The sequence below is a fragment of the Lysobacter sp. 1R34A genome, assembly GCF_051217035.1.
Taxonomy (GTDB): Bacteria; Pseudomonadota; Gammaproteobacteria; order Xanthomonadales; family Xanthomonadaceae; genus Lysobacter.
The window spans coordinates 1-43,779 of the sequence record NZ_JBPKJP010000026.1; the positions used below are offsets into that span (position 1 = coordinate 1).

The 43,779-nt window shown below is 67.9% G+C and carries 27 protein-coding genes; 10 read left to right on the forward strand and 17 right to left on the reverse strand.

Translation table 11 applies throughout. From position 1 onward, the window contains the following. The coding region (locus tag ACSAMQ_RS08780; RefSeq protein WP_435395276.1) for a calcium-binding protein at positions 1–2,748 on the reverse strand (2,748 nt) is incomplete at its 3' end. A gap of 1,125 nt (positions 2,749–3,873) precedes the next feature. Here ACSAMQ_RS08780 and ACSAMQ_RS08785 point away from each other — a divergent pair. From ACSAMQ_RS08785 to ACSAMQ_RS08800, 4 genes are all read left to right on the forward strand, one after another. Further along, the gene (locus ACSAMQ_RS08785) at positions 3,874–6,081 is read left to right on the forward strand and encodes a M3 family metallopeptidase (RefSeq protein ID WP_435395277.1); all 2,208 of its coding nucleotides are present in this window, start codon (positions 3,874–3,876) and stop codon (positions 6,079–6,081) included. Between the two features lie 254 nt (positions 6,082–6,335). Further along, on the forward strand, positions 6,336–7,103 hold the full coding sequence (locus tag ACSAMQ_RS08790; protein WP_435395278.1) for a response regulator transcription factor: 768 nt from the start codon (positions 6,336–6,338) through the stop codon (positions 7,101–7,103). Positions 7,104–7,389: 286 nt separating this feature from the next. Then, a complete protein-coding gene (locus tag ACSAMQ_RS08795; RefSeq protein ID WP_435395279.1) occupies positions 7,390–10,746 on the forward strand; it encodes a YadA-like family protein in 3,357 nt (1,118 codons plus the stop codon). A gap of 180 nt (positions 10,747–10,926) precedes the next feature. Continuing rightward, on the forward strand, positions 10,927–11,772 hold the full coding sequence (locus ACSAMQ_RS08800; RefSeq protein WP_435395280.1) for an NAD-dependent protein deacetylase: 846 nt from the start codon (positions 10,927–10,929) through the stop codon (positions 11,770–11,772). 293 nt (positions 11,773–12,065) lie between these two features. Here ACSAMQ_RS08800 and ACSAMQ_RS08805 read toward each other — a convergent pair whose 3' ends face one another. Then, the gene (locus tag ACSAMQ_RS08805) at positions 12,066–13,262 is read right to left on the reverse strand and encodes a glycerophosphodiester phosphodiesterase family protein (protein ID WP_435395281.1); all 1,197 of its coding nucleotides are present in this window, start codon (positions 13,260–13,262) and stop codon (positions 12,066–12,068) included. A gap of 312 nt (positions 13,263–13,574) precedes the next feature. Here ACSAMQ_RS08805 and ACSAMQ_RS08810 point away from each other — a divergent pair, with 312 nt between their 5' ends. After that, positions 13,575–15,011 carry an amino acid permease gene (locus ACSAMQ_RS08810; RefSeq protein WP_435395282.1) on the forward strand — a complete coding sequence of 479 codons (1,437 nt, stop codon included), beginning with the start codon at positions 13,575–13,577 and terminating at the stop codon, positions 15,009–15,011. A gap of 132 nt (positions 15,012–15,143) precedes the next feature. On the opposite strand, the gene cfa is transcribed toward ACSAMQ_RS08810, so the two are convergent. The 5 genes from cfa to ACSAMQ_RS08835 form a co-directional block, all read right to left on the reverse strand. Next, positions 15,144–16,280 carry a cyclopropane fatty acyl phospholipid synthase gene (gene cfa, locus ACSAMQ_RS08815; RefSeq protein WP_435395283.1) on the reverse strand — a complete coding sequence of 379 codons (1,137 nt, stop codon included), beginning with the start codon at positions 16,278–16,280 and terminating at the stop codon, positions 15,144–15,146. A 262-nt stretch (positions 16,281–16,542) separates the two neighbouring features. Next, positions 16,543–17,370, reverse strand: coding sequence for a DUF3298 domain-containing protein (locus tag ACSAMQ_RS08820; protein WP_435395284.1), 828 nt, complete (start codon positions 17,368–17,370; stop codon positions 16,543–16,545). Positions 17,371–17,479: 109 nt separating this feature from the next. Beyond that, positions 17,480–18,193: a pseudouridine synthase gene (locus ACSAMQ_RS08825; protein WP_435395285.1), complete on the reverse strand. Its 714-nt coding sequence runs from the start codon at positions 18,191–18,193 to the stop codon at positions 17,480–17,482. A 191-nt stretch (positions 18,194–18,384) separates the two neighbouring features. Beyond that, positions 18,385–18,660 (reverse strand): GNAT family N-acetyltransferase, encoded by a 276-nt coding sequence (locus ACSAMQ_RS08830; RefSeq protein WP_435395286.1) that lies wholly within the window; start codon positions 18,658–18,660, stop codon positions 18,385–18,387. A 183-nt stretch (positions 18,661–18,843) separates the two neighbouring features. Then, the gene (locus ACSAMQ_RS08835; protein ID WP_435395287.1) at positions 18,844–20,379 is read right to left on the reverse strand and encodes a hypothetical protein; all 1,536 of its coding nucleotides are present in this window, start codon (positions 20,377–20,379) and stop codon (positions 18,844–18,846) included. Positions 20,380–20,626: 247 nt separating this feature from the next. Between ACSAMQ_RS08835 and ACSAMQ_RS08840 the strand changes: the two genes are divergently transcribed. After that, positions 20,627–20,824, forward strand: coding sequence for a hypothetical protein (locus ACSAMQ_RS08840; RefSeq protein ID WP_435395288.1), 198 nt, complete (start codon positions 20,627–20,629; stop codon positions 20,822–20,824). Positions 20,825–20,926: 102 nt separating this feature from the next. Here the strand turns inward: ACSAMQ_RS08840 and ACSAMQ_RS08845 are convergent, their stop codons facing one another. From ACSAMQ_RS08845 to ACSAMQ_RS08860, 4 genes are all read right to left on the reverse strand, one after another. Further along, a complete protein-coding gene (locus tag ACSAMQ_RS08845; RefSeq protein WP_435395302.1) occupies positions 20,927–21,547 on the reverse strand; it encodes a rhomboid family intramembrane serine protease in 621 nt (206 codons plus the stop codon). A 112-nt stretch (positions 21,548–21,659) separates the two neighbouring features. Continuing rightward, a complete protein-coding gene (locus ACSAMQ_RS08850) occupies positions 21,660–23,297 on the reverse strand; it encodes a POT-type proton-dependent oligopeptide transporter (RefSeq protein WP_435395289.1) in 1,638 nt (545 codons plus the stop codon). Positions 23,298–23,540: 243 nt separating this feature from the next. Beyond that, positions 23,541–24,161: a hypothetical protein gene (locus ACSAMQ_RS08855; RefSeq protein ID WP_435395290.1), complete on the reverse strand. Its 621-nt coding sequence runs from the start codon at positions 24,159–24,161 to the stop codon at positions 23,541–23,543. 182 nt (positions 24,162–24,343) lie between these two features. After that, positions 24,344–24,970: a glutathione S-transferase family protein gene (locus tag ACSAMQ_RS08860; protein ID WP_435395291.1), complete on the reverse strand. Its 627-nt coding sequence runs from the start codon at positions 24,968–24,970 to the stop codon at positions 24,344–24,346. A 548-nt stretch (positions 24,971–25,518) separates the two neighbouring features. Here ACSAMQ_RS08860 and ACSAMQ_RS08865 point away from each other — a divergent pair. The 3 genes from ACSAMQ_RS08865 (at position 25,519) to ACSAMQ_RS08875 (ending at position 29,893) form a co-directional block, all read left to right on the forward strand. Continuing rightward, entirely contained in the window at positions 25,519–27,306 is a 1,788-nt protein-coding gene (locus ACSAMQ_RS08865) for a M14 family metallopeptidase (RefSeq protein WP_435395292.1), read from the forward strand. 232 nt (positions 27,307–27,538) lie between these two features. Continuing rightward, a complete protein-coding gene (locus ACSAMQ_RS08870) occupies positions 27,539–28,462 on the forward strand; it encodes an endonuclease/exonuclease/phosphatase family protein (RefSeq protein WP_435395293.1) in 924 nt (307 codons plus the stop codon). Positions 28,463–28,513: 51 nt separating this feature from the next. Beyond that, complete coding sequence (locus ACSAMQ_RS08875; protein WP_435395294.1) at positions 28,514–29,893, forward strand: esterase-like activity of phytase family protein; 1,380 nt, start codon at positions 28,514–28,516, stop codon at positions 29,891–29,893. Between the two features lie 63 nt (positions 29,894–29,956). On the opposite strand, the gene thpR is transcribed toward ACSAMQ_RS08875, so the two are convergent. Next, positions 29,957–30,571: an RNA 2',3'-cyclic phosphodiesterase gene (gene thpR / locus ACSAMQ_RS08880; RefSeq protein WP_435395295.1), complete on the reverse strand. Its 615-nt coding sequence runs from the start codon at positions 30,569–30,571 to the stop codon at positions 29,957–29,959. Between the two features lie 148 nt (positions 30,572–30,719). Here thpR and ACSAMQ_RS08885 point away from each other — a divergent pair, with 148 nt between their 5' ends. Further along, entirely contained in the window at positions 30,720–31,271 is a 552-nt protein-coding gene (locus ACSAMQ_RS08885; protein ID WP_435395296.1) for a nuclear transport factor 2 family protein, read from the forward strand. A 109-nt stretch (positions 31,272–31,380) separates the two neighbouring features. On the opposite strand, the gene ACSAMQ_RS08890 is transcribed toward ACSAMQ_RS08885, so the two are convergent. The 5 genes from ACSAMQ_RS08890 to ACSAMQ_RS08910 form a co-directional block, all read right to left on the reverse strand. Further along, positions 31,381–32,382: a TauD/TfdA family dioxygenase gene (locus ACSAMQ_RS08890; protein ID WP_435395297.1), complete on the reverse strand. Its 1,002-nt coding sequence runs from the start codon at positions 32,380–32,382 to the stop codon at positions 31,381–31,383. Between the two features lie 79 nt (positions 32,383–32,461). Beyond that, positions 32,462–34,714 (reverse strand): DUF5916 domain-containing protein, encoded by a 2,253-nt coding sequence (locus ACSAMQ_RS08895; protein WP_435395298.1) that lies wholly within the window; start codon positions 34,712–34,714, stop codon positions 32,462–32,464. A gap of 46 nt (positions 34,715–34,760) precedes the next feature. After that, positions 34,761–35,717, reverse strand: coding sequence for a TauD/TfdA family dioxygenase (locus ACSAMQ_RS08900; RefSeq protein ID WP_435395299.1), 957 nt, complete (start codon positions 35,715–35,717; stop codon positions 34,761–34,763). 82 nt (positions 35,718–35,799) lie between these two features. Continuing rightward, positions 35,800–36,567, reverse strand: a complete 768-nt coding sequence (locus tag ACSAMQ_RS08905; RefSeq protein ID WP_435395300.1) for a thioesterase II family protein — start codon at positions 36,565–36,567, stop codon at positions 35,800–35,802. After that, positions 36,564–43,779 (reverse strand): amino acid adenylation domain-containing protein (locus ACSAMQ_RS08910; protein ID WP_435395301.1); only part of this gene is annotated, 7,216 nt, incomplete at its 5' end. The genes ACSAMQ_RS08905 and ACSAMQ_RS08910, both read right to left, overlap by 4 nt.

Consider the following 43,779-nt stretch of genomic DNA (forward strand, 5'->3'; position numbering starts at 1 on the left):
GTGCAGCTCGTCGTTACCGTCGGACGACACAATCGTGTCATTGCCACCGCCAGCCCGGATCAACGCGTTCGAACGGCTGACGCCGATCAGCGATTGAGCCGCATCCGTACCAGCCTGGACGACCTTATAGGTCAAATCATGGGCCGACCAACTGGTTCCATCAACGAATTTTATCTTCTCCAGCCAAAGATTAGCCGATGTGAACCAATCCTTCACCGTAATGCTGTCGACACCATTCTTATGCGTGAGCAACAGATCGCTGCTCACCCGGACCACCGTGATATCCGATGCCACTATGCCATCACCGAACAGCAAGGTGTCTGCATAGTCGCCAGTGAAGGAATAAGAGCCGTTGTCCCTAATTACATCGTGGCCGTCGCCGATTTCGAAAATGTACCTGTCACCCCCCCAGTAACCGTCGATCCGGTCGTTGCCGACACCACCGTGAAACGTATTGGACGCCCAATAATTATCCGAGCGCAGAGTGTCGTCGCCGGCGCCCCCGCGCAAGATATTGGTACCCGATCCGTCGGTCAGAACGTCATTTCCATCTCCGCCGTCCAACACGTCGTTACCAGCACCGCCGATCAAATTGTCGTTGCCAGCGCCGCCGTACAACTTGTCGTTCCCGTTGCCCGCGAGCAACGAATCGTCGCCCGTATAACCGACTAGAACATCGGCGCCGTCGCCACCGGATATCGTGTCCGAACCGGCGCCGCCGATGCCCAAATCATTTCCCGTACCGCCGTCGGCTCCGGCGGCACCGCTTAACACGCTGGCGCCGAACAAACTTGCTGCGCGGGAACTGAACTCCCCTGAGAACTGAGCCTGTTCTGCCATCCAACCGAGTGTGTCGGACCAGTTCCAGCCGACCAGCAAGCCGGTGCCCGCGCGCTGCAGATCATAGAGATCGTCCAGCGCGCCCATGACGTCGCCGCCAGCGGCTTTGTTGCGCAGCTTCTGGTCCATCGCAGCGTAGTCGTAAACGAAGCCGCGTACCAAATCGACGGCAAGATCGATTTCGGACAGATAGTCCTTCAAGCGCGTGAACATCACCAGACTGTAGTAGACCGAGTCGCGCAGCTCTTTATAGGCATCCATCAGCATCTGGGTCGGCGCTTCGTTCAGCTCGACGTTGATGACGAAATAGTCCACAACCGAGCCCGGCGCCGTCGGCAGGACATTCCAAAAGCGACCATTGGCTACTACGCCGGAACCCTGCCCGACGAAATAATGCTGGCCATTGAAGCGTTCGAGAATGGAAACAATATCGGTCAGAAGATAGCTTCCGCCTGGTCCACGGCCATAGACATTGAGCTGGACTGCGCCGACACCTCCGTCCCCCCACATCGCCTCCGTCGATGACTTCATGTCGGACGTATCCGCCCAACGGCTCAGAAATGCGTCCATTCGCCCCATCATCGCATCGCGGCTCATGCCGATGCCCATGGCATTGACCTCCGCCGCGAGCTGAGCATCCAAAGTCGCCGCTTCGTCCAAGTCCCTAACTAAACCTGCGCCCACCAGCGTTGGCAACAGCTTGGCCGCCGCGCTCGGCTCGATTCGATCGGTGAATTCCCGATAGAAGCCATTGCTACCTAACAATAGGTCACCGGTAGTACCGACACTGCCATCGATGCGGGTAAAGCTGCCGGTCGAATCGATCACATTTCCGTTTCGGAGATCCACATTGACCGTCGAAGTGGGGTTGAGGTTTATCGACGCGATACTCAACTGCTCCAGGCTGAACAATTCGTTGGCTGAGGACTTTCCGTCCTGATTCATGTCCCGCCATACACGGACATCTGCGAACTGGGTATCGTTGACGTCGAATACGCCGTCGGCGTTGGTATCGAGCCGGCTGAGTGCACGCAGACCCGCACTGCGCACAAGCTCGGGAGAATCGCTCGGCAGCGTATTTGGATCACCGACCACTGAAGCTCCCGGGGTCTGCTCTCCGAACAACTCCGAGCCATCGTCTATGATTCCGTTTCCGTTTCTATCTAAAACCAGAAATCCGTCGTCGGAATCGAGCCAGCCGCTCCCGTTGCGAATGCCGTCGCCTTCATGATCGAAGAGCACTTCGCCGGAACCGGAGCCGATGGTTTCGATGCCATCGCCGTCCAAATCGAGTACGAACGGGTCTTTGCCTGCCCGGAAGTTCCGCGCGCGATCAAAGTTTCGATTAATATTCGGATCCATGCCACGCGTCATGTCCTCGATCGCCCGGTCCACATCGCGAGGGCGATGCAGCAATCCGGTATATGTGTTACCGAGCATGCCGTCCGATAAAGGGCCATTGAGCTCTCGATCGAAGAGCTTGTTCATCGTGAAATTGTCATCGATCGGGATTTCCCAATTAATGAGCTTCCCGTCGAGCTCGAGCGTGAGCTTGGCTGATGGCACATGCGGCGCAAATGGATCGGTTGGATGGGGGACCATTTTCCCCGTCGGTTCGATACTGAACTTCGCTTCGGTACCGAGCGGACCGGTGAGGGTGAAGTTCAGCGTAGGCCCGACAACGCGGTAGCCGCCATTTCCGTCGGGCTGCATGATGTCGCCAGACACCGATAACGCCCCTGGGCCGAACGAAATACCCGCCTCGCCAGTTGACGTTCCAGGACCGAACTCGTAACTGGCTACTGGATTGACGCCGCCTTGCGGCGGCGAGTAGCTCCAAGTAATACTGTTGTCCCCGATATTGGGGGAAATCGAAATGTAATCGAGGAACGAGGGCCCATTGCTCATGATTTCTACTTCTCCTTAAAAAACGCTTCCATACTTCTGGCGCCTAACAATCTATCGCGGACGACGGCGCTTCCCCTGCGATGTGATACTTCTCCGTTCTCTGGCGGTCTTGCCTACCTGCCGTCGCAACGGAATTGGCGGCTAATCGATGACGCGCTGCTGCCCTCGATCTCCAGGCTCACGCCGACGCCAACGTCGATGTACTATTAACAACATGCGCAACGCCCGGCCGTACCTTTGTACTTGCGCCATTGACAGGGCACTGTTCCCGCTGCCAGCTCCCGCAATTCAGACGTAGAGATATTCTGCCCAGTCCGAGAATGATCGAATAAGGTCGGGACAGGCGGCACTTTCGAAGCTCAACCCTCTCGGGATCGCAACAGGGCGCCTGCGCGCAGCAGGCTCGTTCTGATAATGGGGATGTCAGCCAAGCGGGTGACCGAGGGTCCGATTTTGTAAAGTCCGGACACAGGCCGGACAAGCACCTCTCAAGCGCCATGGCCGATACGGGACAGGCTGCTGCCGGGTGCAGCGTAAAGTTCGATCCAGGATGGTCCGAAACTCCGCCCGTGAGGCGAGTAAGTGAATTGACGATAGTGAGGTCGCCCGAACCGACCGTGGCCAGGATGAACCGGACCAACCGCGAGCGAGGCCGAAAAACCGACATTCCGTGTTTTCTCGGCGTGCGCGAATGCCTTAGCCTCGACTCCGAGCTCGCGGACGACAGGCTCGAATAACGGCTTTTCGAGCGCCGAACTAAGGTCCGAGCTGAACATACGCTACGGGACGTCCTTAGAACCGCACAAGATGCATCAGGTCGATCCAGCCCAAATCCGGCTTCTATCCCGCGGGAGGAGGTCAGCCCCCCTATTGCTGACACATTCCCTTGCGACATCTGACTTCTCGACTTAGAGCGCCCGGCCCGCCGGGTCGACACTTCAAATTAGGATCCAGCCGAAAACCTGTGGATAAGTCACGCATTCCGGCCGAGGAGCATCACATTCGCATATGTCCGTGTCAAACGATAAGACGCCCAGACGGGTCCAAAGCTATGCCATTCGTCAGGGGCCTGAACTTGCGTCCATCGAGTACGCTTCGGGGTTCCTATTGACGAGGTTCCGCACGATGAAGCATCCCCTCGCGCTGGCGCTGGCCGTGGCCCTGTTCGCCACCGGTACCAGCCTTGCCCACAATGCCCAGGCCCAGACCAAAGCAGACCAAGCCGTGACCGCCAACGCTCGATCGAACGCGAACCCGTTCTTCCAGGAGAGCCCGCTGCCGCTGCAGTTCCCTCAGTTCGACAAGATCAAGGACGCCGATTTCGCGCCGGCCTTCGATCGCGGCATGGCCGACCAGCTCAAGGAGATCGACGCGATCGCCAACAACACCGACGCGCCGAGCTTCGACAACACCATCCTGGCGCTGGAGCGCTCGGGCCGCATCCTGGCCCGCTCCTCGTCGACCTTCTTCAACCTGATGAGCACCGACACCAACCCGGTGCGGCAGAAGCTCATGCAGGAATACGCGCCGAAGATGTCGGCGCACCGCGATGCGATCAATCTCAATCCCAAGTTGTTCGCGCGCATCAAGACCCTGTACGGCCAGCGCGACGCGCTCGGCCTGGACGCCGAGGGCGTGCGCCTGGTCGAGCGTTACTACACCGACTTCGTCCGCGGCGGCGCCAACCTCAGCGACGCGCAGAAGACCCGGCTGAAGGCGATCAACGCCGAACTGGCCGAGCTGGGCGCCAAGTTCAGCGAGAACGTGCTCGAAGAGGTGAAGGACTCGGCCATCGTCGTCGACACCAAGGCCGAACTCGACGGCCTGTCCGACGAGCGCATCGCCGCCGCGGCCGAAGCGGCCAAGGCGCGCAAGCTCGAAGGCAAGTACCTGCTGACCCTGCTCAACACCACCGGCCAGCCGCCGGAAACCGACCTGACCAACCGCGCCCTGCGCGAGAAGCTGCACAAGGCCTCGGTCGCGCGCAACAGCCGCGGCAACGCCTTCGACAACACCGAGCTGGTGTCCAAGGTCGTCACCCTGCGCACCGAGCGCGCCAAGATGCAGGGCTACCCGAACTACGCCGCCTACGTGCTCGAGGACGAGACCGCCAAGAACCCCGAGGCGGTCAACAAGATGCTCGGCCAGCTCGCGCCGGCCGCGATCGCCAACGCCCAGCGCGAGGCGGCCGACCTGCAGGCGATGATCGACAAGGAACAGGCCGCCAAGGGCGAGAAGAGCTTCAAGCTCGAGCCCTGGGACTGGGCGTTCTACGCCGAGAAGGTGCGCAAGGAAAAGTTCGCCTTCGACGAAGCCCAGCTCAAGCCCTACTTCGAGATGAAGAACGTGCTCGAGAACGGCGTGTTCTATGCCGCCGGCCAGCTCTACGGCTTGAAGTTCAAGCAGCGCACCGACCTGCCGCTGTACCGCCCGGACACCACCGTCTACGACGTGTTCGACGCCGACGGCAAGCAGCTGGCGATCTTCATCGCCGACATGTACGCGCGCGATTCCAAGCGCGGCGGCGCCTGGATGAACTCCTACGTCGACCAGTCGGAACTGTTCGGCACCCTGCCGGTGGTGGCCAACCACCTCAACATCCCGGCGCCGCCGGCCGGCAAGCCGACGCTGATGACCTGGGATGAGGTCACCACCATGTTCCACGAGTTCGGCCACGCCCTGCACGGCATGTTCTCGAAGGTGAAATACCCCTATTTCTCCGGCACCAACGTGCCGCGCGACTTCGTCGAGTTCCCCTCGCAGGTCAACGAGATGTGGGCCGACTGGCCGTCGGTGCTGGCCAACTACGCCAAGCACTACCAGACCGGCGAGCCGATGCCGAAGGAACTGCTCGACAAGGTCCTGGCCGCCTCCAAGTTCAACCAGGGCTTCACCACCACCGAATACCTCGGCGCGGCGATGCTCGACCAGAACCTGCACCAGATCGGCGACGCCGCGCAGGTGCCGAAGGCCAACGACGTGATGCCCTTCGAGACCGCCTCGCTGAAGAAGGACGGCATCTACTACGCGCCGGTCCCGCCGCGTTACCGCACCCCGTACTTCAGCCACATCATGGGCGGCTACGCGGCCGGCTACTACGCCTACATCTGGTCGGAAGTGCTGGACGCGAACACGGTCGAGTGGATCAAGCAGCACGGCGGCCTGACCCGCGAGAACGGCGACCGCTTCCGCGCCACCCTGCTCTCGCGCGGCGGCAGCAAGGATGCCCTGCAACTGTTCCGCGATTTCGCCGGCCATGAGCCGAAGATCGAGCCCCTGCTGGAGCGCCGCGGCCTGACCGCCCCGGCCGCCGGCGAGCCCAAGAATAAATAATTCAGGTTAGTCCCAGGCTTTTTGCCAACCAAGGCCGCCCACCTGTCCGGTGGGCGGCCTTTTTGTCGTTGGAAGGCACATGGCAACCGTTATCTCGATCTAAAGAATTCCAAAGAAATTACGCACTTCCGGCGAAGCTCGACTTATGTCACATTCGGTCCAAGTGGAGCCCAACTAACCTGATTTTGGATATCGACCGGGCCGTCGCGCGCAAGCGCAACGGCAGGAAGTCCGATCAACAGGGGGACATCAGGATGGCCGCCATCTCCGTGGTCCAAGCTGCAAGCTCGTCCGGCACCGGCTCCAACCGCAACGACCGCCGCATCGCGCTGGTCGAACGCGACCCGCTGTTGAGACAACAGATCCTGCACTCGCTGCAGATGCGCCAGTTCGCGGTGGTCGAATGCGCGAACGCCACCGCGCTGTACCGCAACCTGCTCAGTTCGCCCTGCGACATCGCGGTGATCGCCAGCGACCTGCCCGACGACAATCCGCGCACCCTCGCCCTGCACCTGCGCCAGCATTCCGACATCGGCATCGTCATGCTCGACGCCGATGCCGACGGCAGCCACCGCGCCGACTCGTATCGCGAGATCGCCGACGCCTGCTTCGCCAAGCCGGTCGACCTCGACGGACTCGCCGCGGTCGTCACCGCGATGCACAGCCTGCAGCACCACATGCGCGCGATGCCCGCGCGCAGCGGCGCCGGCCTGAGCGAATGGGAACTCGCGCTCGACGGCTGGACCCTGCGCACGCCCGACGGTTCCTCGATCGACCTCAGCGCACCCGAGCGCAGCGTGCTGTTGCGCCTGGTCAATACCGGCGCCGGCGGTCATCCGGTCTCGCACGACAGCCTGATCGGTTCGTTGACCAGCGACGTCTACGATTTCGATCCGCACCGGCTCGAAATGCTGATCTACCGTCTGCGCAAGAAGGTCGCGCTGATGAGTCCCTTGCCGTTGCCTTTGCGCGCCGTGCGCGGCATGGGTTATCTATGCACCATCGTGCGTGCGAACCATTGAATAGTCGCCAGCGACTTTCATAACGGCCGCAGGGGGCGGCCGAACCCGGGGCCGTACACGTCATTTACCTGCGTGAGCGCACGTGAGTGAACGTGATGCTGCATGAGTGTATTGCGTAGATGGGCTGCCTAGCCTGCATCAGCCGATGGCCGTCGCGCCAGCGACGCGGCGGCCGTGTGATACCGGGGACAGAGAACGAATCGCGGCCGCGATGGCCGGCTTGCGTGTGCTCCGTCTCGCGCTGTCGATCGGCTCACCGTATCGATCGTAGACGGAGACTGTTGCCATGAATCAGCGCGACACGCAGAACGGACCTCTTCCGGCCGCCGCATCGGCCGCCAGGCACAACATTCGCAGCCGCAGCGTCGGACCGACGCGCACTTCGCTGTTCCGATCGACCGCCTGTTGGTGCCTGGCGCTGAGCCTGGCGGCCACGCCGCTGCTCGCCGGCGCCGCCGAAGGCGGTTCGGCGCCGGCCATCGAGATGAGCGCACAGACCGGCGAGCAGACCCCGTCTTCGTCGGCCGAACAGCCCACCGCCAGCGATGAATTGCTCGACGAGGAAGCGCCGCTGCTGCCGCTGGTGTTCGACGGCATTCCGAACAGTTCCACCTGGGATTCGATGGCCTTCGACGACGGCGGCATGGCCTCGCCGATGAGCGTGATCCAACCGCCCGACCCGCTCAACAACAGCCTGCCCGGCATCAGCGCGTACCTGAGCAATTGGTTGCTCGGCAACGACTACCAGGCCTGCGGCCTGCTCGGCAGCGGCTGCCTGACCATCGACCGGGCCAACTTCAACTATTCGTATCTGTCGCTGATCCTCAACCTGGTACAGGCGCCGAACGTGCTCGACCTGGACGGCAATCAGCCGGCCAACCACCTGACCCTGATCGGCGCGGTGCATTCCGACAGCTACATCCAGTTCCAGGACAGCAACTACACCGGCAACAACAACAACGCCTCGTGCGTGATCATCGGCCTGGCCTGCACCTGGCGCACCAACCCGGCGCAGAACAACCAGGTCATCATCGGCGACGGCAGCTACGCCAACGGGTCCAACACCATCGTCATGGGCACCAACGCCCGCCATCAGCTGCCGACGGTCACCGCAGCCTCGCAAGGCTTCACCGGCGGCCCCGACACCAACTACGCCGCGCGCCTGGGCAACTCGGTGTTGATCGGCGACAACACCTTCGGCAACGCCAACCGCCAGACCATTCTCGGCTTCGGCGCCACCTCGACCCACGCCGACAGCATCGCGCTCGGCGCCGGTTCCAGCACCGCGATCGGCGCCCAGACCGGCTATACCGCCTTCGGCCTGGTCGCCCCGCAGAACTCGGCCGGCGAACTGTCGATCGGCTCGGCCGGCGCGGCCCGCAAGCTGACCAATCTGGCCCCCGGCAGCCTCGGCACCGACGCGGTCAACGTGGCCCAGCTGCAGGGCGCACTCGCCAACGCCGCGGCCGACCCGTTCGCGGTCAAGTACGACGACCTCGGCGGCACGCCGGACTTCGGCAACGTCACCCTGCAGGGCGCGGGCGGCACCGTCGTGTCCAACCTCGGCGCCGGCGTCGTCGCCGCCGGCAGCACCCAGGCGGTCAACGGCAGCCAGATCTTCGCGATCAGCCAGTCCAATGCGCAGCGCCTCGGCGCCGGCGCTTCGGTCGCGGCCGACGGCACCGTCACCGCGCCGAACTTCATCATCGACGGCAACGGCTACAACAACGCCGGCGACGCCTTCGCCGCGGTCAACGCCGGCATGGCCAACGCCGACGCCTTCGCCGTGCAGTACGACGACGACGGCAGCGGCAACCCGGATTACACCCGCGCCACCCTGAGCGGCCCGGCCGGGACCGGTACCCTGATCGGCAACCTCGCCGCCGGCCAGATCGCCGCCGGCAGCCTGGAGGCCGTCAACGGCGGCCAGATCTTCGGTATCGGCAGTTCGGTGGCGAACCTGCTCGGCGGCGGCACGGTGTTCAACGCCGGCGGCACCTTCACCGCGCCGAACTACGTCATCGGCGGCAACAGCTACAACAACGTCGGCGCCGCACTGACCGCGCTCGACGGCGGCCTGACCGGCAGCAATGCCTTCGCCGTGCGCTACGACGACGACGGCAGCGGCAACCCGGACTACGGCAACATCACCCTGCAAGGCCCGGCCGGCACCGGCACGGTGATCGACAACCTCGCCGGCGGCCAGATCGCGGCCGGCAGCCTGCAGGCGATCAACGGCGGGCAGTTGTTCAGTCTCGGCACCTCGACCGCGGCGCTGTTCGGCGGCGGCGCCACCTTCAACGCCGGCGGCGGCTTCACCGCGCCGAACTACGTGATCGGCGGCAACACCTACAACGATGTCGGCGCGGCCTTGAGCGCGCTCGATGGCGGCCTCGCCGGCAACGACGCGTTCGCCCTCAAGTACGACGACGACGGCAGCGGCAACCCCGACTACACCCGCGCCACCCTGCAAGGCCCGGCCGGCACCGGCACGGTCCTGGACAACGTCGCCGGCGGCCAGATCGCCGCCGGCAGCCTGGAAGCGATCAACGGCGGCCAGGTGCAGAGCTTCGGCGACGGCATCGCCTCGATCTTCGGCGCCGGCGCCAGCTTCAGCGGCGGGGTTTTCGGCGCGCCGAGCTTCACCGTGCAGGGCGGCAGCTACCAGGACGTCGGCGCCGCCTTCGCCGCGGTCGACGCCAGTCTGACGACCATCAACAACCGCATCGACAATCTGCCGCCGGGCGGAACCTCCGAACCGCGCATCGCCATCGACGGGACCGGGAACGCCACGGTCGCCACCGGCACCCGCGCGATCGCCGCGGGCGCCAGCGCCAGCGCCATGGGGCAGCATGCCGTCGCGGTCGGCGGCGACGCCTACGCCGCCGGCGACAACGACACCGCGATCGGCGGCAATGCCCGGGTCAACGCCGACGGCAGCACCGCGGTCGGCGCCAACAGCACCATCGCGGCGGGGGCGACCAATGCGGTCGCTGTCGGCGAAAGCGCCAGCGTCACCGCGTCGGGCGCGGTCGCGCTCGGCCAGGGCGCGGTGGCCGACCGCGCCAATACGGTGTCGGTGGGTACCGCCGGCGCGCAGCGCCAGATCGTCAACGTCGCCGCCGGCAGCCAGGACAACGATGCGGTCAACGTCGCCCAGCTGCGCTCCTCGCAGGCCGGCACGGTGCGCTACGACACCAACGTCGACGGCAGCGTCAACACCACCCAGGTGACTCTCAACAACGGCGGCAGCTCGGTGCAGATCCGCAACGTCCGCGCCGGCACCTCCAACACCGACGCGGTCAACGTCCAGCAGCTCAACGACGGGGTCAACCGCGCCATCACCACCTCCAACCAGTACACCGACAACTGGGGCAACAACCTGCGCCAGGAAATCGGCCAGCTCGACGACAAGGCCAGCGCCGGCGTCGCTTCGGCGATGGCGGTCGCGGGCCTGCCGCAGTCGTACATGCCCGGCAAGAGCATGGCGGCGATCGCGGCGAGTTCGTTCCGCGGCGAAACCGGCTTCGCGATCGGCGTCTCGACGATCAGCGAGGACGGCCGCTGGGTCTATAAATTCTCCGGCAACAGCAACTCCAAGGGCGATGTCGGCGTGACCGTCGGCGCCGGCCTGATGTGGTGAGCCCGGAACCCTGACCTCCCCCCGGCGACCGCGCGCGCCCTGCCGTGGTTCGCCAGGCCGCCCGAAGCGATTCGGGCGGCTTTCTTATCGCGCGCTCGCTGCCGCGGCGCGAGCCGGGCTTGGATCGCCGCCGCGGCGCCGCCATCTAGGATTCAGCCCCGCTGAGCCCGCGACCCGCCAATGAACCCGAACGCCGCCGACACCCGCGATGCGCACACCGCCGCCCAGGCCCTGTACGAGTGGCTGCGCCCGCACCGGCGGGTGTTCGTGCTGACCGGCGCCGGCCTGAGCACCGGCTCGGGCATCCCGCATTACCGCGACGAAAACGGCGCCTGGCAACGCAAGCCGCCGATCGATTTTCGTGCCTTCGTCGGCGATGCCCGCGCTCGTGCCCGATACTGGGCGCGCAGCTTCGTGGGATGGCCCTCGTTCGCCGGTGCGCGGCCCAACGGCGGCCATCAGGCCTTGGCGCGGTGGCAGGAGCGCGACGGCCCGCATGCGCTGGTGACCCAGAACGTAGACGGTCTGCACGCGCGCGCCGGCAGCCGCGACGTCGTCGATCTGCACGGCTGCCTGGACGAGATCGTCTGCCTCGACTGCGGCGCGCGGCGCGCGCGCGAATCGGTGCAGGCCGAGTTGGCCGAGCGCAATCCGGACTGGGCCAAGCTCGGCGCGGCGGCCCTGCCCGACGGCGACGCCGATCTGGAGGGCGTGGAATTCGAGCGTTTCGCCACGCCGGTTTGCGAACACTGCGGCGGCATGGTCAAGCCCGACGTGGTGTTCTTCGGCGAGAACGTACCGCGTGCGCGCGTCGCCGCGGCCCAGCAGGCGCTGGCCGAAGCCGACGCGATGCTGGTGATCGGCTCGTCGCTGATGGTCTACTCGGGCTTCCGCTTCGCCCGCGCCGCGCGCGAGGCCGGCCTGCCGCTGGCCCTGCTCAACCGCGGCGTGACCCGCGCCGACGACATCGCCACGCTCAAGCTCGAAGCCGATTGCGCGGCCACGTTGGAGGCGGCGTTGGGGTGAGTTCGGGTTAGGGTTCGGGACTCGGGACTCGGGACTCGGGACTCGGGACTCGGGACTCGGAAAACGATACCCACGACTGTAGGAGCGGCGTGAGCCGCGACCGACCGAAGAAGTTAACGCCAGCGCCGCAACCGAAGCCCGGACACTCGGTTTTATTTTCATACGTCACAGCCTTCAGCTGCGAACGAAGACGCGGCATTCACCGCTTCGCCCGTCGCGGCTCGCGCCGCTCCTACCCAGAAGCGGTGCGCTGACCTGGCCGTGCGCTGTCGGCCCGCAAGCGGCGCTTCCGCTCAGGGCGTCGGCCGCCGGTCGATCCGGCTGTGCTGGAGAAACAGCTTGCGCGCGGCTACGCCGATGTCGGGCTGGTCGATGAAGAAACCCTGCACGCCGAGGCTGTAGAGCAGCAGGGCTTCGCCGAGCGCGCTCTGGGCCACGCCGCTGGCGGTCTCGCTCAGGAAGGGCTCCTCCGCGCGCACCGTGTAGGGGTGCACCTGCAGGCCGAGTTGCAGGGCGCGGCCGAGCACGGGATGGACGAAGCCGGTGTTGCGCGTCGCCAACAGGGGATGGCCGTCGCCGTCGGCATCGCGCTTCGCCGGCAGGGGCACGCGCGGCAGCAGGCTGCTCTTGGACGGGCCCAGGCCGGCGGCGTAGTTGGCACGCATCCAGCCCAGCGCGGCGCTCTCGGTCAACGCCCCGTAGCCGGTGCCGGCGCCGATGCCGCCCGGGATCGCCGCGCCCAGGCCGGCGTAGAGCGCGCCGAGGTCGCTGCCGCGGGCGAGGTGATAGACGAAATCGTAGGGACGGTCGCGCTCGAAATCGCCGTATAACTGCACCAGCGGCAGGTCGATGCCGGCCTTCGGCAAAATCGTGCGCTTGAGCTCGATCAGGTTGGCGACCTCGAAACTCTGGATATACACCCGCGCCGGATCGGTGAAGCCCTCGGCGACCAGGGTCTGCACCAGCTTCTCGCCGAGCGAAACGTGGATCGGAGTGCCGTCGATGCGCTTGCCTTCGAGCGCGAACCAGGTCGGGTGCTTGGTCTCGGGATAGATGCCGATGACCCGGCCGTCGCGGCTGTGCTCCTTGGCGAGGGCGATCACTTCGCGCAGGGTCGCGATCTCGAACCGGCCGTCGAAGCGCTGGTTGCCGGGACGGATCTGCGGGATGCGCTCGCGTGCGCGCAGGGTCTTGAGTTCGGCCAGGGTGAAGTCTTCGGTGAACCAGCCGGTCAGGGTCTCGCCGTCGATGACCTTGCTGACCCGGCGGTCGGCGAATTCGGGGTGATCCGCGACGTCGGTGGTGCCGGAGATCTCGTTCTCGTGGCGCACCACCAGTTCGCCGTCGCGGGTCGCGACCAGATCCGGCTCGATGAAGTCGGCGCCCTGCTGGATCGCCAGCCGATAGGCCTCGAGCGTGTGCTCGGGGCGATAGCCGCTGGCGCCGCGGTGGGCGATCACGATCAGGCGCGGGACGGCAGCGGTATGCACGGCGGGCGTAGGCTCCGGGGCAACGGGGGGGACGGCTGCGGCGTGGGCCGCCGCGCCGGCCAGGACGCCGCAGACGATCCAGGCCAGTCTAAGAGATGTCGTGCGCTTCACCGATCGATTCTCCGCGAGTTCGTTGCATTCGTGCATCTGCACGGCCGAGGCCACCGGGCCGGCGCGTCCGCCGCACCCGACCCGCCATCATCCGGCCCGGGCATTGCCGCGATTTGACCGAGCCGGCCCAGAACGGTCCCGTATTGAAGCGCGGCCCGCCGCAGCCGCTATGATGCGGCGATCATTCGGGGAGAGCGTTCGATGAGCCTGGTGGCCAAGGTATTCCGGCACAAGTCGGTGGAACAACTGCAGGCCGAGGCCAGCAAACGTACGGATTTCCGCCGCGTGCTCGGGCTGTGGCAGCTCACTGCGATCGGCATCGGCGGCATCATCGGCGTCGGCGTGTTCGTCCTCGCCGGCCACGAAGCGGCGACCAACGCCGGCCCAGCCGTCGCCCTGGCCTTCCTGCTCGCCGGCATCGCCAGCGCCGCCGCGGCGCTGTGCTACGCCGAGTTCGCCGGCATGATCCCGGTCACCGGCAGCGCCTACACCTACAGCTACGCCACCCTCGGCGAACTGCCGGCCTGGCTGATCGGCTGGGACCTGTTGCTCGAATACGCACTGATCGTGGCGGTGGTCGCGATCGGCTGGTCCGGCTATGTCCAGGCCCTGCTCGGCAGCGCCGGCTTTCATCTGCCGGTGTGGGCGCAGGGCGCCATCGGCACCGGCGAGGGCCGGGTGTTCAACCTGATCGCCGCCCTGGCCACGCTCGGCGTGTCGGCGCTGCTGGTGTTCCGCACGGAATGGGGCGCGCGCTTCAACACCCTGATCGTCGCGATCAAGGTCATCGCGGTGGTGCTGGTGATCGGCGTCGGCGCGTTCTACATCGACCCGGCCAACTGGGTGCCGTTCATCCCCGAACGCGTCGTCGACGCCAACGGCGTCGGTCACTTCGGCCTGCAGGGCGTGGCGACCGCCGCGGCGGTGGTGTTCTTCGCGGTGTTCGGCTACGACACCCTGACCACCGCGGCCGAGGAGTCCAAGAACCCGCAGCGCGACCTGCCGCGCGCGGTGCTGCTGTCGCTGGGCGTGTCGATGGTGCTGTACCTGGCGGTGTCGCTGGTGCTGACCGGCATCGCCCCCTACACCACCCTCGGCGGCGACGCCCCGGTCTCGGAAGCCTTCACCCGCCTCGGCCTGCCGTGGATCGCCGCGGCCATCTCGGTCTCGGCGGTGATCGGCATCGCCAGCGTGCTGTTCGCCTTCATGCTCGGCGCCGCGCGGATCTGGTTCTCGCTGTCGCGCGACGGTCTGCTGCCGGGCTGGTTCGCCAAGATCCATCCCAAGTACGGCACCCCGCACCGCCCGACCATCGTGCTCGGCGTGTTCACCGCCCTGGTCGCCGGCTTCCTGCCGATCGGCGAGGTCGCCAAGCTGGTCAACATCGGCGTGCTCTCGGCCTTCATCGTCATCTGCGCCTCGGTGTGGGTGCTGCGCGTGCGCAAGCCCGACCTGCACCGCGCCTTCCGCACCCCGCTGGTGCCGCTGATCCCGATCATCGGCATCGGCTTCTCGATCTGGCTGCTGTCCGAGCTGGCATTGGTGACCTGGCTGATCTTCCTGATCTGGGTCAGCCTGGGCCTGCTGGTGTATTTCGGCTACGGCATGCGGCATAGCAAGTTGGCGGCCGAGAGCTAGGAGCTAGAGCTAGGAACTAGGAACTAGGAACTAGGGATTAGGAACGAGGAAAGAGTGGAAGCCGCACCATTCCCACGACTCGTTCCTAGTTCCTCATTCCTAGTTACTCGTTCCTGCCCACCAGTTCCTGCTTCACCTCGGAGCCACATACCCCCCCGGCACGCCTTCCGGCGAGAGCACCAGCTGCCATAGCTGGGCGTGGCGGCTGCGGAAGGTCGCCATCGAGGCGGCCAGGTAGAACCGCCACATGCGCCGGAAGCGCTCGTCGTAGCGCTCCGGGTCCAGCCGCGGCCAGGCGCGCTCGACGTTGTCGCGCCAGGCCTGCAGGGTCAGGTCGTAGTCGGCGCCGAAGTTGTGCCAGTCCTCGATCACGAAGCGCTCCTCGACGTGCTCGGCGATCTGCCGGGCCGAGGGCAGCATCGAGTTCGGGAAGATATAGCGGGCGATCCAGGGGTCGGTATGGTTGACCGAACGGTTGCCGCCGATGGTGTGCAGCAGGAACAGGCCGTCGCGGTCGAGACAGCGCCGGGCGACCTCGAAATAGACGTCGTAGTTCTTGACCCCGACGTGCTCGAACATGCCCAGCGAGAACACCCGGTCGAAGCGCTCGTCGAGTTCGCGGTAGTCCTGCAGGCGGAACTCCAGCGGCAGCCCGGCGCAGAGTTCGCCGGACAGGTCGGCCTGTTCGCGCGACACAGTCACCCCGACCCCGTGGATGCCGTAGCGTTCGGCGGCGAACTTCAGCGCCTCGCCCCAGCCGCTGCCGATGTCGAGCACGCGCATGCCCGGCCGCAGGCCGAGCTTGCGGCAGACCAGGTCGAGCTTGGCCTCCTGGGCCGCATCCAGGTCGTGCAGCGGCTGCCCGCGCTCGTCGCGCCAATAGCCGCAACTGTAGACCAGGCGCTTGCCGAGCATGGCGCGGTAGAGATCGTTGCCAAGATCGTAGTGGCGCTCGCCGACGGTGAAGCTGCGGCGGTGGCTCTGCAGGTTGATCAGGTGCGCGCGCAGGCCGTCTAGGATCGCCGCCCAACCGTGGACCTGCTCGTCGACGTGAGCGCGCAACAGGCGCACCAGCATCTCGTCGAGCGAATCGGTATGCCACATGCCGTCCATGTAGGATTCGCCCAGGCCGAGCGAGCCCTGCGCGATCACCCGCGAGTAGAACTCGTCGTCTTCGACCTGGATGTCCCAGGGGCGCTCGCCGCCGATGCGCACGTCGGCCAGGCCCAGCAACCCTTCGACTCGTCTACGCAACGACGCAACGGACATGACGGCCTCGGCTCGTTCAACGCAACTTACTGCAGCGGGTCGCGGCGACGGGCGGCCGCGCTGCCGCCGAACCGACACGGCACCAACGCAACGCCCCGGCCGCATCGCCGGCACCATAACAAACGCCGCGCCGGGCACTGTGCCCGGCTTGGCCGTTTCGCGCGGCGTTCAGCGGGCCCGGGTCCGCCGAACGCGAGTCGGGTTGAGCCAGGCGGCGCACTAGCCCGGCCCGACCCCCGCCCCGCCCGCCCGCAACGGCGCTTCAGCCGCCGCCGCTGAACATCGGCCGGTACTGCGGCGCGATGTGCGGCAACAAGGCCGAGGCCGGCACTTCGACGGTCTGGGTGCCATCCGAATACGGCCCGACCTCGTAGGGCGCGAACACGAACTTGAGCCCGCTGAGCTTGCCGTCGGCGGCCTTGACCGGCTCGAACATGGCGAAGTTGGCCGGGTCGGCCGACGTGCCGTCGTCGATCATCCGGCCGCCGGTCTCGATCTGCTCGGCGCGAACCGCCGGGGCCAGGTCGTCGGCATCGATGCGCTGCGACAGGGCCGAGTGCAGTTGTTCGCGGACGTAGCGCGAGATCGCGTCCCAGCCCTGCTTCTGCGGCACCAGTTCGGCGGCGGTCAGCAGCTTGTTCTGCTTGGGCAGCCAGACGAAGCGCGCGATCAGCGGCGCGGCATGAGCGCCGCCGGTGTAGCTGCTGCCGTCGGCAGACACCGCCACCAGGTCGGGGGTGTCGAGAATGTCGTTGAAGGTCAGCGACAGTTCGTACGGCGACGGGTTCTCTTTCGCGGTGCGTCCGCTGGCCGACTCGATCAGCTCGGCGCGCGCGCGGTCGGCATAGGCCTTGAGTTCTTTGGCCAGGCCGGGGTATTTCGCCGCCTGAGTGTCGTAGGTGATGCCGACCACGTAGTTAGGCGTAGTCTCGACGACTTCCTTGAGCTCGACCGGCGCATCCGCGACGACCACCGGCGCCGGCAAGGCCGCACCGGGATCGGCCGGCGCGACGCCGGGCGGCGGCGAGGCTTCTTTCTTGCAGGCCGCCAGGGCCAGGGCCAGCAGGGAGACGGCGATGACACGCTTCATACAGCAATCCTTTTGGCGGACGTCCATGGTTGTTCGCACGAACATTATCGCGCAATGCGTGACGCCCACATCTAGATCGCCATCGGTCCGCCGCCCAGCGCGGCGCCGTTCACCACTCGTTGCGGTGAGGCAGCAGGCCCTGCAGTTCCTGGTCGGTCAGGTTGCGCCACTGGCCGGGCTTGAGGTGGCCCAGCTTGACGTTGCCGATGCGGGCGCGCAGCAGTTGCTTGACCCGGAAACCGAAGTGCGCCGCCATCAGGCGGATCTGCCGGTTCAAGCCCTGCACCAGCACGATGCGGAAACCGAAACGGCCGAGCTTGCCGGTCTTGCACGGCAAGGTGGTCTGCCCGTGGATCGGCACGCCGCGGGCCATGCCGCGCAGGAATTCCGGGGTGACCTCGTGGTTCACCGCGACCAGGTATTCCTTCTCGAGCTTGTTCTCGGCGCGCAGGATCTCGTTGACGATGTCGCCGTTGCTGGTCAGCAGGATCAGCCCTTCGGAGTCCTTGTCGAGGCGGCCGATCGGGAAGATGCGGCGCTCGTGGCCGACGAAGTCGACGATGTTTTCCTTGACCGTCGACTCGGTGGTGCAGACGATGCCGACCGGCTTGTTCAGAGCGATGTAGACGTGATGGCGCTTGCCCTTGACCACCGCGCGCGCGCGCAGGACCTCGCCGTCGATGCGGACCTCGTCGCCCTCGCCGACCTCGGCGCCGACCCCGCCGCGCATGCCGTTGACGGTGACCCGGCCTTCGGCGATCAGGCGGTCGGCCTCGCGGCGCGAGCAGAAGCCGGTGTCGCTGATGTGTTTGTTCAGGCGCATAAAGACAGGATGCCGGAAACCGGCAGCAGACAGGCGAAGGGCGCGTAGGCTGGCACAGCCGCGCCGGCTTGGCGACCCCTGGCCGCGTTCGGATTCAGGCCTGCGGCCCCGGCCGGCCTGCGGAGCGCGGGGACGCAGGCGCCGTCTGGCCTGCCGCGCCGAAGGCTTCGGCGAGGCGACGGCCGGCGGGCTCAACCCAGCTGTTCGGTGTATTCCGGGTGGCGCTGGACCCAGGCCGCCGCATAGGAACAGGCCGGGCGGACCTTGTAGCCGGCTTCGCGGGCGTGTTCGAACGCCGCCCGGACCAGGTCGCCGGCGATGCCGCGGCCGCCGATCGCCTCCGGGACCAGGGTATGGGTGATGACCAGTTGGTTGCCGTTGAGCTGGTAGTCGAGCAAGGCCTCCACCCCGTCGACTTCGGTGAGGAAACGCTGCTGTTCGGGAACGTGGCGGACGGAGACGGCCATGGCTTTACCTGGGTTGCGAGTGAGCGCGACCGGAACGGCCGCGTTGTGAGACATCGGGAAGTATCGACTGCGAATCGGGCGCCGCGACGGCGGCCCTCATCGAACACCGGAAGACCGGGCACCGAGTCGGCCGCATCGGGCCGGCCCCGGAGCCTGTCCCCGGAGCCGGCCCGATGCCCGGGCTCAGCGGTTGTCGCGCTTGCCCTGGTTGTGCCGGTCCTGGGTGCCGATCGAACCCTGGATGGCGTCCATCCGGCTTTCCGCGGCGTGCAGCTCCTCGGCCTTCTGCGCCGCGCTGCTCGACTGCGGGCCGGGCTGCGGCACTTGGCCGTGCTTGGGTTCGAGCTGCTGCCAGGGCTGCGGCTCGCGTGCCTGCTCCTGCTTGGCTTCCAGCAGTTGACGGGTATTGGCCAGGGCCTGCTCCGGGGTGATGTGCGGGCGGTCGCCGCGCTCCTCGCCGCTGCCGGCCGCTTCGGCCGCTTCCATTGCTGCGTCGTCCTCGCGCTGCTCGGCATCGGCGCCGGCCGGCTCGGCTTCGGCGGCGGCTCCGGGCGCGGCGAGCGTCCCGGCCGTACCCGGCGATTGCGAGGCCCGGGAACGGTGGGTTTCGCCCTGCAGCGCCGGCGCCGCCGATTCGGAGGCAGCTGCCGAGGCCACGAGCGAACCCGCCGCCGATCGGTCGGCCTGCGGCTTGGCCGGCTGGGTCTTCTTGGCCTTGCGCGGCTTGGCTCCGGCTTCGGCCTGGGCCGGCACGCCGGTCACCGCCGTCGTCGCGACCATGGGCGTGTCGACGACCTCGTCGGTCGGCGTCACCGCCGCGATGCGGCTGTCGATCAGCGGCGCCAACGGCGGCACGGTGCGCGGCTTGGCCGCACGCGGCGCAGGTGCCTTGGCCGCGGCGGCGCCGCCATCGTTGCGCGTGGTGTCGTCGTCGCGCCGCGCTGCCGGCTGGTTCGTCGCGGGTTTATTGGTCGCCGATTTGTCTGCTGCGGAACGGCCGGCCGCAGGCTGGGCCGACCGGGGCGCGGCGCTCGCGGCCGGTTTCGCTGTGGCGGCTGGCTTTAAGGCCGTGCCCGGTGCGGACGGGCCGGCGACGCTCCTGCCGATTGCCGCCTGCTTCGCGGGCGCTGCTTTGGTGGACGCCGCTTTCGCGGGATTTTTCGCCATGTTTCCGGAGGCGGCCGACTTGCTCGCCACCTGCCTGGCCGGCGCCGTGCCGGCGCTGGTTCGGCCGACGACGGCGTTCTTGGTGCTCGTGTTCTTGGCGCTGACCTTCTTGCTCGCGACCTTCTTGCTCGCTGCCTTGGTGGCGCTGGCCTGCTTCGCAGCCGCCTGCTTGGCCGGCTGCCGGGTCACGGTCTTCTTGGCCGTCGCCTTCTTGGCGGTCGCTTTCTTGGCCGTCGCTTTCGTGGTCGCGGTCTTCTTGGTCGCGGCCTTCTTGGTGGCGACCTTCTTTGTCGCGGCCTTCTTCGTCGCGGCTTTCCTGGTCGCGGACTTCTTTGCGGCGACCTTCTTGGTCACCGCTTTGCTGACGCCCGCCTTCTTGGCGGCGGGCTTGCTCGCTGCGCGCTTGGTGACGGCGGTTTTCTTGGCCGCCTTGGTGGCGGTCTTGGCCGCGACCTGCTTGCCTGCGCGCTTCGCGCTTTTGCGCGCGGCGCTCTTGCCTGCCGCTTTACTGCCTGACTTGCTGACGGACTTGCCGGCTTTCTTGATCGCCATGCCCTGCTCCTGTCGGTTTTTCCGGTTGAGCGGTCGCCCCCCAAGGACCGTGCCTGTTTGTTAACACGCGCGACCTTCATGGCGGGTGAGCAAAGGTGAGAGTCGACCCATGGCGTCAGCCGACTGATCCTGACCGCCCGATGTGGACGCGATGTGTCACTTTGGACCGCCGAAACCCCTGGAAATCGATGGCACGGAATGTGCTTCAGTGTGAAGTACGTCACATCGTAAAACCAAGGGGTCTCAGATGCGTTACTTCAAGCCGCAGGACGACGACCAGCAGGCCGACGCCGTCATCACCCGCCTCTACGAACTCGCCCGCACCGGCGAGCCCGATGCCGCCGAGCTGCGCCGGCTCGATGCCCAGATCTACGCAGGCCTGATCGCTTCGTACGGCGACGACGCCTACGACCAGGCCACCACGCCCGCACTGCTGCTGTCGTGATCATCGCGCAAACGGCAACGGCGGCCTGAGCCGCCGTTCGCAAAGCCGCAACCAGGGGACGCGGCGATATCGACCTGGCAGCGGAACCCGCTGCCGCTCCACTCAGCCGCCGAAGAAACTCGGCAGGCTCGGGCTCGCGAGCCGCTGCAGGAACACCCAGAACACCTGCGGCTCCATCAGCAGCATGAACAGCACGCCGTAGATCGCGCCCGACAAGTGCGCGTTATGGTTGATGTTGCCCCGGCCGCGCTTGTCCATCCAATACGAATAGCCGACGTAGGCGATCGCATAGACGATCGCCGGCACCGGGATCACGAACACGATGATCCAGCTCCAGGGGTTGACCAGCACGAAGGCGAACAGCACCGCCGACACCGCGCCGGACGCGCCGAGGCTGACGTAGCCGCCGTCCTTGCGATGGCGCAGGTAGCTCGGCAGGATCGCGACCACGATCGCCGACAAGTAGAAGAACGCGTAACCGAGCGGCCCGACCACTTCGCCGAACAAGCGTTCGACCGCGCCGCCGAAGAAATACAGGGTGATCATGTTGAACAGCAGGTGCATCCAGTCGGCATGCACGAAGCCGTGGGTCAACAGCCGGTCGTACTGGCGGAAACGCTCCACCCCCGGCGGCCACAGCACCAGGCGCTCGTACAGGCTGCGCTTCTCGAAGGCTTGCCACGTCACCAGCGCGGTCACGGCGATCAGGATGAGGGTGATCAGCATCGGCTCGGGTTCTCGTCGGCGGGTCCGGCCGGGCCGGATCCGCTCAGGTCGGACCGCCCGGCGGAGCCGGGCGGATTCGGAAAGGTCTTGGCGCTGGCCGCCGGCCCGCTTACGCGGCTTGGCGGTAGTGGTCCTGCATCGGGTAGCTGCGCGCGTACAAGGCGAACGCGGCCGCCGCGACGAAGGCGAAGCCGGCGAAGAAGAACATCAGGAAGGCGTTCTCGCTGAGCCCGGTCGCGGCGATATGGGTGGTGACCGCTTCGTTGCGCACCGCGGCGTTGGTCAGCATCACCCACAGGTTGCCGAAGGTGCTGGTCAGGTACCACAGCGCCATGATCACGCCCTTCATCGCGTGCGGGGCCTGGCTGTAGGCGAACTCCAGCGCGGTCGCCGAGACCAGCACCTCGCCGAGGGTCAGCAGCACGTAGGGAAGGACCTGCCATGCCAGCGACATGGGGTGGCCGGCGTCCATATACAACTGCAGCACCGCCGCGACGATCCACGACAGGCCGGAGATGGCGATGCCGAAGCCCATCCGCCGCAACGGGGTCGGGTGCAGGCCGATACGGCGCAGCGCCGGGTACAGCAGCAGGTTGTTGAACGGGATCAGCAGCATCACCAGCAGCGGATTGATCGCCTGCATCTGCGAGGCCGCGGCGCGCGCGCCGCCCTCGCCGGAGATCAGCCAGCTCGGCCACCACCACAGGTCGGTCGGCACGAACATCTTCTGGCCCTGCAGCACCCAGGTCGAGGCCTTCTGGTCGAACAGCGACCAGAACGGGGTCACGAAGGCGAACACGATCAGGATGCGCAGCACCGCGCGCACGCCGTCGACCGCGGCGTCGGGATGCTTGCCGCGGGCGCGGTCGAGCTGGAGGGAAACGCCGTAGCCGCCGAAGCCGATCAGCAGGCCCAGCGCCAGGCAGGCGCTCTTGACGAAGCCCATCGCCGGCACCGCGGTCAGCGACAGCGCGCCGACCGCCAGGACCACGCCGAGGCCGGCGACGATCGCGCCGGGGTTGCCCTGTCCGGCCACGCGGGCGCTCAGCGCGGTGCGGGCGACGTTGAAGAACGAATCCGGATCGGGCGCGTCGCGGGTCGGCGGCACCCGCACGTAGCGGTTGCGGCCGAGCCAGAAGATGAAGGTGGCCAGGAACATCAGCGCGCCCGGGATGCCGAAGGCGATGCTCGGACCGTACTCGCGCAGGAAGATCGGCATCAGCAAGGACGCGAACAAGGAGCCGAAGTTGATCGTCCAGTAGAAGGCGTCGAAGACCAGCTTGGCCTTGTGTTTGTTGCTCTGGTCGAACTGGTCGCCGCAGAACGACACCACCAGCGGTTTTATCCCGCCGGCGCCGAAGGCGATCAGGAACAGGCCGGTATAGAAGCCGGCCTGGCTGTGCTCGAACATCGCCAGGCAGGCGTGGCCGGCGCAGTAGATCAGCGAGAACCAGATGACCGTGTTGTATTTGCCGAAATAGCGGTCGGCCAGCCAGCCGCCCAGCAGGGGGAAGAAGTAGGTGCCGATCATGAAGCTGTGGAACACCTCCTTGGCGAGGTGTTCGCGCTCGGCCAGGTCGGAGGTCGAGGCCAGCAGCAGGGTCCCGACCAGGAACGAGGTCAGGATGTTGCGCATGCCGTAGAAACTGAAGCGCTCGGCCGCCTCGTTGCCGATGATGAAACCGATCTGGCGGGGCATCCTGCCCTGCGAATCGGCGGTGGCGGGGGCGGTGGCGGCTTGGCTCATCTACGGTCCTCGGCGGTCGGGCGCGGAGGCGGTCGATGGGCGCCCCCGCTGGACCCGGGCGCGACGGCGGCCAGGCGGTCCAGCCCTACAGCCTAACCGATCGCCCCGGCGGCCGGCCTGCCCGCTCACGGCCGATGCCGGCCCAGCTGGACCGCCATGGGCACGGCCGGCCCATTCAGGCCGCCCGCCCATCGGACGGCCCGTTTGGACGGCCCGGTCGGACAACTTGAGCAGGCGACTCGATCAGACTGCCGGCTCCCCGACCTCGAGCTCATATTCGAAGTTCTGGATCATGCGGCCGAAGTCCTCGTCCTCATCGCCGCCGTAGTTGGCGCCGATGCTCAGGCGATGACGCCCGGGCGACAGCGGCGGCAACAACAGCCAATAGCCGTCGGAAGCGGCGTGATAGGGACCGGTCGGCGGACCGGAGGCGTCCGTCTCGGCGAAGGGGTCGAAACACTTCGCCGTGGTCAGGCGCATCGAACCCTGCCGATCGAGGCGCCGGCCGTCCAGCAGGACGACCGCGCTGACCAGGCGATCGTTGTTGAGCGTCACCTGCGCCTTCACTTGATCGCAGGTGTGCGCGTATCGGCCGAAGCGCGGCGCGTGGTAATACATGTTGATCAGCGGCACCAGGACGTGCTTGCCGAGCGGGATCCGGCAACGGCGCTCGGCATCGAAGCTGCCGTCGGTCCCGGCCAGGAACCACACCGGACCCTCTTCGTCCTGGTTCATCGCGCAGCGGCTGCCGTCGCGATCGAGGTAAGGCTGCAGGCTGTCGGGGAAGCTGCGCGTCCAGCGCCACCAGCGTGCGGTCCACTCGACCGGCTGGACCCCGCCGACCGGACCGCGCAGCGGCTGCACCGCGGTTGCCGAGCCTGCGGTTGCCGAGCCTTGAACCGGCGTTCTGCCGGCTGCCGTTACTGGGCCTTGAGCCGGCGTTTTGCCGGCTGCCGTTGCTGGGCCTTGAGCCGGCGTTTTGCCGGCCGCATCCGCCGGCAAGCCCGACAGCGCCAGCCACAGGCCGAGCGCCGCCGCCCCGCGCCTCAGGCCCATTCGGTCAGGCCTTCGCGCTCGTACACCGCGGCGAAGCTGGGCCGCGCCTTCATCCGTTGCGCGAACGCGCCCAGGTGCGGCCAGTCGTGCGCCGGCCGCGGCATCTTGCGGGTCCAGCGCATCAGCATGGTGAGGTAGAAATCGGCCGCGCTCAGGCGCTCGCCGAGCAGATACGGGCCCTGTTGGGCGAGCTGCGCGTCGAGGCGCTCGCAGGCGGCCTCGATGCGCGCCTGCGCGCCGGCGCGTACCGCCTCGTCGTCGGCCTGCAGGTCCCACGGGTACCACCACAGCCGCAGCGGCGCTTGCAGGGTGTTGGTGAGGTTGAACAGCCACTGGTTGTATTCGGCGCGCTGCGGGTCGTCGAGCGCCGGGGCCAGGCCGGCCTGCGGATGGCGGTCGGCGAGGAACAGGACCAGGCCCGCGGCTTCGTAGCGCGGCTGGCCGTCGACGATCAGGGTCGGCACCACCCCGTTCGGATTCAGCGCCAGGTATTCGGCGTTCTTGTGCGCGCGCGCATCGATGTCGACCAGCCGCAGCTCGTGCTCGATCCCCATCTCGATGAGCAGCCAATGGACGACGAGACTGGCGGTACCGGGCGAGTAATAAAGCGCGTACATGCGGAGGACTCCGGGAATGAGGGCGACAGTCTAGGGGAGGCGTCGCGGTTGTGGGCGGGCGTTCCCTCTGGAAGGGCAAAGCAAGAGCAACTACGAACAAAAGCAAAAACAAAAACAGAACCACAGCTCTCTTTTCGAAAAGGGGGAGAGCGGCGCGGGAGGGGTCGAGGATAGGTCCCCGTCGCGTGGAGCCGTCCTTCAGAAAGCCGCCGCTTAGTCGCCTCTCCTGAACGCCACGACGTTAAACTTCTCCGCTGGAAAGGCCCGCCGCTGAAACTCGCCCCTTCGACGAAGAGGCTGCGCGCTGCGCAAGTCCGGCGCAGCGCAAACCTCAACGCGCGGGAAGATCAGCTCCGCGCTCGCAGCGACCTCCGCAGCGCCACACCGCATGCCTGCCCCGCCCCATCCGCGCCGTCAACCCAGGCCATCGATCCTGACAGCAGGCTGTCAGCAGTCTTGCCGCCCAGGCGCCGAACCGACGCTCGCGGCCAATCCGCAGGTGCGGTTCTTCGCTACCATGCGGAGCGATTCCGGGGAGAACCGATCCGATGCCACGTACCGCCTCACGTACCGTCCTGGTCGCCGCGCTGCTCGCGGCCGCCGCCACGCCGCTGCACGCCGTCGCGGCCGACGACGCCCTGACCACCGTCGCCGAACGCAGCGGCTTCCTCAAGACCGGCCGCTACGACGAAGTGATCGCGATGTGCGCGTCCTTCGCCAAACGCTACCCCGATGCGGTGCGCTGCGAGGACTTCGGCACCACCCCGGAAGGCCGGCCGATGAAGTTGCTGGTCGCGACCCGCAGCGGCGCCTTCACCCCGGCGCAGGCCCAGGCCAAGTCGCTCCCGGTGACCCTGATCCAAGGCGGCATCCACTCCGGCGAGATCGACGGCAAGGACGCGGGCTTTCTCGCCCTGCGCCAGATCCTCGACGGCGAGGCCGCCGCGGGCGTGCTCGACAGACAAGTGCTGCTGTTCGTGCCGGTGTTCAACATCGACGGCCACGAGCGCTTCGGCCGCTGGAACCGCCCCAACCAGCGCGGTCCCGAGGAAATGGGCTGGCGCACCACCGCACAGAACTACAACCTCAACCGCGATTATCTGAAGGCCGACGCGCCGGAAATGCAGGCCATGCTCAAGCTGGTCGAGCGTTGGGACCCGCTGGCCTACATCGACCTTCACGTCACCGACGGCGCCAAGTTCGAACACGACGTCTCGATCCAGGTCGAACCGGTGCACTCCGGCGACATGGCGCTGCGCCAGGCCGGCCTGGCCCTGCGCGACGGCGTGATCGAACGCCTCGCCGGCCAGGGGTCGCTGCCGGTGTCGTTCTATCCGTCCTTCATCGAATCCGACAACCCGGCCTCGGGCTTCGAGGACGCGGTGCCGCCGCCGCGTTTCTCCAACGGTTACATCCCGCTGCGCAATCGCCTGGGCATGCTGGTCGAAACCCATTCCTGGAAGGACTACCCGACCCGCGTGCGGATCACCCGCAACACCGTCGTCGACGTGCTCGAACTGGTCGCGCGCCACGGCAGCGACTGGCGCCGCGAAGCGCTCGCCGCCGACCGGCGCGCGCAGGCGCTCGGCGGCCAGCCGGTCGCGCTCGACTACAAGGCCACCGACAAGACCCGCGACGTCGCCTTCCGCGGCTATGCCTATACGCGCACGCCGTCGGAAGTCTCCGGCGCGCTGATGACCCGCTACGACGAGACCAAGCCCGAAGTCTGGAACGTAAAGCTCAAGTACGACATCCAGCCCAGCCGCGTCGTCGACGCCCCGCGCGGCGGCTACCTGGTGCCGGCCGCGCATGCCGCCTGGGTCGCAGCCAAGCTCGACCAGCACGGCGTGAACTATCGCCGTCTCGGCGCCGCGCTCAAGGACGCGCCGGTCGAGACCTTCCGTTCCGACAAGACCGAGTTCGCCCCGCAATCGGTCGAAGGCCACCAGCGCGCCACCCTCAACGGCGCCTGGAAACCGGAAACCCAGAACCTGGCCGCCGGCGCGCTGTTCGTGCCGATCGCCCAGCCCAAGGCGCGCCTGGCGATGGCCCTGCTGGAACCGCAGGCGCCGGATTCGCTCGCGGCCTGGGGCGAGTTCAACAACGCCTTCGAGCGCAAGGAATACATGGAGGACTACGTCGCCGAGGAAGTGGCGCGCGAGATGCTGGCCAAGGACCCGAAGCTGAAGGCCGAGTTCGAGGCGAAGATCAACAACGATCCGGCGTTCGCCAAGAGCCCGCAGGCGCGCCTGGAGTTCTTCTACCGCCTGCATTCGGCCTGGGACACGCGCTACAACCAGTATCCGGTGGTACGCACCCAAGAAACGCCGCGCTGAGCCTCGGCAGGTACTGGAGTAACGCCCCTGAACGCGCGGAGCCCCAGCGGCTCCGCGCGTTTCTTCTGTCCCGTCCTTATGCAGGAGCGGCGTAAGCCGCGACCGCCGAAGCGACTACCCAACCGGTAGGGCGCGGCAACCGGCACCAGGCCGCGGCTCACCCCGCTCCTACACTCACGGACTTAGGCCGCGTTATCCTCAACGCCTGTCCCGACCGGAGCGTCGCGTAGGCATGCGAACCTCCCCTTCCGCCATGATCGCGCCGTCCCGGCATTCGCTCTCATCCGCGTTCACCGCGGTCCTGCTGCTCGCAGGCATCGCCGCAAGCTCGCAGGCCGCCTCCGCCGAAAAACCCCCGCGCATCGAAACCCGCGCGACCACGGTGACGGTGCTCAGCTTCAACCTGTGGCACGACAAAGGCGACTGGCCCAGGCGCCGCGCGATGATCGTCGCCGAGATCGCGCGCCTGAAGCCGGACGTGATCGCCTTGCAGGAAGTGCTGCAGCGCGAGGGCCTGCGCAACCAGGCCGAAGACCTCGCCGCCGCGCTCGGCTATCGGGCGCAGTTCGTCTCGGTCGACCCGCCCGCTGCGGCACGCCGCTACGGCAACGCCATCCTCACCCGCAAGCGCGCCGAAACCCGGCAGATGCGCAAGCTCGAACCGCTCGACGACTACCGCACCGCCGTCCATGCGCGGCTGCGCCCGGGCTCGCCGGGCACCCGCATCGACGTTTACGCCACCCATCTGCACAACGACCGCACCGGTGGCGCCGTCCGCGCCCGGCAGGTGTCGAGCCTGCTCAACTTCATCGATGCGACCGCGCAGGGCGCCTATGTGATCGTCGCCGGCGACTTCAATAGCGAGGCCGACTCGCCGGAACTGCAGACGTTGGCCGCGCGCTACCGCGATGCCTACGGTGCGGCCCACCCCGAGGCCTCCGGCGATATCGCCGCCCACACCACGCTAAACCCGGCCTACCTGCCGGCGCAGCGCATCGACCATGTTTTCTACGACCCGGTCGGCTTCGAACTGGTCGATGCCCGCATCGTGCTCAACCGAAGCCGCGACGGCATTTGGCCGTCCGACCACTTCGGCCTGCTGGTCACGCTGCGCACCCGGCCGCGCATCGTCGGTTTGCGCGCGTCACCGAACTGACATTTACCGGGACTAGCGTGGGCGGGTTCCCCCGCCCTGCCGGAGCCCCGCATGATCCGTTCGACCCTGACCTCGTTGTTGCTCGCCTGCGCCGCGACCGCGTTCGCCGCCCCCGCCGCCGCCGCGCACTGGTCGCTGACCGGCCTCGTCGAAACCCCGGCGACCCAGCGCGACGCGGTGCGCCTGCCGCCGGGCACGCCCGACCAGGCCAACCTCAACCGCTTCGGCTTCTATTCCGACCTGAGCTATAACCCGCGCGACGGCTACTGGTACGCCCTGTCCGACCGCGGCCCCGGCGGCGGCGTGATCGACTACGCCACCCGCGTTCAGCGCCTGCGCATCCCCTACGACCGCCGCAGCGGCCGCATCGGCCAGCCCATCATCGACAAGACCGTGTTGTTCAGCGCGCGCCGCGGCGACAGCTTCAACGGCCTCAACCCGCAATTGCTCAACGGCGACGCGGCCCGGCTCGGCTTGAGCTTCGACCCGGAAGGCTTCGCGGTCGGCCGCAACGGCCACTTCTACGTCGCCGACGAATACGGCCCCAGCCTGTACGAATTCGCCCCGAACGGCCGCTTCCTGCGCGCTTTCGCCATCCCGGCCAACCTGCAGCCGCGCAACGCCCAGGGCCAGCTCGACTACGTCGGCGACCGCAAACTCGTGGTCGCAGGCCGCCAGGACAACCGCGGCTTCGAGGGGCTCACCATCACCCCGTCCGGCGACAAGCTCTACGCGGTGATGCAAGACCCGCTGGTGCAGGAAGGCGCGAACAACGACGGCCGCCGCAGCCGCAACGTCCGCATCGTCGAGTTCGACCTGCGCAGCGGCCGCTCCAGCGCCCAGTACGTCTACCAACTGGAATCGATCGCCGCCCTGAACGCGCTCGACCCGTCCGGCGACGACGATTTCTCGGCGACCAATCAGGGCCGCAGCATCGGTCTCAGCGCGATCCACGCCCTGAGCGACCGCGATTTCCTGGTGCTGGAGCGGGACAACCGCGGTCTCGGCGTCGAGGTCACCGCCGCGCCGGTGCACAAGCGCGTGTACCGGATTTCCCTGCGCGGCGCGACCGATGTCGCCGCCCAGTCGCTGGCCGGCAGCAACGACCTGCCCGCCGGCGTGCGTCCGGTCGACAAGGCCCCCGAACTCGACATCCTCGCCGCCCTGCGCAGCGCCGGCGCCCGCGACATCCCCGAGAAGCTCGAAGGCCTGGCGATCGGCCCGCGCCTGCGCAACGGCAAGCACCTGGTGCTGATCGGCAGCGACAACGACTACAGCGTGACCCAGAGCGGCGCCGGCGAACAGTTCGAAGTCTGCGTCGACCGCAGCAGCGGCGAACGCGCGCAGGTACCTCTGGACGCCGACTGCCCCGCCGGCAAGACGCGCATCCCCGGGACGCTGATCGCTTTTGCGGTGGATTTCCGCCGCTAGGAACCAGGAACTAGAAACGAGTAACGAGGAACGAGCGACTAGTTACTCGTTACTAGTTACTCGTTACTCACTCCTCACTCCTGCCCCCTCGCTCCCCGTCCCCAGCCCCCACCGACCCAGCACATCGTAGGCATTGCGCGAACCGAGCTGGCTGTGGATCAGGGCGAAGGCATCGACGCGCCAGTCGATCGCGTCGATGGCGAGCGGCGGATGCAGGGGACGCACGGCGTCGCGGACGATGGTCACGTGCGGCACCAGCGCGCGCCCGGACTCGACCCGCACGCCTTCCTTGGCCAGGGCCACGCCGAGCCGTTGGAATAGGCCGTCCAGGGCTTCCGGCGTGTGCTCGCAGCCGAGCCACCAGGGAATCGACTTGTTGCGGAAACTGCCGGCGCGGTCGAGCCGCAGATCGAACGCCGGCAGGGCCAGGCTGCCGGCGGCGGCCTGCGCGCGCGCCGCGCGCTCGGCCTGGAATTCGAAGGCGTCGCCGAGGAACTGCAAGGTCAGGTGATAGCGGTGCGCGCCGATCAGGCGCCCGCCGGCGTCGTGCTCGCGATGCAGGACCGCGGCGGCCGCGGCGATGCACGCCTGGGTCGCCGCGTCGGGCAACAGGGCGAAGAACAATCGGTGGACGTCGGACGAGGCGGCCGGGGCCGCGAACAGCGAGTCTTGATGCATGGCGGCAGTGTAAAGCCGCCTGCCGGTTACGCGAACTGGGTCGGCGCCGCCGCGACGGCGCTGGGGCATGATGGGCGGGCCGCCGGCCGGCGGTCCGGATATTTCGCGCAGCCCCCGCGGCGGCGTCCCTCAGCGAATGGAGTCCCTCATGAAGTCGATCCCGAATCTTTGCGCCCTCGCCTTGCTGGCGTTGTCCCTGCACGCCCCGGCGCAGACCGCGCCGGGCGCGGCACTGCAAACCTCGGTCCCTCAGGGCACCGACCGGCACGAGCAGGACCGGCGCGCGCAGGCCCGGCGCGAGATCGAAGCCGTCGTCGAGACCTTCAAGGCCGCGATCATCGCCAAGGACTCGGCCACCCTGAAGAGTCTGTTCCTGGCCGAACACAATTCCTGGATCCTGGTGTCCTCCGACGAGGAATTCCGCCAGCGCAGGGCCAAAAACCCCAAGCTGAAGAAACTCGAGCCCGGCACCTACGTCGAGTTCGCCGAGCAGATGAGCCAGGGCAAGGAACGTTTCGAGGAGAAGTTCTCGAACGTCAAGATCGAAACCGACGGCGCCATCGCCAGCGTGCATTTCGACTTCGTCTTCCTCGAAGACGAACGCATCACCGGCAAGGGCCAGGAGGCCTGGCAATTGGTCAAGACCGAACAGGGTTGGAAGATCAACGCGGTGGTCTATTCCTCCTACCCGCTCAAGTAAGCCGCTTGCTCCCGGCCCTGGCCGGAAGCGCCGCTGTCTCCATCAAAACTCGCCGCGAACCGCATCGCGTGGCGCAGTCCCGGCCGGTGCCGCAAGCGGCACCGCGCCCTCAAGCCGTCGCCGCGGCCGGCACCGGCTCGCTCGAAGCGCGCTCGGAGTACGCATCCAGCAGGCTCGCGACGATCTTGCGCGCGCCGCTGAAGGGCTTGCGCCCGTGCGCCATCTGCATGTTGTCGAGCAGCATCACGTCGCCGACCTGCCAGGGGAACCGGATCGAAGCCCCGGCGAAGGCCTCGCGCACCGCCTGCAGATCCTCGGCCGCGATCTCGCCGCCGTCGCCGTAATAAGCGTGGCGCGGCAAGCGGTCGGCGCCGAACATGTTGAGCAGCGAGGCCGCGACTTCGGCGCCGAGGTTGCTGACGTGAAACAGATGCGCCTGATTGAAGAACACCCGCTCGCCGGTCAGCGGATGCCGCGCCGTGCCGTGGTTGGTCTGGGCGGTGCGCAGGGTCTGCGCGTCCAGCCATTCGTGGACGATGCCGTTGGCCTCGCAGAAGCGCGCGACCTCGCCGCGGTCCGATGTCTGGAACACGGTTTCCCAGGGAATATCGACGTAGGGCCGGTAATGGCGCACGTAGCGCACGCCGCGCGCCTCGAAACGGTCCATGCGTTCCTCGCCGATCGCGGCGGCGACCCGGCGCATGTCGGCGATCGGAGTCTCGCCGCCGCTCTGCGGCGCGACCAGGCAGCAGAACGCGACCTTCAGCGGCCAGTCGCGCTGGTAGGCGTTTTCGCAATGCAGGGCGATTTCCTGGTCGGGCGGGTATTCGGTGGCGGTGAACACGCCCTTGCCGACCGAACTGCGTGGCGTGGAACGGTAGGTGTAGTCGAGCGCGCGCGGCGACACCGCTTCGCCGAAGCCCTCGAAGTCGGCGACGCTGGCGACCTCGAAGCCGCGGAACAGCAAGGCGCCGTGTTCGAGCAGGCGCTCCTCGATCAGGTCGCGGCGGGCCGCGACGAACGCGGCCAGGTCGCGCTCGCCCGCGCCCGGTTCGAATACGCGCGGCGCGCGGCCTTCGGCGAACAGCGCGGTTTCTGTGAAAGCATGCATTGCAGTACTCCTGTGTAACGTTGCGCCGCTAGTCGCGACGCATGACGAGGGTGGTGCGGCTCCAGAACCGCTGGCGGATTCAAAACCGATAACGGATCTTGGCCAGCAGTTGGTCGGAATCGCGTAGTTCCAGCGCGTCGGTGAACTGGTCGTAGGTGCCGAGCGGGTCGCGTTCGAGGAAGGTCGAGCCGCCGCGCGAATAGGCCACGAAGATGTCCGACTGCGGGCCGAGCAGGTAGCGATAGCGCAGTTGCAGGCCGAAGTTGTTGACGTCGAAATCCGCCCTCGCCTGCCCGCTCGCGCGCATCTGCCCGTTCGGCTGCAGCAGGTAGCCCTGGCCGCCGTCGGCGCGTACCGAGGCCCACTCGGTCTTCAGCCGCACTTCGTGGTGCAGGCCCGGGAACCAGCTCAGGTTGAGGCTGGCGTAGTCGCCGCGCCGCGAATAGCGGCCGAAGTTGCGCCCGTCTTCCCAGATCAGCCAGTCGCTGCCGCGGTCGGGACTGAAGATCAGTTGGGCGTTGAACTCATCGTTCGGATACCAGACCGCGCTCAGCTCGAGCTCCGGCGTGGCCTTGCCCGACAGCCCCTGCGGCAGCATCGACAGCGCGGCCCCAAAGGTCCAGTCGCCGTAGCGGCGGCTGACGAACTCGGCTTCGGAGCGATAGCGCCGCGAACGCTTCCACAAACCGTTACCGCGCGAAATCAGGTCGTCCCAGCCGGAGCTGATCAGGCTGACGTTGAAATTCAGGCGGTTGCCGCTGCGGTAGTTGTAGTTGTTGACGATCGCCAGGGTCGTCGGCAGACGGTCGCCGCGGTCGTTGCTGCGCGCCTGCAGGTCGGCGAACCAGCGTACGCTGCGCAGGTCGGCGTCCTCGTCCTTGACCCGGTGGACATAGTCGGCGGCGAGCTTGACCTCGTTGAGACTGGCGCGGCGCTGGTAGCCCAGGTCGTTGAAGTCGAGGCGGTTGCCGAAGTGGTTGGCTTCCAGGCGATAGCGCCAGCTTTCCGACGGCGTCCAGTTGATCCGCATCCAGGCGCCGCTGTCGTTGATGCTGCGGCCGCGCTGGTCGATGAAGCTGCCGAGCACCTGGCTGTTGATCACCAGCGCATCGCTCGGGCGCCAGCTCATGTCGACCGCCTGCACCTGCGCGCTGCGGTCCAGGAACGGGCGTTCGGTGTCGGTGCCGAGCCAGCCGATGCTGAGCGTGTCGTGCACCGGGAACAGCAGGCGCGCGGCATAGAAATCGCGGCCGGCCTCGCCGTCCTCGGTCGCCGCCAGCACGCCGTAGCTGAGCCGGCCCAGCGAGCCGTTGAGCTTGAGCGCGGCATCGATGTCGCTGGCGCCGCTGCCGTCGTCGGCATCGCCGCCGATACGCCGGGTGTGGATCAGCCGGCCCAGGTCGGGCGTACCGAGGTCGAAGATGCCCTGGTTCTCGGTGAAGAACGGGCGCCGGTCGCTGAAGAAGGTCTCGACCGCGTCGAAGTTGATGACCAGGTCGTCGGACTCGACCTGGCCGAAGTCGGGGTTCACCGTCGCGCTGAGCTGGAAGCGCGGCGACGGCTTCCAGAACAGGTCGACGCCGCCGTTGTACTTGGTCCGGCCGCTGATCAGGTCGTGGTTGGCGGTGACGTAAGGCCAGAAGTGCAGCAGGGCCTTGCGGTACTGCGGAATCTCCAGGCGCTCGAAGCCCGAGACGAAGCGGCCGCGCTCGATCGACACTGCCGGGTAGGACTGGCGCTCGCCGTTGCCGCCGAGCACGCGGCTGAAATACACCGCGACGTTGCGGCTGGGCGAATCCGTGCCGCGCATCGGCGCCACCGTCCACGGGATCAGCATTTCGACCTGCCAGCCGCTTTCGGTCTCCTCGACCGCCCAGCTCCAGTCGGTGTCCCAGTCGTAGTTGGGCACGTTCTCGTTGGTCACCACGCCGTCCATGATCGAGCCCGACAGGCCGACGCTGAAGGTGTAGGCGGTGCGGCCGTCGCCGTCGAAGTCGACCATGAAGTTGACGCCGTCGATGACGTCCTCCTGGTCGCGCTCCAGACGCGGCTTGACCCGCGCGAACGCCGGCGCCTGTTCGAGCACGAAGGCGACGACGATGCCGTCCGGCGTCGACAGCAGGCGCGCCTGCGTGCCGCTGCCGCCGTCGGGCGCGGTCAGGCGATACGGCTCGGTGACCTTGAAGTCGTCGTAGCGCTTGGCCTGTTCCCATTCGGTCTCGTCGAGCTTGCCGTCGATCACGATCGAGGCGCAGGCCGGCGCGCTGACCATCAGGGTCAGCATCAGCACCGAACCGGCGCGCAGTCGCGAGGCGGGAAAATCTGCAGTCATGTGGTGTCCAAGTGGCTGGAGGAGTGCGTGGCGCGTCGCGTCCGGATCAGGTCTCGGACAGATAGGCGAGCGTCTTGCGTTCTCCCTTGAACGATTCGCGGCCGTGCATCATCAGGATGTTGTCGATCATCAGCAGGTCGCCGCGCTGCCAGTCGAACAGCAGCTTGCTGGCGTCGAGCGCGCGGCGGACCTCGGCCAGCGCCTCCTCTTCCATCGGCTCGCCGTCGCCGTACTCGCACTCGTGCGGCAGGTTGCCCTTGCCGACCATCTGCTCGTACATGCCGCGCAGTTGCGGGTTCAGCGCCGAGGGGTGCCATTGTTCGGCCTGGTTGAACCACACTTCCTGGCCGGTCTGGGGGTGGGTGACGAAGGCCTCGCAGCGGGTGGTCACGCGCAGCACGCCGTCGGCCTGCCAGCGGCAGGTCGAGCCCTGCTCGGCGGCGATGCTCTCGACCTCGGCGCGGTCCTGGGTCTGGTAGGTGGTCTGCCAGTTCTTGCCGAGCGGAATGCTCGACTGAAAATTGCGCACATAGTTGATGCCGCGCTCGCGCAGCTTGCGCACGATCTCCTCGGGCACCGCGCGCAGCACGTCTTCGCTGTTGGCCAGCGAGGTCTGCCCGCCCGAGGCGGCCGGGATCACGCTGTGGAAGAACAGACGGCGCGGCCAGCGCGGCAGATAGGACATCTCGTTGTGCAGGCTGATGACTTCGCTGGCCGGATATTCGGTCGAGGTGTAGACGTCGGCGGCGACGCGGCTGCGCGGCGAATTGCCGCCGATATAGTCGAAAGCCTGCGCGCCGAGACGCTCGGAACAGACGCGGAAATCCTCGGCGCCGTCGAGCTGGAACCCGCGCAGCAGAATGCCGCCGTGCCGGAGCAACCAGGCCTGGACCTGCTCGCGGTTGTGAACGAGGTAATCGTGCAACGCCGCCTGGCTGGCATCGCCGGCGGGGGTGATCACGATCGGATGGTGGTCGGAGTTGAACAGCGCGTTGACGTTCATGGCAGGTCCCTGTCGTTCTTGAAATCCGTAGCGTTCGAAATACTGCGTGGATGCGGTCGCGTCCGGCGCGATGCCGGCGCGGCTACACGCACAGACTTGCGGTCAGTTCGGCGTTGAGCCGCTCCAGCACCGCCGCGCGCTGGCTGTTGACGAAGAAGTGGCCGCCGTCGAACCAGCTCACCCGGCAGGCGCCGGAGGTTTCCTTCTGCCAGCCCTCGACCTGGCCGGGCCCCTTGTTGAGATCGTCGCGCCCGGCGAACACGCTGATCGGCATCGACAACAGCGGGCCGTGGCGATAGCGGTAGTTCTCGGCGATGGCAAAGTCCGCGCGGATCGCCGGCAGCAGCAGCTCCATCAGCTCGCGGCTTTCCAGCACTTCCGGCGGCGTGCCCTCGTATTCGCGGAGCACCTCGGTGAACTGCTCGTCGGACAAAGTGTGCAGTTGCCGGGTCGGGCTGCGGAACTGCGGCGCGTGGCAGCCGGACATGAACAAATGGTTCGGCGCGCTCAGGCCGTGCAGACGCAGGTAGCGGCTCAACTCGAACGCGACCAGAGCGCCGACGCTGTGGCCGAAGAACGCGCACGGCAAGTCGTCCATGCGCGAGATCACCGGCGCTACCGCCTGCAGCAAGGCCGGCAGGGACGCGATCGGCTCCTCGGCGATGCGCGCGCTGCGCCCCGGCAACTGCACCGCGCAGATTTCCACGGCCGGGTCGACCGCCTCCTGCCAGCGGAAGAAGTTGAAGGCGTTGCCGCCGGCGTAGGAAAAGCAGAACAGCCGCAGGCGCCGGGTCGAGGACGGCGTGCGGATCAACCACGGCGTGGTCTGCAAGGACAGCGACGAGCTCATGTCAGGGTCTCGGCAAGGGCGCACGCGGCATCGGCGCTGTCGCGGGACACGCGCGTGGACGGGGGATGGGCAAGGAAGTCGGCGACGGCCGCGGCGATGGTCTGCGCGTGCGGCTCGGCGAGCATGGCGTAGTGTCCAGCGTCGACCGCGACCGCGGCGGCGCTGCCGCCGATGACCTCGATGCCCTCGGCGACGCGGGTCGACGAATCGGCACCGAAGGCCTGCACCGGCGCATCGACACGGCTGGCGGTGTAGTCCGACAGCAGTTGCAGATGTGCGCGCGTCACCGGCCATTGCGCCTGCAGATGGGCGAAGGCCACCGGATCGGCGTCGCGCCAGCCCAGGCGCTGCAGCAGCGGTTCGGCCTGCTCGAAGGTCTGCGCCGACAGCACCTCGATGGCCAGCCCGTCGAACGCGACCGATACCGGCCAGGCCAGGCCGCGGCTTTGCAGCTCCGCGCGCAGGGCGACCTCGGCCGCGCGCATCGGGTCCTTGTCGAGGCCGGCGATCGGCAGGTGAGTGTCGAGCAGGCCGAGATACTCGACCCGCTCGCCGGCGGCGATCAACCGTTGCGCGATCGTCGCCGCGAGGACGCCGCCGCTCGACCAGCCGAGCAGGCGGTAAGGGCCCTGCGGCTGGCGGCTGCGGATCGCTTCGACCTGCATCTGCGCCAACGCCTGCAACGAGGCCGGGCGTTGCGGCAGGCCGGCGGCTTCCGGCGATTGCAGGCCGTAGACCGGACCCAGCGCGGCCAACCGCGCGGCCAGCGCGGCATAGAACGACACCTGGCCGCCGACCGGATGCACGCAGAACAGCGGCCGGCCCGCCGCTGCCATCTGCAGCGGCACGCACAGCGACGCCGGTTGCGCCGCCGCGTCCCCGATCGCCGCCGCCAGCGCCGCCACGGTCGGCGCCGAGAAGGTCGCCGACAGCGGCACGGCCACGCCGAGACGCGCGCGCAGTGCATGCACTACCCGGATCGCCAGCAGCGAATGGCCGCCGAGTTCGAAGAAGCGGTCGTGGCGGCCGACCCGCTCCAAACCCAGCAGTTCGCACCAGATCGCGGCGATGGCCTGCTCGGTCGCGCCCTGCGGCGCGGCGTATTCGCGCTGCGCCCGCGCCGCACCGTCCGGCGCCGGCAGGGCAGCGCGATCGAGCTTGCCGTTCGCGGTCAGCGGCCAGACCGGCAGGACCACGAAGGCAGCCGGCAGCATGTGCTCGGCGAGCGAGCGCGCCAGTCGTTCGCGCAGTTCGGCCGCGCCCGGGGCGGCGCCTGCGTGCGCGAGCAGATAGGCCACCAGGCGCCGATCGCCGGGCTGGTCTTCGCGCGCGACCACCACCGCCTCGCGCACGCCCTCGCATTCGCCCAGGCGGGCCTCGATCTCGCCCAGTTCGATGCGGTGGCCGCGGATCTTGACCTGGAAATCGTTGCGGCCCAGGTACTCGATGCGGCCGTCCTCGCGCCAGCGGCCGAGGTCGCCGCTGCGGTACATGCGCGCACCGGCCCGGTCGCCGAAAGGATCGTCGAGGAAACGTTCCGCGGTCAGCTCCGGACGATGCAGATAGCCGCGCGCCACGCCGGCGCCGCCGATGTACAGCTCGCCGGCCACGCCGACCGGCACCGGCTGGCGTTCGCCGTCGAGGATATAGACGCGGGTATTGGCGAGAGGCCGGCCGATATGCGGCGCCAGGCCGGCGCGGATCGGCGCCAGGGTCGCGTCGACGGTGCATTCGGTCGGACCGTAGACGTTGAAGCAGTGCAGCGACGAAGCCGCGGCCGCGGCCCAGGCGCGCGGGGACAGCGCTTCGCCGCCGATCAGCACCATGCGCAGGTCGCCATCGCCGCGGCGCAGCAGGCCGTGTTCGATCATCAACTCGAACTGCGCCGGGGTGCAGTCGAAGGCCTCGATGCGTTCGCGGACCAGGAAAACGAGCATGGCCTCGCCGTCGGCGCGGACCTCGGCCGGCACCAGCACCACGCTGCGGCCCGACAGCAACTGGCTCAGCGCTTGCAGCGAGGCATCGAAGGACAGGCCGGCATTGAGCGCGACCCGCGCATCGGCGGTGCAATGGAGGAAGGCCTCGCGTTCGAGCGCGGCCCACAGATTGAGCACGTTGCGGTGCTCGACCATCACCCCCTTGGGCCGTCCGGTCGAACCTGAAGTGTAGATCGCATAGGCCAGCTGCCGCGGGCCGATGCCGGCCCGCTCGGGGTCGTGTTCGGGCTGCGCGGCCAGGGCCGGATCGTCGAGCGCGATGGTCGGCAGCGCAGCCGCCGACAGCGTGGTGCCAGCGCCCAGCAGGGCGACCGGCGCACTGTCGTCGAGCATGTAGTCCAGGCGCTCCTGCGGATAGGCCGGGTCCAGCGGCACGTAGCCGGCGCCGGCCTTGAGGATGCCGAGCACGCCGACGATGGTGTCGAGCTCGCGTTCGACCCGGATCGCGACGCGATCGTCGGCGCGCACGCCCATTGCGATCAGGCGATGGGCGACGCGGTTGGCGCGGCGATTGAGTTCGGCGTAGCTCAGCCGGCGTTCGCCGCAGACCAGGGCTTCGGCCTCGGGGGTGCGCCGCACCTGCAGTTCGAAGCCGCGATGGATCGACTCCGGCAGGTCGAACGGCGCCGCGGTGTCGTTGAAGCCGTGCAGCTGCCGGCGCTGGAGTGCGTCGAGCAAGGGCAGCGCGGCGATACGGCAGCGGTCGTCGGCGGCCATCGCCTCGAGCAGCGACACCAGGCAGGCGGCATAGCGCTCGGCGGTGGCGCGATCGAACAAGGCGGTGGCATAGGCCAGACTGCCGGCGATGCCGTCCGCACCGTCCGCGAGCGCTAGAGACAAATCGAACTGGGTCGTCGTCAGCGGGCTGTCGATCGCCTCCAGCGCCAGTCCCGGCAAGGCCAGGGCGCCGCCGCCGGGGGTGTTGTTGAACGCGAACATGGTCTGGAACAGCGGGCTGTAGCTCAGGCTGCGCGCCGGCTGCACCGCTTCGACCACCTGCTCGAACGGCAGGTCCTGGTGCGCATAGGCATCGAGCGTGGTCGCGCGCACCCGATCCAGCAGCTCGGCCACGCTGGCCTGGCCGTCGACCTCGATGCGCAGCGCCAGGGTGTTGACGAAGAAACCGATCAGCGGTTCGATCTCGGCGCGCTGGCGGTTGGCGACCGGAGTGCCGATCACCACCTGGTCCTGTCCGCTCAGGCGCGACAGCAGGCTCGCCCAACCGGCCAGCAAGGTCATGAACACGGTCGTGCCATGACGCTGCGACAAGGCGCGCAAGCCCGCCGAGGCCTGCGCCGACAGCCGCAGCTCGACGCGGTCGCCCGCATAGCTCTGCAGCGGCGGGCGCGGCCGGTCGCTCGGCAGTTCCAGCAAGGCCGGCGCGCCTCGCAGATGGCCGCGCCAGAACTCGACCTGCTGGCGCAAGGTCTCGCCCTGCAGCCACTCGCGTTGCCACCGCGCATAGTCGGCGTACTGGATCGGCAACGGAGGCAGCGGGTCGGCGCGGCGGTCGTGGAACGCGGCATACAGCGCCGCGACTTCGCGCACCAGGACGCCGATCGACCAGCCGTCGGAAACGATATGGTGCTGGGTGACCAGCAACACGTGCTCGTCGTCGCGCAGCCGCAGCAGCCGGCCGCGGATCAGCGGGCCGCGCGCGAGGTCGAACGGCGCGCGCGCCTCCTCCAGGCCGAGACGGGCCAAGGCCTGCTCGCGCGCGGGCGCGTCGAGTTCGCGCAGATCGTGTTCGACCAAGGAAAAGCCGGCATCGGCGGCGGCGATCAGCTGCACCGGCTCGCCATCGGCCTCGGCGAAACAGGTGCGCAGGCTTTCGTGGCGCGCGACGACCCGGTCGAGCGCGGCCTTGAGCGCATCGCGATCGAGCTTGCCGCTCAAGCGCAGCGCCGCCGGCATGTGATAGGCGGCGCCGGCGGCCGGATCGAGTTGATCCAGGAACCACAGGCGTTGCTGCGCCCACGACAGCGGCAACGGCCCGTTGCGGTCGGCCGGCGCGATCGGCGCCAGCGCCCCGGCGGCGCGGCCGCCACGCTCCAGCGCCCGCGCCATGCCTTCGAGGCTCGGCTGCGCGAACACTTCGCGCAGGGCGAATTCCAGGCCCAGGGTCGAACGCAGACGGGTGACCAGTTGCAACGCCAACAGCGAATGGCCGCCCAGCTCGAAGAACCGGTCGTGGCGGCCGACCCGTTCCAGGCCCAGCAGCTCGCACCAGATCGCGGCGAGCGCGGTTTCGGTATCGCCCTGCGGCGCCTCGAATTCGCGGCGGATCACCGCCTCGTCGCCCGGCGCCGGCAAGGCCTTGCGGTCGAGCTTGCCGTTCGGGGTCAGCGGCAGCGCGTCCAGGGTCACGAACGCGCTCGGCAGCATGAACTCGGCCAGGCTGCGCGACAGCTGCTCGCGCAGACTCGCGGCCGACAGCGCGACGCCATCGTCCGGCACCACATAGGCGATCAGCCGCTTGTCGCCGCCCTCGCCTTCGCGCGCCACCACCACCGCTTCGCGCACGCCCTCGCAGGCCGCCAGCCTGGACTCGATCTCGCCGAGCTCGATGCGGAAACCGCGGATCTTCACCTGGAAGTCGTTGCGCCCCAGGTATTCGATCGTGCCGTCGGCGCGCCAGCGGCCGAGGTCGCCGGTCTTGTACATGCGCGCGGTTTCGTCGGCGACGAAGGGATCGCGCACGAAACGCTCGGCGGTCAGCTCCGGACGATGCAGGTACCCGCGCGCCACGCCTTCGCCGCCGATGTACAGCTCGCCGACCACGCCGACCGGCACCGGCTGCAGGTGCGCATCGACGATGTAGATGCGGGTGTTCGCGACCGGCTTGCCGATGTGCGAGGCGAAGCCGCCGTTGCGATCCATCGCCACCCAGGTCGAATACGTCGTGGTTTCGGTCGGGCCGTACAGGTTGGCGACCGTGGTCACCTCAGTTTGGGCGAACAACTGCTCGACCAGCGCGCGCTTGAGCGGCTCGCCGGCCAGGTTGACCGTGCGCGTGCTCGCCGGCACCCCGCCGCTCTGCAGCAAGGCGTTGATGCCCGAAGGCACGGTGTTGATCAGGCTCAGCGGGCTCGCGGCATCGGTCGCGAGCACGTCGCGCACCAGGGTGATCTGCGCGCCGACGCTGAGCGGCGCGAACAGCTCGTACACCGCCAGGTCGAAGTTGATCGAGGTCGAGAACAGCGTGTTTGAGAGCTGTTCGCGGCTGAAGTTGGCATTCGCCCAGGCGATGAAGTTGGCCGCGTTGGCGTGCTCGATCGCCACGCCCTTGGGCTGGCCGGTCGAGCCGGAGGTGTAGATCACGTAGGCCAAGTGGCACGCGGTCACGCCATCGACGACCGGGTCGTGCTCGGGCTGACCATTCAGGGCCGCGTCGTCGGCCATGAGCACCGGCACGCTCGCCTCGCCCAGCAAGCCCCTCAACGATTGCTGACTCAACAACGCCATCGGCGCGCTGTCGGCGAGCATGTAGGCGAGCCGGTCCGGCGGGTAATTCGGGTCCAGCGGCACGTAGGCGGCGCCGGCCTTGAGGATGCCGAGCACGCCGGCGACCAGGGCCGGGCCGCGTTCCAGGCAGATCGCCACGCGGTCGTCGGCGCGCACGCCGAGCGCGAGCAGGCGATGGGCGATGCGATTGGCGCGGCGGTTGAGTTCGGCGTAGCTCAGCCGCTCGTCGCCGCAGACCAGCGCGGTCGCGTCCGGCGTCGAGCGCACCTGCGCCTCGAACGGCTGATGCAGCAGGCGCTCGCGCGGGTAATCGAAGGCGGTGTCGTTGAAACGCTCCAGCACCAGTTCCCGCTCGGCCGCCGGCAGCCAAGGCAGGCGGCCGACCGGGCACTGGGCGTCGGCGACCATCGCTTCCAGCAGGCGCACGAAGTAGCCGGCGTAACGCTCGATGGTTTCGCGCTCGAACAGGTCGGTGGCGAAGGACAGATTGCCTTGCAGACTGTCGCCGCTGTCGGTCAGGGCGAGCTCAAGGTCGAAGTGCGCGGTGTGCGGCGGCCGGCCGATGCTTTCGAGTTCCAGCCCCGGCAATTGCAGGGTGCCGCCGCCGGGGGTGTTGTTGAACGCGAACATGGTCTGGAACAGCGGGCTGTAGCTCAGGCTGCGCGCCGGCTGCACCGCTTCGACCACCTGCTCGAACGGCAGGTCCTGGTGCGCATAGGCATCGAGCATGGTCGCGCGCACCCGCCCCAGCAGCTCGGCCACGCTGGCCTGGCCGTCGACCTCGATGCGCAGCGCCAGGGTGTTGACGAAGAAGCCGATCAGCGGCTCGACCTCGGCGCGCTGGCGGTTGGCGACCGGGCTGCCGACCACGACCTCGCCCTGCCCGCTCAACCGCGACAGCAAGGTGGACCAGGCTGCGAGCAAGGTCATGAACAAGGTCGCGCCGTGGCGCTGCGACAGCTCGCGCAGAGCGGCGGTCAGCGCCGGCGGCAGGCTCAGGCCGACGCGGTCGCCGGCATAGCTCTGCAGCGGCGGGCGCGGCCGGTCGGCCGGCAGTTCCAGCAAGGCCGGCGCGCCTCGCAGATGGCCGCGCCAGAACTCGACCTGCTCGCGCAAGGCCTCGCCCTGCAGCCATTGCCGTTGCCATTGCGCGTAGTCGGCGTACTGGATCGGCAGCGGCGGCAGCGGGTCGTCCTGGCCCTGGCTGAAGGCCGCGTACAGCGCGGTCACTTCCTTGACCAGCACGCCCAGCGACCATCCGTCGGAGACGATGTGATGCTGGGTCAGCAACAGCACGTGCTCGGCCTCGGCCAGGCGCAGCAGGCGGCCGCGGATCAGCGGGCCGGCAGCGAGGTCGAACGGAGCGCGCGCTTCCTCGGCGCCGAGTTCGGCGACCGCGCGTTCGCGCGCATCGGCGTCGAGCCCGCTCAGGTCGATCTCGACCAGGTCGAAACCGCGGTCGGCCGGCGCGATCGACTGCGAGGCGACGCCGTCGACCTCGACGAAGCGCGTGCGCAGGTTTTCGTGGCGGACGACGATGCGGTCGAGGGTCGCCTTGAGCGCATCGCGGTCGAGCCGGCCGCTGAGGCGCAGCGCGGTCGGCATGTGATAGGCCGCGCCCGCGGCCGGATCGAGCCGGTCGAGGAACCACAGCCGCTGCTGGGCCCACGACAGCGGCAGCGCCGCGGACCGGTCGGCGCGCGGGATCGCCGCCTCGTCGGCGCGATCGGCGCCGGCCAGGGCCGCCGCC

What these genes read in the sequence shown, in the direction of transcription:
- cfa (WP_435395283.1), bottom strand. Translation starts at nt 16,280, where the DNA reads ATGTCCGTTGCGTCGTTGCGTAGACGAGTCGAAGGGTTGCTGGGCCTG.
- ACSAMQ_RS08790 (WP_435395278.1), top strand. Translation starts at nt 6,336, where the DNA reads ATGGCCGCCATCTCCGTGGTCCAAGCTGCAAGCTCGTCCGGCACCGGC.
- ACSAMQ_RS08865 (WP_435395292.1), top strand. Translation starts at nt 25,519, where the DNA reads ATGCCACGTACCGCCTCACGTACCGTCCTGGTCGCCGCGCTGCTCGCG.
- ACSAMQ_RS08835 (WP_435395287.1), bottom strand. Translation starts at nt 20,379, where the DNA reads ATGGCGATCAAGAAAGCCGGCAAGTCCGTCAGCAAGTCAGGCAGTAAA.
- ACSAMQ_RS08810 (WP_435395282.1), top strand. Translation starts at nt 13,575, where the DNA reads ATGAGCCTGGTGGCCAAGGTATTCCGGCACAAGTCGGTGGAACAACTG.
- ACSAMQ_RS08895 (WP_435395298.1), bottom strand. Translation starts at nt 34,714, where the DNA reads ATGACTGCAGATTTTCCCGCCTCGCGACTGCGCGCCGGTTCGGTGCTG.
- ACSAMQ_RS08830 (WP_435395286.1), bottom strand. Translation starts at nt 18,660, where the DNA reads ATGGCCGTCTCCGTCCGCCACGTTCCCGAACAGCAGCGTTTCCTCACC.
- ACSAMQ_RS08820 (WP_435395284.1), bottom strand. Translation starts at nt 17,370, where the DNA reads ATGAAGCGTGTCATCGCCGTCTCCCTGCTGGCCCTGGCCCTGGCGGCC.
- ACSAMQ_RS08875 (WP_435395294.1), top strand. Translation starts at nt 28,514, where the DNA reads ATGATCCGTTCGACCCTGACCTCGTTGTTGCTCGCCTGCGCCGCGACC.
- ACSAMQ_RS08885 (WP_435395296.1), top strand. Translation starts at nt 30,720, where the DNA reads ATGAAGTCGATCCCGAATCTTTGCGCCCTCGCCTTGCTGGCGTTGTCC.
- ACSAMQ_RS08800 (WP_435395280.1), top strand. Translation starts at nt 10,927, where the DNA reads ATGAACCCGAACGCCGCCGACACCCGCGATGCGCACACCGCCGCCCAG.
- ACSAMQ_RS08900 (WP_435395299.1), bottom strand. Translation starts at nt 35,717, where the DNA reads ATGAACGTCAACGCGCTGTTCAACTCCGACCACCATCCGATCGTGATC.
- ACSAMQ_RS08795 (WP_435395279.1), top strand. Translation starts at nt 7,390, where the DNA reads ATGAATCAGCGCGACACGCAGAACGGACCTCTTCCGGCCGCCGCATCG.
- ACSAMQ_RS08890 (WP_435395297.1), bottom strand. Translation starts at nt 32,382, where the DNA reads ATGCATGCTTTCACAGAAACCGCGCTGTTCGCCGAAGGCCGCGCGCCG.
- ACSAMQ_RS08840 (WP_435395288.1), top strand. Translation starts at nt 20,627, where the DNA reads ATGCGTTACTTCAAGCCGCAGGACGACGACCAGCAGGCCGACGCCGTC.
- ACSAMQ_RS08785 (WP_435395277.1), top strand. Translation starts at nt 3,874, where the DNA reads ATGAAGCATCCCCTCGCGCTGGCGCTGGCCGTGGCCCTGTTCGCCACC.
- ACSAMQ_RS08850 (WP_435395289.1), bottom strand. Translation starts at nt 23,297, where the DNA reads ATGAGCCAAGCCGCCACCGCCCCCGCCACCGCCGATTCGCAGGGCAGG.
- ACSAMQ_RS08860 (WP_435395291.1), bottom strand. Translation starts at nt 24,970, where the DNA reads ATGTACGCGCTTTATTACTCGCCCGGTACCGCCAGTCTCGTCGTCCAT.
- thpR (WP_435395295.1), bottom strand. Translation starts at nt 30,571, where the DNA reads ATGCATCAAGACTCGCTGTTCGCGGCCCCGGCCGCCTCGTCCGACGTC.
- ACSAMQ_RS08905 (WP_435395300.1), bottom strand. Translation starts at nt 36,567, where the DNA reads ATGAGCTCGTCGCTGTCCTTGCAGACCACGCCGTGGTTGATCCGCACG.
- ACSAMQ_RS08825 (WP_435395285.1), bottom strand. Translation starts at nt 18,193, where the DNA reads ATGCGCCTGAACAAACACATCAGCGACACCGGCTTCTGCTCGCGCCGC.
- ACSAMQ_RS08870 (WP_435395293.1), top strand. Translation starts at nt 27,539, where the DNA reads ATGCGAACCTCCCCTTCCGCCATGATCGCGCCGTCCCGGCATTCGCTC.